Origin of the sequence: Vogesella indigofera, assembly GCF_028548395.1 — a bacterium.
Classification (GTDB): domain Bacteria; phylum Pseudomonadota; class Gammaproteobacteria; order Burkholderiales; family Chromobacteriaceae; genus Vogesella; species Vogesella indigofera_A.
The window spans coordinates 1-57,450 of record NZ_JAQQLA010000012.1; the positions used below are offsets into that span (position 1 = coordinate 1).

The following is a 57,450-nucleotide window of genomic DNA, read 5'->3' on the forward strand; positions in this document are numbered from 1 at the left end:
TCCTAAGAATCATTGCAGTGCAAGTATTTGGCTTGGCCAGACACTTACACCTATCGGTTATTCGTTCTGTTAAAGAGCAGTGCTGAACCGCGTTTCGTTTGCGGCGTCAGCTGAGGAGGAGAACTATAGCGAAGCCGACCACCCGCGTCAACACCCCAAAGCGCACTTTCCAGCACCAAATCGGCAACCCGTTGATTTCACAGCCACCACACCACCAAGAAAAATGAAAAAGGTTGGCCGCAAGCACTGCGGCCAACCTTGGCGAGTCAAAAAATGATGAATCACGGAGAGCGACGACGGCGCGGAGGACGCTTTGCTGCAACCGGATCCGGAGTCGACTCAACCGCTGGCGTTGAGACCGGCGCAGGGGTGTCCGCTGGCAGAGCCACACCGGCCACCACCACTTCCGGCGCAACAGCTGGCTTTGCCCGACGATTGCGTGCCGGTTGACGACGAGCCGGCACCGGAGGCGGCAACTCAGTCGGCACCACTTCTTCCGCAAGCGGAGGCACGTCCTCTACCACCGCCGCAGCTGCGAGCGGTTTTGCTTTCAAGCGACTGCGCGACGGCTTACGCTTGGCCGGTGTCTTTTCCTCACCACCAACCGGTACGCCACGGGTTGCCAGCGCAAACTCGACCTGTACCGTCTCCAGGTTCGCCCGCACCACCCGCACCTGCACCGCATCCCCTAGCCGGTATTGCAGCCCGCTCTTTTCGCCAACAATGGCTTGCTGTTCTTTCTTGAAGTGGAAGTAGTCCTTACCCAGCTCGGAAATGTGCAACAGACCCTCGACATAAAGATCATCCAGCAATACGAAGACGCCAAAGCCGGTCACCGCACTGATCTTGCCGCTGAATACTTCGCCCACCTTGTCCTGCATATAGTAGGTTTTCAGCCAGGCCTGCACTTCGCGACTGGCATCATCGGCGCGGCGCTCCGTCATCGAGCAATGCTCTCCCAACGCCAACCACTTGCCCGGTTTGTACTTGCCACCGGCCAGCACTGCCTTGATGGCACGATGTACCAGCAAATCGGGATAGCGGCGGATCGGGGAGGTGAAGTGGGTATAGGCGTCGTAAGCCAGACCGAAGTGGCCGACATTGTCCGGTGCGTACACCGCCTGCTGCATCGAACGCAGCATCATGGTCTGCACCACCGGCGCATCCGGACGCACGGCGACTTTTTCCGCCAGCTCGGCATAGTCCTTGGGCGTCGGCTTGTCTTCGCCCCCCAGCGCCAACCCCAGCAGACGCAAATAATTGCGCAGATTGAGCAGTTTTTCCGGCGTCGGCCCCTCATGAATGCGGAACAGGCACTTGTGCCGGTTCTTGAGCAGGATGTCAGCCGCACAAACGTTGGCCGCAAGCATGCACTCCTCGATCAGACGGTGGGCATCATTACGCGTCACCGGCACGATCTTGTCGATCTTGCCGTGCTCGTTGAACACCATCTGCGTCTCGACACTTTCAAACTCGATGGCACCACGGCGGGTACGCGCGGCCAACAACACCTGGAACAGCTGATGCAGGGTCTGCAATTGCGGCAACAACGGACTGTCACTGCCCTGCTGCAGCCAATCCCACACTTGGGTGTAAGTCAGCCGCGCCTTGGAGTTCATCACCGCCGGGTAGAAGCGATAACCCTTGATCTTGCCTTTCGCCGAAATCTGCATGTCGGCCACCATGCACAGACGATCGACATTGGCATTCAGCGAACAAATGCCGTTCGACAGCGCCTCCGGCAGCATCGGGATCACCCGTCGTGGGAAGTACACCGAGGTGCCACGTGCCACGGCGTCGTCATCCAGCGCATCACCCGGTTGCACGTAGTGGCTAACATCAGCAATCGCCACCACCAGCCGGAAACCCTTCCCCTGGCGCTCGGCAAAAACGGCATCGTCGAAATCGCGCGCCGTTTCGCCGTCGATGGTCACCAGCGGCAAGGAACGCAGGTCAACCCGTGATTTGTCCAAATCCTTCTTGCGTACCTTGGCCGGCGTCGCGGCCGCTTGCGCCAGTGCGGCATCGGAGAATACATGCGGCAGGTCATGCTTGCGCAGCGCCACCTCGATCTCCATGCCTGGGTCGGCGTAGTTGCCCAGCACTTCGATAACCTTGGCGATTGCCGGGCGATGCTCATCGGGATAGGAAACGATCTCCAGCATCACCACCTGGCCATGTCCGGCACCGCCGTGCCCTTCCGGCTCCAGCAGCAGCTCCTGACCAATGCGGCGATCCTCGGCCTTGGCCACGCCGACACCGTGATCGAAGTAGGCGCGAGCGACCAGCTTTGCCTGCGCCCGCTCCAGCACCTCGACAATGCGCCCTTCGCGGCGGCCGCGACGATCGGTACCAGCCAGCCGCACCATGACGTGATCGCCATGCATCGCCTTGCGCATCTCGCGCTCAGGCAGATAGATATCCTCGCCGGTGACGCCATCCGGCACCGCGAAGCCAAAGCCGTCCTTGTGGCCGCTAACACGGCACGGCAGTAAATCCAGCTTGTCGGCAACACAGACCTCGCCCTTGCGATTGATCAGCACTTGTCCGGCTCGCTCCATCGCACGCAAGCGGCGTTCGAATAATGGCTGCTCTTCTTCGGTGATTTCCAGCACGGCGGCAAGCTCGCCAAATTGCATCGGCACCCCCTGCTGCGCAAGAATTTGCAAAACAAACTCCCGACTAGGCAAGGGATTGTTATATTGGGACTTTTCCCGCTCCAGAAATGGGTCAGACAGGCGAATAGCCGGCTCAGGGGAAGATTTTTTAGTAATAACCATTGACACGTCCAAAAACGTCCTTATAATGCAGGGCTTCATCGCTACCGCTGCAACGCAGTGAAAACGATGATACAGCAAATGCATAGCCCAGGTGGCGGAATTGGTAGACGCACTAGGTTCAGGTCCTAGCGCCCGCAAGGGTGTGGAAGTTCGAGTCTTCTCTTGGGCACCATTCAACTGTAGTTGATTGATGCAATATGTATAGCTGAAAAATCTGGTTGGCCCAGGTGGCGGAATTGGTAGACGCACTAGGTTCAGGTCCTAGCGCCCGCAAGGGTGTGGAAGTTCGAGTCTTCTCTTGGGCACCAACAGAATTAATGCAGTACGTGCAAACGGGCTGTTGCTTGAAGCAGTAGAAGCAGTAAAGTTTTTGCCCAGGTGGCGGAATTGGTAGACGCACTAGGTTCAGGTCCTAGCGCCCGCAAGGGTGTGGAAGTTCGAGTCTTCTCTTGGGCACCAAAACAAAAACACCGTTGAGACATCTCAACGGTGTTTTTGCGTTTGCGCAGCAAAAACCGTAGCAACTCGTCTCGTCCTCGCCCACCTGCACCGGCCAGCCTGTCACCACCCACACTGCCGTCGCTGGCGTCATGTATTACCCCGACACAAGCCTTGCCCCATCCCCACCTACCACTCAACTAGCCATCACGCAGCACCGCAGCGTAGCTAGCGCACCTGAGCTCAGTACTGCGGCCAACCTTTGTCAATCGCCACAGTGCTTGCCGCAGACGCAAAAAAGCCCGCCGAAGCGGGCTCTTACGTGGCAACAGCGGCACCATTACAGACCGTAAGGATGACGCAGAACGATGGTTTCTTCGCGATCCGGACCGGTCGACACGATGTCCACCGGTGCACCACATACTTCGGCGATACGGGTCAGGTAGGCTTGCGCATTGGCAGGCAGATCTTCCCAGCGCTTGGTGCCGAAGGTGGACTCACTCCAGCCTGGCAACGTCTCGTACACCGGCTGGCACTTGGTCACCGCATCGGAGCCGAACGGCAGGATATCAACCTGCTTGCCATCCAGGGTGTAGCCGACACACAGCTTGATTTCTTCCAAGCCGTCCATCACGTCCAGCTTGGTCACGCACAGGCCGGAGACACCATTGATCTGGATCGAGCGCTTTAGCGCCGCGGCATCGAACCAGCCGCAACGACGCGGGCGACCGGTGACCGAGCCGAACTCGTTACCACGCTTGGCCAGGAAGGCACCGATTTCGTTGTCCTGCTCGGTCGGGAACGGACCGGAGCCGACGCGGGTAGTGTAACCCTTCACGATACCCAGCACGTAGTTGAGCATCTGCGGTGCCACACCGGCGCCAGGCGCAGCGGCACCGGCCACACAGTTGGACGAAGTCACGAACGGGTAGGTACCGTGGTCGATGTCCAGCAGCGTGCCTTGCGCGCCTTCGAACAGCAGCGGTACGTCGGCCTGGTTTAGGTCGTACAGCGTGCGCGACACATCGGCCACCATCGGCTTGATGCGCTCGGCCAGCAGCATGGTCTGCTCCAGGATCGCTTCGTAGCTTACCGGCTCGACCTTGAAGTATTCGGTCAGCTGGAAGTTGTAGTAGTCGACGTTTTCCTTCAGCTTGGCGGCAAAGGCTTCGCGATCGAACAGGTCGATCACGCGCAGCGCACGGCGCGCCACCTTGTCTTCGTAAGCCGGGCCGATGCCGCGACCGGTGGTACCGATCTTGCCAGCACCCTTGGCCGCTTCGCGCGCCAGATCCAGCGCCACGTGGTACGGCAAGATCAACGGGCAGGCTTCGGCGATCTTCAGGCGGCTGGCGACATTGACGCCGGCGGTTTCCAGCTCGTCGATTTCCTTGAGCAGCGCCTCCGGCGACAGCACCACACCGTTGCCGATGAAGCACTCGACGCCAGCACGCAGAATGCCCGACGGGATCAAGCGCAACACGGTCTTTTTGCCATTCACAACCAGAGTATGACCAGCGTTGTGACCACCCTGGAAGCGGACAACACCGCGAGCATGGTCTGTCAGCCAGTCAACAATCTTGCCCTTGCCCTCGTCACCCCACTGGGTGCCGATTACGACGACATTCTTGGACATTGGTAAACCTCTTCTCTTCAGAAATCAAATTACTTAAACGGTACAAGCTGCCAGTTTTCACCAGCCTTGACCAGTTCACGATCACAATTCAGGGCGGCCGCAGACTCGCCCAGATAATCCACAATGACCTTCTCGCCGCGCGCACGCAGTTCGGCCACTTTTATTGTCGCTTGCGGCAACAGGTTGGCCGCAAGCTTGATTCCCTTGGCACTTTCGTTCTGCGGCAGGATACGGATCAGGTCACGCAGATCGAGACTGAAACCGGTTGCCGGACGGGCACGGCCGAAACGGCGGCCAACGTTGTCGTAACGGCCGCCACGCGCCAGCTCTTCCGCCCAGCCAGGGGCGTAGGCGGCAAACATCAGGCCGTTGTGGTAGTGGGTGCCGCGCAATTCGGTGAGGTCAAAATTGAGCTCGACCTCGCTTTCCAGCGAGCTGGCCACCGCGGCCAACTGCATCAGGCCGAGTTCGACTTCCGGCAGCGACGGCAGGCGGGTACGCGCCTTGTCCAGCACCACGCGCGAGCCGTACAGCTCCGGCAGGGCGAGGAAGGCGCTGCGATACGGCTCGGTGACATCGACCAGCAATTCGCGCAGCGTCGACTGATCCTTGGCCTGCAGTACCGAGAACACCTCGGCAGACAGCTCGTGACCAAGACCGGCCGCCTGCACCAGACCACGGAACAGGCCCATATGACCGACATCCAGGCGCAGACCTTCGACGCCGATCTGGCGCAGCGAGGTCAGCATCAGGCGAATGATTTCCAGGTCGGCCTCGATGCCGGCATAGCCGTATAGTTCGGCACCAACCTGCAGCGGCTCGCGCGAACTCATCAGCCCGTCCGGACGCGAGTGCACCACGCTGCCGGCGTAGCACAGGCGGGTCACGCCGGTGCGCTGTGACAGCAGATGGGCATCGATACGCGCCACCTGCGGCGTGATGTCGGCTCGCAGCCCCAGCTGGCGACCGGAGAAATGGTCATCCAGCTTGAAGGTCTTGATCGCCAGAGCGCCGTCTTCCGGAGTCACCAGTGCATCGTAGTATTCAATCAGCGGCGGCAGGACCAGTTCGTAGCCGGAGGTACGAAACAGCTCAAGCATCGATGCCTTGGCAGACTCAACCTGACGGGCGGTGGCCGGCAGGATGTCCGCAACATATTCGGGTAACAGCCAATTACGCATCTATCTCTACACACAATAAAAGGCGGGATTCGCGATCCCGCCTTGTTGATAAGCTTGCCGTCTATCCCCGGCTCGTTCCCGCGCTTACTTGGCCGCGGGCTTGGTGCTCTTGAAGTACTTGAAGAACTCGGAGCTTGGATCCAGCACCAGCACATCGCTCTTGTTGCGCATCGTCTGCTTGTAGGCATCCATGCTGCGCCAGAAAGCGTAGAACTCCGGATTCTTGCCGTAGGCCTGCGCATAAATCGCACCGGCCCGGGCATCGCCCTCGCCCTTCATCGTCTGCGCCTTGCGATAGGCCTCGGCCAGCAGCACTTCGCGCTGGCGGTCGGCATCGGCACGGATACGCTCGGCCTCGGCCGCGCCTTCACTGCGCAACTGGCTGGCCACGGTACGACGCTCGGAATTCATCCGCTCAAAAACCGAAGCACTGATTTTATCCGGAAAGTCGACTCTTTTTAAGCGCACATCCAGAATTTCCATACCAATTTTTTGCGCATCGAGGTTGGCCTTCTTGCGAACATCCTCCATGACTTGGTCGCGCTGGCCAGATACGACATCGGCAACACTCTTCTGGCCGAATTCGGCGCGCAGGCCGTCGTTAATGGTTTGCTTCAGACGAGCCACCGCTGCCAGCTCGTTGCCGCCCACGCTCTTGTAGAACTGCTCGACATCACGCACGCGCCACTTGACGAAGCTGTCCACCAGCACGTTTTTCTTTTCGCGGGTGTTGAACAGCTCCGGCTCTTCCGGGTCGATCGTCTGGATGCGGCGATCGTAGTAACGCACGTTCTGCAACACCGGCACCTTGAACTGGATGCCGGGCTGCTCGATGACCCGCACCACCTCGCCAAACTGGAACACCATCGCGAACTGGCGCTGGTCTACGGTAAACAGCGACGATGAGGCAATCAGCAACAGAACTGCCACACCGATCAAAGAAGGAAGAAGTCGTTCCATGGGGGCTCCTGTTATTAGTTACGCCCGCGAGTCACATCGCGGCTGGTGGAACCGGACGAAGACGGCGCGACGGGGGCCACCACCGGCGGCACCTCGGCAGGCTGTGCGGCGCTGCCGGACGGGAGCGACGGCGCAGCGACACTGGACTGCTGGATCAGCTTGTCCAGTGGCAGGTACAGCAGGTTGTTGCCACCCTTCTGGTCAACCAGCACCTTGGTGGTATTGCTCATCACCTGCTGCATCATGTCGAAGTACAGGCGGTCGCGCATCACCTTCGGCGCCTTGGCGTATTCCGACAGCACGCTGTTGAAACGTGCGGCATCACCCTCGGCGGTGGCCACCACGTTCTGGCGATAGCCTTCGGCCTCTTCCAACAGGCGCGCGGCCATACCCTTGGCCTTCGGCACCACATCATTGGCGTAAGCGACACCGTCGTTACGCAGTTTTTCCTTATCCTGGCCAGCCTTTACCGCGTCATCGAACGCTGCCAGCACCGGCTCCGGCGGTTGCACGCCGTTGATGTTGACCTTGGCTACCCGCACGCCCAGCTTGTAGCGATCCAGAATCGACTGAATGATCCGCTGGGTATCGGCCGCGATCTGGGCACGACCCTCGTTGAGCACGAAATCAACCTTGTTGCGGCCGACCACTTCGCGAATCGCCGTTTCCGTCGCCTGCTTCACCACGTCGCGGGCATCCGCCTCGGTGGCCAGGTTGTTGAACAGGAAGTCACGCGCGTCCTTGACGTCGTACTGCACCGACAGCTGCACATCGATGATGTTCTGGTCTTCGGTGAGCATCAGCGACTCTTCATTGATGCGGTTCTTGGCACTGCCACGGTAACCGACCTCGATGCTGCGCACCTCGGTCAGGTTGACGATTTCCACCGTTTCGAACGGATACGGTGCGCGCCATTGCAGGCCGGAGTCGGTCGTGCGGTTGAAGCTGCCCATGCGCAGCACCACACCCTGCTCGCGGGCATCGACGATGTAGAAACCGCTCAGCAACCACAGGCCGGCCAGTGCCGCCAGCACGCCGGCAGCGCCAAAGCGCATGCCGCGTGGCGACTCGCCACTGCCGCCGCCATTACCAACCGGCGGCTCTTCATCCGGACCACGGTTACCCAGCAGGCGCGACAGGCGCTGGTTCAGCTTGCGGAAAATTTCGTCCAGATCCGGCGGGCCATCGTTCGGACGTTTACCACCCCAGTTAGGATCATTCTGTGCCATAGCGGTCTCGATCTTCTATGTTATGGTCATTATTAAAGCCGTGCAGCCGTTCGGCAATCGCCTGCCGCAAGAGTTCCAGCCCTTCGCCGGCCAGCGCCGAAACGCGGACCGCGACCGGCTCGCCATGTTCGCCGCGTTCGATCTGCGGTGGCAAGCCACGCAAGTCGGTCTTGTTCCACACCAGTAACTGGGGCGTACTGCTGGCACCGATCTCGGCCAGTACCTTGTCCACCTCCTCGATCTGGCGATCCTTGTCCGGCGACGCCGAGTCGACCACATGCAGCAGCATGTCGGCCTGGATCGTTTCCTCCAGCGTGGCACGGAACGCCGCCACCAGCGAGTGTGGCAGGTCGCGGATGAAGCCCACGGTATCGGACAGCACGATGGACAGCTCCGGGCTGAGATACAGCTTGCGACTGGTGGTATCCAGTGTCGCAAACAGCTGATCCGCAGCATAGGCCTGCGCCTTGGTCATCGCATTGAACAAGGTGGACTTGCCTGCATTGGTATAGCCGACAATCGATACCGACTGCAATCCGGAGCGCTCGCGGCTACGGCGCTGCGTCTTGCGCTGGCGGGCAACCGCAGCCAGACGATCCTTCAGCATCTTCACGCGCAAGCCGAGCAGGCGGCGGTCGGTTTCCAGCTGGGTCTCGCCCGGCCCGCGCAGGCCTATGCCCCCCTTTTGCCGCTCGAGGTGGGTCCAGCCGCGCACGAGACGGGTCGACAGGTGGGACAACTGCGCCAGTTCGACCTGCAGTTTGCCTTCGTGACTGCGGGCGCGCTGGGCAAAGATATCCAGAATCAGGGTGACACGATCGACGACGCGACACTGCAGCACGCGCTCCAGATTGCGTTCCTGCCCGGGCCCCAGAGCGTGATTGAAGATCACCACGTTGGCCGCCACCGCTTTGACCAGGGCGGCGATCTCCTCGACCTTGCCTTTGCCGGCGAACAGCGCGGCATCGGGACGCTGGCGTTTGCCATGGATGGTACCGGCCACGGTGACACCGGCACTGCGCACCAGGTCAACGCATTCCTGTACACCCTCGTCATAGTCGGGCGCACCAAAGTCGAGACAGACCAGTACGGCGATGTCTCCTAGATCCGGGCGATCAAACACGAAAGATCTTTCTGAGGGGGAAAACCGGTCGGCAATCGCTTGCCGGACCGGCATTCAGGCGGGACAGGCAGTGACTCAAGCGTCGGCAGCGTCGGACTTGGTGCCGTGATTGTCATGCGGGATGTTTACCGGACGCGCTGGCACCACGGTAGAAATGGCATGCTTGTAAACCATCTGGGTTACCGTGTTTTTCAGCAGCACCACATACTGGTCGAACGACTCGATCTGGCCTTGCAACTTGATGCCGTTGACGAGGTAGATGGAAACCGGCACATGCTCCTTACGCAGGATATTAAGGAACGGGTCTTGTAACATTTGCCCTTTAGAGCTCATTTTGTTCTCCGATTTCGTGGAATTGTAATTTCGTTACTAGCAAGCGGCGCTAAGACTCTTTTTAGCATAAAAAAAACCGCCGTACTATTTTCGGCCCTTGTGAACCAGCAAACTCGGCTTGGTGCCTGTTGCTTCCTTCTCAAAGGGGTTGGTATTGGACTTGTATTGTACCCGCAGCGGCGTGCCTTGCAGCTGAAAAGCTTTACGGAACATGTTTTCCAGATAACGGGTGTAGCTGTCCGGAATCTTGCTCAGCGCATTGCCGTGCACCACGATGATCGGCGGGTTCATGCCGCCCTGGTGGGCGTAGCGCAGTTTTGGACGAATCGGACCGGTCCGCGGCGGCAGCTGGCGCTCGACGGCCAATTGCAGAATGCGGGTCAGCTTCGGCGTCTGCAGCTTGGTCATGGCCGCGCGGTAGGCGTCGTCGATCGACTTGAACAGGTCGGCAACCCCCTTGCGCTCCAGCGCCGAGATGTAGTGAAACTTGGCAAAATCAAGGAAACCGAGCTTGCGCGCGATCTCGTGCTTGATGGTTTCCTTCTGGTGATTGTCGAGGTTGTCCCACTTGTTCACCGCGACCACCAGCGCCCGACCGGCCTCCAGCGCAAAACCGGCGATGGTGGCGTCCTGCTCGGAAATGTCGAGCTGCGCGTCCAGCACCAGCACCGCCACGTTGGCGTCTTCGATCGCCTGCATGGTCTTGATCACCGAGAACTTCTCGATCGCCTCGTCCACCTTGCCACGACGGCGCACGCCGGCGGTGTCGATGATGGTGTACTGGCGGCCTTCGCGCTCGAAATCGATGTAGATGCTGTCGCGGGTGGTACCGGCCTGGTCGAAGGCGATCACGCGGTCTTCACCCAGCACCGCATTCACCAGCGTCGATTTGCCGACGTTGGGGCGGCCGATGATGACGAACTTAGGATGGTTGACCTTCGGCTCTTCCTCGGCATCCGGGAAGTGTTCCAGCACCATTTCCATCAGTTCGCGCACGCCGTCACCGTGCGAGGCGGAGATCGACAGCGGTTCGCCCAGCGCCAGTTCGTGGAACTCGGCGGTGGCGACCGCGCTACGCATGCCTTCGGCCTTGTTCACTACCAGATAAACCGGCTGGTTGCTGCGGCGCAGGCGATTGGCGATGATCTTGTCCTGCGGCGTGATGCCGGTACGGCCATCCACCAGGAACACGATGGCGTCGGCCTCGTCCACAGCCTGCAGCGTCTGCTTGGCCATTTCGAACAGGATGCCCTCGTCCACCACCGGCTCGAAGCCGCCGGTATCGATCACCAGGTACGGCTTGCTGCCGACACGGCCGTGGCCGTAATGACGGTCACGGGTAAGACCCGGCTGATCCGCTACCAGCGCATCGCGCGAACGGGTCAGACGGTTGAACAGGGTCGATTTGCCCACATTGGGGCGCCCTACCAGGGCAATAGTCGGTTTCATTCAGCACTGCTTTTAGAGTGTGACCGCCGACAAGGTGCCGTTGGTGTCGAGAACGTAGGCAATATTGCCGAGCACGAGCGGGCGTGCAATGGTTCCTTCCACCTTCAGCTGGCTGCGGCCAACGATTTGTCCATCAACAGGCGAGAGCAAATGTGCATAGCCCTCACCATCTACTGCCAGTAAGTTATTACCCAGCTTTACCGGGGCGGTCACGTTGCGATAACGCAGTGCGTCCTGCTTCCACAGGTTACGGCCGGTATCCGGGTCGAACGCCCAGATCGAGCCGTCATCGGCAGTGGAATACACACCCTTGGCATCCATCGACAGGCCGCGGCTGCTGGCCAGCTCGCGCGCCCACGCCTGCTCGCCGCCACGGGCCTCGAAGCAGCCGATCCGCCCCTGATAGGCCACAGCGCAAACGCGGCGGCCATCAAAAACCGGCTGACTGACCACGTCAGTCACCCGTTCCAGTTCACTGGCGCCCCGCGGCGAAGCAACTACCGCTTCCCACAGCATGCGCCCCTGTTCCAGTGCATACACCGCCAGCTTGCCGGAGGCGGAGCCGACCAGCAGCACGTCGTCACCTTCCACCTTCAGCTGCGGCGTGGTCTGTTTGACGGTCAGCGTCGGCAATGGTTGCCACTCGGTCCACAACTGGCGACCGCTCTGGATGTCAAAAGCACTGATGCGACCGTCGTTGCTGCGCGTCACCACCGCCTTGCCACCGACCTGCGGTGGCTCGGCCAGCACGCTGGTCAGCGTCTGTTCCCACACGATCTTGCCGGTCTCAAGGTTGGCCGCAACCAGCTTGCCTTGGTCGTTGCCGGCAAAAATCAGCTTGTCGGCGATGGCGACGCCGGCGCTGAGCTTCTGCTCGAAGTCGAACCAGCGGCTCTGGCTGCCGTTCAGAACGTTGATGGCGCTGACCTTGCCGTCACCACCGGCCACCCACAGCAAGCCCTGATCATAGAACGGCGTGAACAGACCGCCCTCCGCCGCCGGCACGCTGGCCTGCCACTGCACCTTCAGCACGCCTTGCTGCGCAACCGGCTGCAACGGCGTCGGCTCGAAACCGACCGAACCTTCAAACCAGCTGGCGCAACCGCTCAGCAACGGCAAAACAAGGGCGGCACAAATGAGACGTCGCTTCATGATCAATTTCCCAGGGAGTCGAGCTTGGTCTGGATAAAGTCGCGCAAAGTTGCATCCGGCGACGCCTTGGCCAGTGCGGCCTTGTAGCTGTCACGGGCACCGGACACATCGCCACGCGCCACCAGCACATCGCCCTTCAGATCCAGGAACAGCGTATCAAAACTGGCCGGATGCGCCTGTGCCAGCTCGGCCAGTGCCGCATCGTACTGCTTTTCGTCGAGCAGCACGGTCGCCAGACGCAGGTGGGCAACCGCCTGCAACGATTCGTCCTGCTGGCCGCTGGCTAGCAGCCACTTCAGCTGGGCACGGGCAAAGGCGAGATCGCCCTTGTCGAAGGCGGCCTTGGCCGCCAGCAGTGCCGCATTGGCGGCATAGGCGGAGCCGGGATGCGCGCTTTGCAGCGCGGCAGCGGTGGCCTTGACCTTGTCGAGCGTGCCGGCCTGGACCTGCTGTTCCAGCTGCGTATAGATGGTGACCGCCTTGGCGCTTTCTGCCGCACGGTACATCTGCCAGCCCTTGTAACCCAGATAGGACAGCAACACCGCCAGCACGACCGCGGAAAGCAGCTTGCCCCACTGTGCCCAGAAGGTCTTGATCCAGTCAATCTGTTCCTGTTCCTGCAAATCGAAAGCCATGCATCCCCCTCGTCAAGACTTGAAGCGGGAAACCGCCGCGGCCACGTCGGCCGCGGCAACGGTTTCCTGCGCGGCGTCGGCACGCAATGGCTTGATCACCACCTGCGCCGTCGCCACTTCGTTTTCACCGATGATCAGCGCCACTGCGGCGCCGCTGCCATCGGCCTTTTTCATTTGCGACTTGAAGCTGGCATCGCCCATGTGCTGGATCACGCTCAGGCCGGCCATGCGCAGCGACTGGGCCAGCTGCATGGCATAGGCGGTGGCGCCCTGCCCCTGGTTGACGATGAACACGTCGACGCTGCGACGTGCCGGCAGCAAGCCCTTCTCGGCCAGCAACAGCAGCACGCGCTCCATGCCCATGCCGAAACCGATGCCCGGCGCCGGCTTGCCGCCCAGCTGCTCGATCAGGCCGTCGTAGCGGCCGCCGGCGCACACCGTACCCTGCGCGCCCAGCTCGGTGGTCACCCACTCGAATACCGACTGGTTGTAGTAGTCCAGACCGCGCACCAGCCGCGGGTTTTCCACATAACGGATGCCCAGCGCATCAATCAGCGCCTTCCAGCCCTCGTAGTGCGCGCGCGAGGCGTCACCGAGGTAGTCGCTCAGCCGCGGCGCGGCATTGGCCATCTCCTGCAGTGCCGGATTTTTGGTGTCCAGCACCCGCAGCGGGTTGCTGTACAGGCGGCGCTTGCCGTCTTCATCCAGGATGGCGACGTGCTGCTCGAGGTAAGCGATCAGCGCCTCGCGATGCGCGGCACGCTCTTCCTTGTTGCCCAGGGTATTGATTTCCAGCTGCACGCTGTCGGCTAGGCCCAGGCGACGCCACAGCTCAGCGGTCATCGCGATGATCTCGGCGTCGATGTCCGGGCCGTTCATGCCCAGCGCCTCGACCCCGATCTGGTGGAACTGGCGGTAGCGGCCTTTCTGCGGCCGCTCGTGGCGGAACATCGGGCCCATGTACCACAGTTTCTGCGTGGTGTTGTACAGCAGGTTGTGCTCGACCACCGCGCGCAGGGTGCCGGCAGTACCCTCCGGGCGCAGCGTCAGCGAGTCGCCGTTCAGGCTGTCGGTGAAGGAATACATTTCCTTCTCGACGATGTCGGTCACTTCGCCGATGGAGCGCACGAACAGTGGCGTGCTTTCCACGATCGGGGTGCGGATGTTCTGGTAGCCGTAGTCTGCCAGCCAGCCGCGCAGCGTGTTTTCAAAATACTCCCACTGGTGCGACTCGGCCGGCAGTACATCATTCATGCCGCGAATCGCTTGCAACTTTTGAGCCATTACGATTGTTCTTCCGAAATTCTCTGGATTCGATTCTAAGGTTGGCCGCAAGCCCTACACGGACTTGATCGGGATGGTGCGCGCCACCACTTCGCGGCGCTTGGCACCACCCTCGCCATAACGGGTCTGCACGTAATGGTCGACGATGGCCTTGAACTCGGTGGCGATGTGATCGCCCTTCAGCGTCACGTCCTTGTGGCCGTCGACGTATACCGGCGCCACCGGCACTTCACCGGTGCCAGGCAGGCTGATACCGATGTCGGCCAGCTTGGACTCGCCCGGTCCGTTGACCACGCAGCCCATCACCGCCACCTTCATGTCTTCCACCCCCGGATACTGCAGGCGCCAGATCGGCATCTGCTCGCGCAGGTAGGTCTGGATACTGTCCGCCAGCTCCTGGAAAAAGGTGCTGGTGGTGCGGCCACAGCCGGGACAGGCGGTGACCAGCGGCGTGAACGAGCGCAGGCCCATGGTCTGCAACAGCTCCTGCGCCACCACCACCTCCTTGGTGCGCGCCTCGCCCGGTTGCGGGGTCAGCGAAATGCGGATGGTGTCGCCGATGCCTTCCTGCAGCAGCACCGCCAGCGCAGCACTGGAGGCGACGATGCCCTTGCTGCCCATGCCGGCCTCGGTCAGGCCCAAGTGCAGCGGGAAATCGCAGCGGCTGCCCAGATCGCGATACACGGTGATCAGGTCCTGCACGTTACTGACCTTGCACGACAGCAGGATACGGTCGGAGGCCAGCCCCAGCTCCATCGCCTTGTCGGCAGATTCCAGCGCCGATACGATCAGCGCCTCGCGCATCACCACGTCCAGCGCCTTGGGGTTGGCCGCATGATTATTGGCGTCCAGCATCCGCGCCAGCAACGCCTGGTCCAGGCTGCCCCAGTTGACGCCGATGCGCACCGGCTTGTCGTACTCGATGGCGGTGCGGATCATGAACGCGAACTTGTCGTCGCCCTTGGCGCCCTTGCCGACGTTGCCGGGGTTGATGCGATACTTGCCGAGTGCGCGCGCGCAGTCGGGGTAGTCTTTCAGCAGACGGTCGCCGTTGAAATGGAAGTCGCCGACCAGCGGCACGTCGCAACCGAGGTCGTCCAGCCGCTGGCGGATTTCCGCCACGCGGGCGGCGGCCTCCGGGCTGTTGACGGTAATGCGCACCACCTCGGAGCCGGCCTGCGCCAGCGCCTGCACCTGCTGCACGGTGGCCGTGGCGTCGGCGGTGTCGGTATTGGTCATCGACTGCACCATCACCGGGTGCCCGGAACCCACCATCACGTGGCCAATGGCCACCTGCTGGGTTTGACGGCGTTTGATCGTTGCGTCCATCTGCGTGTTAGTTCAGTTCCAGTTTGGCGGTGGTACCGCGAATCTTGCCGGCCAGATCGACCGGCTGGCCGTTGTAGGCCAGCTCGGCGTTGGCCGCATTGCCGATCACCACACGGAATGGCGGTCGGCCCTGCAGCTGGCGGCTGTCGTTGGCGGCCAGCGTGGCGTATACCAGTTTCTTGCCGTCGGCATCGGTAATTGACACCCAGGCTTCCTGGCGCACGCGCAATTCGATACGGCCCTGCCCGGCGACCGGGGCGGCGGCACTTGGCGCCGAGGCCACCACGGCGACAGGCGCCGTCACCGAAGGTACGGCCGGCTGCGGCGCCGATGCCTGCACCAGCGGCGGCGTGACCGCTACCACGTCGGAGGTAGTCGGCTGCAAGGCGCTGGCGTCGGGATCAGCCACCGTCGGCACCAGGGCCAGCGGCACCGAGGACTGCACTTCCGGCTCGGCGGCGCCCGGCAGCAGGAACCAGCCGCCGGCGATCACCAGCAGCGCGCCCAGCGACAGGGGCAAGGCCAGCGAGGCCTTGGCCGGCTCTTCGTTCACCGGCACCAGAGCCGCTGGCGGCGTATCCAGCGGCACGCACTGGTCCAGACGCGCCACCAGTGCATCGGCATTCATTTCCATGTAACGGGCATAGCTGCGCACGAAGCCGCGGGCAAAGGTTGCTCCCGGCAGGCTGGCGAAATCGCCGCGCTCGATGGCATTCAACTGCTTGACCGACAATTTCAGGCGATCGGCGACCTCGCCGATGCTCAGGCCCTTGCCCTCGCGGGCAGCACGCAATTCCTGCCCGATTGCCACGGCAGTGCTGTCTTGTTGTTGGTTATCCGCTTCCATGCTTTTCAGTTTCCGCTAAGCAACATCTGGGCTTCCCCGGTATCGGGAAAACGCGTTTTCAGATAATCGGCCAGGCGTGTCTCCATCGCCCGATCCTGTTTTAAACGTGCCAGACGAATCCCCATCATCAATTCCGCTGGCGACATGCGACGCTCGTCAAACTTCAGGCGTTCGTAATAAAAGGTCGCCAGCGTGACATTTTTATCCAACAAAGACAAGTTCAGCAGTTCCCGCAACGCGGCGCTGTCATTCGGCGCGCGGCGCAGTGCGGCCAGCAGCCACTGGTTGGCCAGCGGGCGCTGGTCCATGCGCACCAGGCAGGTGGCCTTGTTCACCATCGCCGATTGCGGCGACTGGTACAGCGGATCGGCCAGCGCGCGATCGAAGCGCGCAATCGCCTCTTCGTAACGGCCGCGGCTGCACAGATACCAGCCGAAATTATTGTTGACCTCGGGGTTGGCCGCATCCAGCTTCAGCGCGCGGTTGAAGGCGGCTTCCGCCTCGGTGTCGACACCCAGCTGCATGTAGATCAGGGCGCGGGCGAGGTAGCCGGCCTGAAAGGTAGGATCAAACTTGATGGATTGATCGGCGTTTTCCAGCGCCACGCGCATGTTGCCGATCTTCATGTACTCGATTGCCAACAGGGCCCGTGTCTGTGCCAGCTCGCGCGGGGTGGCGCCGTCGGCGAATGTCAGCGTACTGGCCAGCAAGGTGGCCAACAGGATGACGACACGGGCTAGCTTCATTGGTCTTTTTCCTCGGCGATGCGTATCCACTTTTCCTGGCGCCGGGTCTTGTCCTGCACCTGGCCGGCCAGCTGGCCGCAGGCAGCGTCGATGTCGTCGCCGCGCGTCTTGCGCACGGTGACGATGAAGCCGGCTTCCTGCAGAATTTCGCGGAAATTGCGGATCGCGTTGTTGCTGGAACGCTCGTAGCCGGAATTCGGGAACGGGTTGAACGGAATCAGGTTGAACTTGCACGGCACGTCGCGCACCAGCGCGATCAGCTCCCGCGCATGTTCCGGCCTGTCGTTGACCCCGTCAAGCATCACGTACTCGAAGGTGATGAAGTCGCGCGGTGCCTTCACCAGATAGCGCTGACAGGCCGCCATCAGCTCTTTCAGCGGGTATTTCTTGTTCAGCGGCACGATCTCGTCGCGGATGCGGTCGTTGGAGGCGTGCAGGCTGACGGCCAGCGCCACCGGACAGGCTTCTTTCAGGCGGTCCATCTGCGGCACCATGCCGGAGGTCGACACCGTCACCCGGCGCCGGCTCAGGCCGTAGCCGTGATCGTCGAGCATGATCTGCAGCGCCGACACCACGTTGTCGAAGTTGGCCAGCGGCTCGCCCATGCCCATCATCACCACGTTGGACACCACGCGTTCGTTCTTCGGCGTCACGCCCATCGCCTTGTTCGCCCACCACAGCTGGCCGATGATCTCGGCGGTACTGAGGTTGCGGTTGAAGCCCTGGCGGCCGGTGGAGCAGAAGGTACACTCCAGCGCACAGCCGACCTGAGATGATATGCACAAGGTGCCGCGGTCATCCTCGGGGATGAATACGGTTTCGACGCCGTTGCCGGTGCCGACGTCGAGCAGCCACTTGCGGGTACCATCTTCCGATTCCTGCGACACCATCAGATCGGGCACACCGACAATGGCGCAATCGTGCAGCTTGGCACGCAGGCTCTTGGCGATGTCGGTCATGGCGTCGAAGTCGGCTTCGCCCATCTGGTGCATCCAGCGCATGATCTGCTTGGCGCGGAACGGCTTTTCGCCCATCGCGGCAAAGTGGTCGGTGAGCTGGGGAAGGTTGAAGTCGAGCAGGTTGGTCTTCATGTCAATCTCTGGAAATGGCGGCCGCCACAGGCAGCCGCCGGGTACAACTTAGCGTGCACAGATCTCGGTTGCGGCGAAGAAGTAGGCTACTTCGATCGCGGCGTTTTCGAGGCTGTCGGAGCCGTGAACGGCGTTGGCATCGATGGAATCAGCGAAATCGGCACGGATGGTACCGGCTTCGGCTTTCTTCGGATCGGTCGCGCCCATCAGTTCGCGGTTTTTCAGGACGGCGTTTTCGCCTTCCAGCGCCTGGATCATCACCGGACCGGAGATCATGAAGCTCACCAGGTCGTTGAAGAAAGGACGCTCTTTGTGCACGGCGTAGAAGCCTTCGGCTTCGGCGCGCGACAGTTGCTTCAGCTTGGCGGCCACGACTTTCAGGCCAGCGGATTCAAAACGGTCGTAGATCTTGCCGATAACGTTCTTGGCGACTGCGTCTGGCTTGATGATGGACAGCGTACGTTCGATTGCCATATAAATTCTCCCTGTTTACAAGCGAAATGGTTACACTTGCCAAGCTATTTTCAAGCTTGACGGGTTACCCAATTTTGAGGAACCCGGTATTTTACCAGTGTTCACCAGCGTTTGCTGCACAGAATGTAAACCGAGATGAATCCAACGCCACAAGAGCGCGCCCCCGGCGGCGACAGCGGGCTATCGCCCCAGATCAAGAAACGGATTGCGATTGCCAGCGGCCTGGTTCTGGTGGCACTGGCGGCGATACCGATCATCGACAGTTTCAATCCGCCGGCAACACCGCCGACCCCGGCCAGCACCCCGATCAGCTCCGGCCGCATCATCCAGAAAGACAGCAGCGACAGCGCCTCGCTGAGCCTCAGCGCCATCGACAGCAGCGCGCCGCTGGACGCCAGTGCCGCCGTCAGCGCCAGTGCGCCCGCCGGCAGCTCGCCGCTGGCACCGGCGCCCGGCAGCCCGGCCGGCGTCACCACCCTCACCCCACCGCAGATCCAGACGCCCCAGCCGCGCACGCCGGCCGTCGCCAACAGCAAGGCACTACCGGACAGCACCGCCAAGAGCAGTAGCACAACCGCGCCACCGCGTAGCGAGCCGCCACGCCGCGACAGCACCGTGCCGGTACCGGGCATCGCCACCGCGCCGCCCCCTGCGCCCGCCATCCGCGTGCCACTTGCCGAAAAACCGCCCGTGCCGCTACGCCTGCCGACCCCCAGCATCGCCCCGCAAGGCAGCTCCTTCGGCTACCAGGTGCAGCTGGGCCTGTTCTCCAGCCCGGACAATGCCGAGAAGCTGGTGGCGGACCTGAAAAAGCGCGGCATCACCGCGCGCACCGAAACCCGCGTCCAGCTGGGCCCGTTCCGTACCCGTGCCGAGGCAGAAGAGGCAATGCAGCGCTTGCGCGCCCTCGGCTACCAGCCGCTGTTGATTCCGGCCGGTCAGCGCTAAGCTCTTGCTCGCGAGCGCGTGAACCTGCGCTAAACACCTCCCGTAACGCAAAAAGGTTGGCCGCAACACTGCGGCCAACCTTTTTTCATGGCGCACGGCGAGCGCGGCTCAGGTCTCGGTAATGCCGTCGGCGATCTTGAAGTCGTCCACCAGGTGCGGCAGTTCCAGATAGGTGCGCGACTGCATCTCGGTGAGGCGGCTGGCGGTACGGAAAAACTCGCTGGCCTGCGGCCCCTCGGTATAGATCAGCTCCGGCGCCACCGCGCTGGACGCCACCAGCTTGACGCGATGGTCGTAAAACACGTCCACCAGCCAGGTAAACCGCCGCGCCATCGACGCGTCGCGCACCGCCAGCTGCGGAATGCCGGACACGAACACGGTGTGGTATTCGCTGGCAATCTCCAGATAGTCGGTCTGCGCCCGCGGCCCGTCGCAGATGGCGCGGAAATCGAACCAGATCACCCCCGGCGCATGGCGCTTGAGCGGGATGTCGCGCCCCAGCACCGTCAGCGCGAGCTCCAGCTCGCCGGCGGCGCCGGCCAGCCGCTCGAACATGTCCTGCATCTTTGCCTCGGCGTCGGCATCGGCCGGCACGTGGAACAGTGGCTCGCGCGTCAACTCGCGCAGGCGGTAGTCGTTGCCGCCATCGACGTTGATCACCTCCAGGTGCTGCTGCAGCAAGGCGATGGTGGGCAGGAAGTTGCTGCGCATCAGGCCGTTCGGATACAGCTTGTCCGGCGGGTAGTTGGAAGTCATCACGCAGATGATGCCCTGCTCGAACAGGGCGGCGAACAGGCGGCCGAGGATCATGGCGTCGGCGATGTCGCTGACGTGGAACTCGTCAAAGCACAGCAGGCGCACGTCGCGGGCAATGCGTGCCGCCACCGTTTTCAGCGGGTCGGCCTCGTTCGACACCGTGCGCAGCTGCTTGTGGATTTCCGCCATGAAGTGGTGGAAGTGCACACGGCGCTTGCGGTTGTAGGGCACGCAGCCGAAGAAGGCGTCCATCAGGAAGCTCTTGCCGCGGCCGACGCCACCCCAGAAATACAGGCCGCGCGGCACCTCCGGCTTGCGCAGGCTGCGGCCGAGGAAGCGGTTGCGCTTGTCCTTGAACTCCACCAGCGTCTGCCACAGCTCGTCCAGCCGCTCGATGGCGGCGGCCTGGGCCGCGTCGTGAATAAAGCCCGGCTGCTGGCTGGCCGCCTGGTACCAGGTTTTGGGGCTCATCGAGCCGTCGCTCGGCGGCGAAAAAACGTGTTGGGACATAATCGCTTCGGTTCGGGGTTGGCCGCAGCGTGCGGCCAACGTTGACTCAGGAAAACAGGCCGGTGGACAGGTAGCGGTCGCCGCGGTCGCAGACGATGGACACGATCACCGCGTTCTCCAGCTGCTGGTTCAGGCGCAGTGCCACCGCCAGCGCGCCGCCGGACGACGGCCCGGCGAGGATGCCCTCCTCGCGCGCCAGCTGGCGCGCGGTGTCTTCCGCGGTCTGCTGGTCGACCAGCAGCAGCTCGTCGATCCGCGAGAAATCGCAGATCTTGGGCAGGTATTCATCTTCCCACTTGCGGATGCCGGGGATCTGGCTGCCGCTTTGCGGCTGCACGCCGATGATGCGGATCGCCGGATTCTGCTGCTTGAGGTAGGCGCTGGTGCCCATGATGGTGCCGGTGGTGCCCATGCTGGACACGAAGTGGGTGACCGTGCCGGCGGTATCGCGCCAGATCTCCGGCCCGGTACCTTCAAGGTGCGACAGCGGATTGTCCGGGTTGCCGAACTGGTCGAGGATGCGGCCGACGCCCAGCGCTTCCATGCGCCGCGCCTCGTCGATGGCGCCGGGCATCGACGCCGCCTTCGGCGTCAGGATCACCTCAGCGCCGTAGGCGCGCATGGTGTCGATGCGTTCCTGGCTGGAGTTTTCCGGCATCACCAGGATCATCTTGTAACCCATCATGGTCGCCGCCATCGCCAGCGCGATGCCGGTGTTGCCGCTGGTCGGCTCGATCAGGGTGTCACCGGGCTTGATCTCGCCGCGCGCCTCGGCGTGGCGGATCATCGACAGTGCCGGCCTGTCCTTTACCGAACCGGCCGGGTTGTTGCCCTCCAGCTTGACCAGCACCACGTTGCTGCTGTTGCCCGGCAGGCGCTTGAGGCGCACCAGCGGGGTGTTACCGACGAAATCTTCGAGATGTTTGAATACGGGCAGGGTCATTGGCGTCTCCTAGTGCGCCGCATTATACCGGCTTGCACCCCGCTGTCGCCGCCCCGCAGCCTGGCCTGCCGCGCCAGCATCGACAATCACGATACAGATCAAGCACTTGCCATCGGCGTGGCTTTTGGAATTTTGACTACCTTGAATATAACCAGATGCACCATGCCGCCGGCGCGTTCAGGGCAGCGCATGCAGCGGCTTCTGCAGCGTGATCAGCCACAGCTCGGTCGCCTCGCGATTGGGCGCGATGGCGACACGGGCGCCATCCTGGCGCTGGCCCGCCAGGTTCTGCAGCTGGCCAGCGGCGACCTGCAGCTGTGCCAGCTTGGCGGCACTGCCTTGCACCTCGCTGCGCACGCCGAAGTCGTTGTCGTTGATCAGCGCCAGCTGGTTGTTCTCCACCAGCGTCAGCCCTTCCGCCTTTTCCGCGCTCCAGCCCAAGGCGCGCAGGTCCAGCGCCAGCGTCCGTCGCGCCAACTGGATGCCGGCCGCCGCCAGCATCGCGTCGTCGCCATACTCCAGCGCCCGGCCGTCGGCCAGCGTCTTGCCGTCCAGTGCCGTGGCCGTGGCCAGGTCGATCAGCGTGATGTCGTTGTGCATCCGCTTGTCCTGGTCCTTGCCCTGTTCGATCACCGCGAAGCGGCTGTCGGACAGCGCCACGATGTCGCCCAGCTTCATGTCGCCGGCCTTGCTGTAGTGCGCCGGCACCGGATAGCCGAACTGGCGCACCGCGCCGCTGGCCGGGTCCAGCTCGACGATGCGGCTGAAGCGCGCGCGGTGGCGGGTGCGGCCATCGACATCCAGCGTGCTCTGCACGATGGCGACCACCTTGCCGGACGGCGTCACGGTGACGCCTTCAAAGCCGCGGTTGGGCTGCCGCGCGGCGAGGATGGCCGGCAGGCCGCTACCCGGCGCATAGCGCTGCCGGATCTCGCCACTGGCGGCATCGACCCGGGCGAGAAACGGGCCGTACTCGTCCACCAGCCACAGGTTGCCCTGCTTGTCCGCGGCGATGCCCTCCGGATCGAAGCCCAGCGTGTCGTACGGCAGCGGCTGCAGTTTTTCATCGAGACCTATTTCACCGCTGGCGCCCACCGCCCCCTGCGGTAGCGGCCGGCCGCTGATGGCACGCCCGGCTTCGCGCAGCGGCAGCATGCGGCCAACCTTGACCGCCTCCGCCAGCGACACGCGCAGTTGCACCACCGTCGGCACAAAGGACGGCACCGGGAACAGCTTGCTGGCGTAGCGCGTGCCGCCATTCAGCACCTCCGGCGAGTCGGCATTCGGGCCGCGATCGGTCACCGCCCAGAATTCCAACGCCGCACTGCCCTTTTCATAACCCTTGAAGCTCAGCGCCGAGCCCACCGCCAGCGGCAGGCTGCCATCGAAGGCCGCGGCATCGGCACCGCGATAGGCGAGCGCCGGTGCGCTGACCTCATAGCGCTCCACCGCTGCCACCGCCGGATGCGACACCGGCAACAGGGTGAATGGCGCGGCCAGCGCTGGCATGGCCAGCCCGGCAAACAGCACAGCAAGAGAACGGCGCATAAGGAATCCCATCCGGTATCGTCAGAAAGACGTCACGCTAGCGCAATGCCGTGACAGCACCATGACAGCCGCAAACGACAAAGCCCCATCCGGAGGACGGGGCTTGCGGGCGGCAAGGCGCGGGGCTCAGCCCTGGCGCGCGATCAGCCAGTCCACGTAGCGGTCTACGCCCTGCTCCACGGTCAGCATCGGCGCGTCGTAGCCCGCTTCGCGCAGCTTGCCGATGTCGGCCTGGGTGAAGCTCTGGTACTTACCTTTCAGCGCCTCCGGGAATTCGATGTACTCCAGGATGCCCTGCTGCACCAGCTCTGCCAGCGTCAGCGCCGGCTTGCCCTCGTGGCGGCGGCAGGCGTTGACGGTGGCGACCGCCACGTCGTTGAACGGCTGCGCACGGCCGGAGCCGAGGTTGAAGATGCCGGACTTGTCCGGATTGTCGAGGAAGAACAGGTTGACGTTGACCACGTCCTCCACCGACACGAAGTCGCGGCTCTGGCTGCCGTTGTCCCAGCCGTCGTAACCGCCGAACAGCTTGACCTTGCCGGATTCGCGGTACTGGTTGAAGTTGTGGAACGCTACCGACGCCATGCGTCCCTTGTGCTGCTCCTGCGCGCCGTAAACATTAAAGTAGCGGAAGCCGGCCACCTGCGCGGTGAGGCCCTCCTTCATGCGGCGGCGCAGCACCTGGTCGAACAGGAACTTGGAATAGCCGTAGACATTGAGCGGGCCTTCATGCTGGCGCTCTTCCTTGAACACGCTGCCCTTGCCGTAGGTGGCGGCGCTGGACGCGTACAGGAACGGGACTTCTTCCGCCTGGCAGAATTCGAACAGCTCCAGCGTGTACTGGTAGTTGTTCTCCATCATGTACTTGCCGTCGTGGTTCATGGTGTCCGAGCAGGCCCCCTGGTGCAGGATGGCGCGGATCTCACCGTCGAAATCACCGCTGCCGATCAGGCTGATGAAGTCCTGCTTGTCGAGGTAGTCGCTGATCTCGCAGTTCACCAGGTTGATGAACTTGTCGCCGCGGGTCAGGTTGTCGACGGCGATGATGTCGGTTTCGCCGCGGGCATTGAGCGCCTTGATGATGTTGGAGCCGATAAAGCCGGCAGCGCCGGTCACCACGATGGTCATAGCATTTCCTTTAGGAAGTCAGAACGAGCTCCCCGGCTGGGCCAGAAACTGCAGCTCGTCCGCGGTAGAGGGGCGTCCCAGCGCGACATTGCGGTGGGGAAAGCGGCCAAAGCGGGCAATCACCTCGCGATGGCGGTGGGCGTAGTCGACGACACTGGCGCGTTCGGGGCTGTCCGGCGGCAGGCTTTCGAAGCGGCGTACCGCCTCGTGCTGGTCGGCCAGCGCTTCGCTGTGCTCCAGCGGCAGATAGAAGAACCAGCGTGCCACCGGTGGCAGTTGCTGCTCCAGCCCGGCAGCCAGCGCCGCTTTGGCCACCGTCCGCGCCGTCGCATCCAGCGCAAACGCCTGCGCCTCGCCGCGGAACAGGTTGCGCGAGAACTGGTCGGCCACGATCAGCCATGCCAGCACCGCGTGCGTGTCGGCCGGGTCCGGCAGCAGTTCGCCAGCGGCGGCGCGTTGCCACAGCGGCAAGAAACGCTGGCGGATGGCGCCGTCGAAGGCGGCATCCTTGCGGAACCAGGCGCTGCGGCTCGCGGCCAGCTGCGCGTCGTCCGTACCCTCAAACCAGAACTGCAATACCTGCGTCGCCCAGTCCGTCATCGCTGCCTCGCCTTACATTACAGTGCAAACAGTTCGCGCTGGTGGCACACGGCGGTGCCCAGCTTGGCCACCACGATGCCGGCGGCGGCATTGGCCAGCCGCATCGCCAGCGGCAGCTCCAGACCTGCGGCCAACATCAGGCCCAGGGTGCCGATCACTGTATCCCCGGCACCGGACACGTCGTACACCTCCTGCGCCAGCGTCGGTTCGTGCACCGCGCCATCGGCACGGTACAGCGTCATGCCCTCTTCGCTGCGTGTCACCAGCAGCGCGGTCAGGTCCAGCTCGGCACGCAGCGCCTCAGCCTTGGCGCTGAGCTGCGCCTCGGTCTGCCAGCTGCCGGCGACCTGCTTGAACTCGCTGCGGTTCGGCGTCAGCAGCGTGGCGCCGGCGTACTTGCTGTAGTCGTCGCCTTTCGGGTCGATCAGCACCGGCTTGCCGGCCTCCCGTGCCAGCGCGATCATGCGTGCGACGTGGGTGAGGCCGCCCTTGCCGTAGTCGGACAGGATCACCACGTCGTGTTCGGCGACGATGGCCGCGTACTCGTCCAGCTTGTCGGCGAGAATTTCATGGCTGGGCGCGTCCTCGAAATCGAGGCGGATCAGCTGCTGCTGCCGCGCCACCACCCGCAGCTTCACCGTGGTGGCGATGCCGGCATCGCGCTTGAACGAGGCGCGGATGCCGTCATTGGCCAGCAACCGCTCCAGCGCGGTCGCGGCCTCGTCGTCGCCGACCACCGACAGGATGGTGGCCGCACCGCCCAAGCTGGCGATATTGCGCGCCACGTTGGCGGCGCCACCGGCGCGCTCTTCCATGCGGCTGATTTTGGCCACCGGCACCGGTGCCTCCGGCGAGATGCGGCTCACATCGCCGAACCAGTAGCGGTCCAGCATCACGTCGCCGACCACCAGCACCTTGGCTGCGGCCAGCTGTGCGGCCAACGTTGCGGGCACGAGGCCCAGCGTGTTCAACAGGTTCATGCTCACCTCAACGGCCGATGGCGTGGTATTCGAAGCCCTGCGAGCGCAGCCAGGCCGGATCGTACATATTGCGGCCGTCGAAAATCAGCGGCTGCAGCAGCAGGCGTTTCAGCTCGGCAAAGTCCGGGCTGCGGAACGCCTTCCATTCGGTGGCGATCAGCAGCGCATCGGCGCCATGCAACGGGCTCATCATGTCGTCGGCGAAGGCAAAACCGGCGATGTCGGCCATGGTGCGCGACGCTTCGTGCATCGCCACCGGGTCAAAGGCGACCACTTGCGCGCCGCGACGGGTCAGTTCGTCGACAATCACGCGGCTCGGCGCCTCGCGCATGTCGTCGGTGTTGGGCTTGAACGCCAGCCCCCACAGCGCGAAACGGCGACCGCTCAGGTCGGCACCGAACTTGGCGACCACTTTTTCCACCAGCCGCAGCTTCTGTGCATCGTTGGCGGCTTCCACCGCGGTCAGCACGCGCATCGCGTGGCCGTTGTCGCGGCCGGTCGCCACCAGCGCCTTCACGTCTTTCGGGAAGCAGGAGCCACCGTAGCCGGTGCCCGGATACAGGAAGTGGTAGCCGATGCGCGGATCGGAGCCGATGCCCTTGCGCACCAGCTCGATGTCGGCACCCAGCGTTTCCGCGAGGTTAGCCAGCTCGTTCATGAACGAGATGCGGGTCGCCAGCATCGCGTTGGCAGCGTACTTGGTCAGCTCGGCGGAGCGCACGTCCATGAACAGGATGCGCTCGTGGTTGCGCTGGAACGGCTCGTACAGGCGGCGCATCATGTCGATGGCACGCTCGTCCCCGGCACCGACCACGATGCGGTCCGGCTTCATGAAGTCCTCGATCGCGGCGCCCTCTTTCAGGAATTCCGGATTGGACACCACGCTGTAGTCGATGCAGGTATCGCGTGCGGCCAACGTTGCCGCGATCGCGGCGTTGACCTTGTCGGCGGTGCCGACCGGTACTGTCGACTTGTCGACGATGACCTTGTAACCGTTCATGTGCTGGCCGATATTGCGCGCGGCGGCCAGTACATACTGCAGGTCGGCGGAGCCGTCCTCGTCCGGCGGCGTACCGACGGCGATGAACTGGATGTCGCCGAACGCGACCGACGCGGCAACGTCGGTGGTGAAGCTGAGGCGACCGGCGACGACGTTGCGCTTGACCATTTCGTCCAGCCCCGGCTCGTAGATCGGGATGCCGCCGGCCTGCAGCATGGCGATCTTGGCCGGATCCACGTCCAGGCACAGCACGTGATTGCCCACTTCGGCGAGACAGGTGCCGGTGACCAGGCCGACATAGCCCGATCCGATTACGGTAATTTTCATGCTTTTGTCGCCAGATAGGATTGAATGTCGGTATTGATCGCCGTCAGCGCGGCCAGCGGATCGGCGGCCTGGGTGATCGGACGGCCGATCACCAGGTAGTCGGCGCCGGCCTGCAGCGCGGCCACCGGGGTCATCACCCGGCGCTGGTCGTCGGCGGCGCTGTCGGCGAGGCGGATGCCCGGGGTCACCAGTTTGAAGTCGTGGCCCAGCTCGGCCTTCAGCAGCGGCGCTTCCTGCGCCGAGCACACCACACCGTCCAGCCCGCTGTCGCGCGTCAGCCGTGCCAGGCGCAGCACCTGCTCCTGCGGCGGCACGGTGATACCGATCTCGGCCAGATCGCTGGCCTCCATGCTGGTCAGCACCGTGACCGCGATCAGCAGCGGGCGCTGGCTGTACTGCGCCAGCGCCTCGGCTGCGGCGGTCATCATGCGGCGGCCGCCGGAGGCGTGCACGTTGACCATCCACACCCCGGCTTCGGCCGCCATCTTGCAGGCGTGCGCCACCGTGTTGGGGATGTCGTGGAATTTCAGGTCCAGGAACACCTGGAAGCCGCGCGCCTGCAACTGCTGCAGCAGCTGCGGGCCGGCGGCGGTAAACAGCTCCTTGCCGACCTTCAGCCGGCACTGCAATGGGTCAAGACGAGAGGCAAAGGCCAGCGCGGCATCGGCGGTGGCAAAATCCAGTGCCACCAGCACCGGCGAGGTAACGTTGGCCGCAAGGCCAGGCGCCATCAAGGGATTCATGTTGTTCCAGTCTTCAATGCTTGAAATCAATGGGTTTCCGAGCGATTGGGGGTGAAGCTCTCCCACTCGCCGCAGGCCGGGCAGTGCCAGAAGAAGGCCCGCGAGCGGAAATTGCAGCGTTTGCAGCGGTGCACGGTCAGCCGCTGCGCGTGCTTCATGATCAGTGCGCGCGCCACTTCGGCGTCCATGCGCCCTTCCGGGCTCAGCTCGTCCATTTGCGCTTCCACCAGGCGGTAGACGCCGAGCAGGTTCGGCCGTGCGTGTACCGCTTCGCGCACCGCTTCCAGAGCCCTGGCCTCGCCTTCGTAGGTGGCCACCTTCTGGTACAGCAGGTCGGTCAGTTCCAGCTGCGAAAAGGTGCGCTGATAACCGCGCAGCAGCGCAATGCCTTCCGCCGCCTTGCCCAGCGACTCGTAGGCGTCGAACAGGCGCTCGGCGACCATCGCCAGGTATTCGTAGTTCTGCTTCTCGATCGCCTGCCACGCGGCGATGGCGGCTTCCGGCTGGCCGGCGGCGACCTCGATGTCACCGAGCAGGATGCTGGCGCGCACGCACTTGCGGTTGGCGGCAAACGCTTCCTGCACGTAGCGGCGTGCCTTATCGTAGTCGGACTGGTATAGCGCACCCTGTGCCAGCTCGCAGAAAAACTGCGCCACCTCGTGCTGGAAGGAGTGGGCGTCGCTACGCAGCTCGCGCGCGGTGGCGACCGCCTTTTCCCAGTCGCGGTCCTGCTGGTAGATGCTCAGCAGCTGCTCGCGCGCGGCACGGCCCATGGTCTGGCTGGGCAGCAGCTTGACCAGGATTTCCTCGGCGCGATCGACCAGCCCGGCCTTGTGAAAGTCCTGCGACAGCTCGAAACGCACCTGTGCCTTTTGCTCGTTACTGAGATCCGGCAGTTCCAGCACCTGCTGGTGCAGGCGGATGGCGCGGTCGTTCTCGCCGCGGCGGCGGTACAGCTTGCCCAGGCTCAACTGCACTTCCAGTGCCTGCGGATGGGCGCGAGCCACTTCCGCCAGCGAGCGGGCGGCGACATCGGTCTTGTCATCGACCAGCGCGTCCAGCCCCTTGTAAAAACCGGCCGGCACTTCGCGTGCCTGTTTCAGTACGGCGCGCATGTCGACGCGCGCGGCCAGCCAGCCCAGACCGAAAAATGCCGGGAACAGCAACAGCCACCACAGATCAATATCCAAAATCCAACCTCGGTACGGGAATGCCGGCAAACGGCAGAAGCAAATCAGTCAGCCAGTGCGTCGCTCGGGTCTTTGGTCACCCGGCTGCTGGCCTGTCTGGAGCGCAATTCCTTCTTGAGCTGCGACAGCTCGCGACGGACACGCAGGGAATAGGTAAAGGTGGCCAGCATCGCAATCAGCACACCGGCAACAAAGAACACCAGCAACAGCAGGATCAGCGGCGCATTCCAGCTTTGTCCAAAAAACAGCTTGAACTCGACGATGGCACTGTTCTGCACGGTTACCGCCACCAGCAGCACCAGCAGCACCAGCTCCAGCAAGCGAACGAGGTAACGCATAACGACTCCGGCCTGATCAAAAATTATCGCAAGTTTAAACGAAAGCGTGCGCCCCCCCAAGCCGGAAGCGGAATAAAAAAACGCTGCGGTAAACCGCAGCGTTTTGCAGACAGGCACATCGGGCGCTTACTCGGAAGCCCCCGGGGCAAGATCCACGCGTTCGCGCAGCTCTTTGCCTGCCTTGAAGTGAGGCACGTATTTCTCAGGAACGACAACGCTGGAGCCGGACTTGGGGTTGCGGCCAACCCGCGGCGGACGGTAGTTCAGATCGAAGCTACCGAAGCCGCGAATCTCGATTCGCTGCCCTTTTGCCAGGCTGCCGGCCATCGCATCCAGAATGGTTTTGACGGCCAGTTCAGCATCTTTGGCGACCAACTGAGGATAACGCTCGGCAAGCCTCGCAATAAGCTCAGATTTGGTCATATCCATCACTTATTCGTTGCCGCCGGACAGTTTAGCCTTGAGCAGGGCGCCCAGGCTGGTAGTACCGGCAGACACGTTCGCGCTGGCATCAGCAGAGATCGCGCCCATGGCGGCTTTCTCTTCCTGCATGTCTTTCGCCTTGATCGACAGGCTGATGGAGCGAGCCTTGCGGTCAACAGCGATGATCACGGTTTCAACTTCGTCACCCTCTTTAACGTGGGTACGGATGTCTTCAACGCGGTCACGCGACACTTCGGAAGCACGCAGGTAACCTTCAACGTCGCTATCCAGCTGGATCACGGCGCCTTTGGCATCAGCAGACTTCACCACGCCCTTAACCAGCGCGCCCTTGTCGTTCATGGCAACGTAGTTGTTAAACGGATCGCCTTCCAGTTGCTTGATGCCGAGGGAGATGCGCTCTTTCTCAACGTCGATGGACATAACCACGGCTTCAACTTCGTCGCCCTTCTTGAAGCGGCGAACGGCTTCTTCGCCGGTCTCGTTCCAGGACAGGTCGGACAGGTGAACCAGGCCGTCGATGCCGCCTGGCAGACCAACGAACACGCCGAAGTCGGTGATCGACTTGATGGCGCCCTTGATCTTGTCACCCTTCTTGAAGTCGTCAGCGAAGGCGTTCCATGGGTTGGCCTGGCACTGCTTCATGCCCAGGCTGATACGACGACGGTCTTCGTCGATCTCGAGGATCATGACTTCAACTTCGTCGCCCACCTGAACTACCTTGGATGGGTGTACGTTCTTGTTGGTCCAGTCCATTTCGGACACGTGAACCAGACCTTCGATACCCTGTTCGATTTCAACAAAGCCACCGTAGTCGGTCAGGTTGGTTACCTTGCCGAACAGGCGGGTGCCGGCAGGGTAACGGCGGGACAGGCCCACCCACGGATCTTCGCCCAGCTGCTTGAGACCCAGCGAAACGCGGTTCTTGTCCTGATCGAACTTGAGAACCTTGGCTTCAACTTCGTCACCAACGGCCAGAACTTCGGACGGGTGCTTGACACGGCGCCATGCCAGGTCGGTGATGTGCAGCAGACCATCGATACCGCCCAGGTCAACGAACGCACCGTAGTCGGTGATGTTCTTGACGATACCCTTAACCACCAGGCCTTCACGCAGGGTTTCCAGCAGTGCCTTGCGCTCTTCGCCCAGGGTTTCTTCCAGAACCGCACGGCGCGAAACAACCACGTTGTTGCGCTTGCGATCCAGCTTGATAACCTTGAACTCAACTTCCTTACCTTCGTAAGGAGTGGTGTCTTTCACCGGACGTACATCTACCAGCGAACCCGGCAGGAAGGCGCGGATGCCGTTAACCATAACGGTCAGACCACCCTTGACTTTACCGCTGATCACGCCAGACAGGATCTTGCCAGCTTCCAGAGCCTCTTCCAGGTCAATCCACGCAGCCAGACGCTTGGCTTTTTCGCGGGACAGCTTGGTTTCGCCAAAGCCGTTTTCCAGGGAGTCGATGGCAACAGTGACGAAATCGCCAATTGCTACTTCAACCTGGCCATTGTCACCCTTGAATTCTTCAACAGGGATCAGCGACTCGGACTTCAGACCGGCGTTAACGGTAACGAAGTTGGAATCGATGGAAACGACTTCAGCAGTGATTACTTCACCGGCGCGCATTTCTTGCAGAGCCAGGCTCTCTTCAAACAGGGCGGCGAAGCTATCCATTACGAGGTTAGTCATCAGATTTACTCTTGTTGCATGCCTTGCGTCACGCGGGGTTAGGTTTGAGGACTGCCGGTGCAAGGAAACCGAAGCAGCGTGCTACAAAAATGAACAACCGGGCGCCTTTATCGTTCGCGAAACCACTGCAGCACCTGCTTGACCGCCTGGTCAATGGTGAGCGCGGAGGTATCTAGCAAACGGGCATCCGGTTCTTGTCTCAACGGGGCAACGCTCCGTGCCGCGTCACGCGCGTCACGGTCACAAATATCCTGCTGAATCTGCGGGAGGTTAGCAGATTCCCCTTTTGCGATCAACTGCTTATAGCGTCGCGCGGCGCGTTCTTCGGCGCTAGCGGTCAGGAAAACCTTGAGCTCGGCGCGCGGGAACACCACCGAACCCATGTCGCGGCCGTCGGCCACCAGCCCCGGCGTCTGCTGGTAGGCACGCTGGCGCTCAAGCAGCGCGGCGCGCACGCTCGGCAGCGCGGCGACTCTGGAGGCGCCCATGCCGATATCCTCGGCGCGGATCGCGGCGCTGACATCGTGGCCATCCAGCCACACCTTGTCGTCGGTAAAGGCCGCCGGCAGCTGTGCGGCCAACCTGGCGACCTGGTTTTCGTCTTCCCAACTCACGCCTTCGCGCAGCGCGTACAGCGCGGCCAGCCGGTACAGCGCACCGGAATCGAGATAATGGAAGCCCAGCTCGCGGGCAACGAGTGCCGCCACGGTGCCTTTGCCGGAGGCGGACGGGCCATCGATGGTAATAACGGGTCGGAGCATGGCCATGAAAGAAAGCCTGACTGAAAACCCGATATTGTAACGCAGCTGCCGCCGCAGCGGATGTTTGCGCGGCAATGCACAATAACGGTACAGTCGGTACAGAGATCACCCGATGCCGGCGCGCCGCACGCGCGACCGGCGCAGACAGCGGCCAGCGCCGCGCCCCGAACAAAATCAACGAGCAAGACCGCCATGGAACAACTGACGCTACACCCGATTCCCCATCTCGCCGGCACCGTCAAACTGCCCGGCTCGAAGAGCATTTCCAACCGCACCCTGCTGCTGGCCGCACTGGCCGACGGCCAGACCCTGGTGCGCGACCTGCTCGATTCCGACGACATCAGCCGCATGCTGGAAGCGCTGGCCACGCTGGGCGTCACCGTCGAGCAGCAGGGCAACAGCCGCGACTTCCTGGTGCACGGCACCGGCGGCCTGTTTGCGGTCAAGGATGCCGACCTGTTCCTCGGCAACGCCGGCACCGCCTTCCGCCCACTGACCGCCGCGCTGGCGCTGATGCAGGGCCACTACCATCTGCACGGCGTGGCACGCATGCACGAGCGCCCGATCGGCGATCTGGTCGACGCGCTGCGCGTGGCCGGCGCCGATATCGATTATCTAGGCAATGACGGTTTCCCGCCGCTGCAGATCAAGCCGGCCGGCGTCAACAGCGGCAAGGTCATTCCGGTGAAGGGCAACGTCTCCAGCCAGTTCCTCACCGCGCTGCTGATGGCGCTGCCGCTGACCGGCGAAAGTGTCACCATCGAGGTGGTCGGCGAGCTGATTTCCAAGCCGTATATCGAGATCACTCTCAATCTGATGGCGCGCTTCGGCGTGAACGTGCAGCGTGATGGCTGGCAGCGCTTCAACATTGCCGGCGGCCAACGTTACCGCTCGCCGGGCGAGATCCACGTCGAGGGCGACGCGTCCAGCGCGTCCTACTTCCTGGCGGCCGGCGCGCTGGCTGGTGGCCCGGTGCGGGTGGAAGGGGTTGGCCGCAGCAGCATCCAGGGCGATGTAAAATTCGCCGACGCGCTGGCGCTGATGGGCGCCGAGATCAGCATCGGCGACAACTGGATCGAGGCACGCGCGCCGCAGGGCGGCCTCAAGGCCATCGACGTGGACCTGAACCACATCCCGGACGCGGCGATGACCATCGCGGTGGCCGCGCTGGCCGCCAACGGCACCACCACCATCCGCAACGTGGAAAGCTGGCGGGTGAAGGAAACCGACCGCCTGGCGGCGATGGCCACCGAGCTGCGCAAGGTCGGCGCCACGGTGGTGGAAACCCAGGACAGCATCAGCGTCACCCCACCGGCTACGCTGATTGCCAATGCCGAGATCGACACCTACGACGACCACCGCATGGCGATGTGCTTCTCGCTGGTGGCGCTACTGGGCACGCCGGTGATCATCAACGACCCGAAGTGCGTGGCCAAGACCTTCCCCGACTACTTCGAGGTGCTGGGCAAGCTGGCAAACCGCTAAACGTTGGCCGCAAGCCAAAAGCCGCTGCAAATGCAGCGGCTTTTTTCATGGCCGGCACTTGCCAGCAGCGGGCACAGAACACAAAATATTGCGTCAATTAACACCAAACAACACAAGATGAGCAACCCGTTCACCCTACGTCGCGACTTCATGGCGCGCTTCGACATGAGCCTGCCGGCCACGCCGCAATTCGATGCTGCCGCCCTCGCCATGTGGCAAACCATGCTGCAGGAAGAGTGGCAGGAATTCATGACCGCGCTGCAGGACTACCAGCGTATCCAGCAGGCCGACCCGGCCGAGCAGACCCGGTTGCGCGCCGAGCTGGCGGCCGAGGGCGTGGACGTACTGAACGTGCTGCTCGGCCTGCTGCTGTCACAGGGACTGCCGGTGGAAAAGATGTTCGACGCGATCCATGCGGCCAACCTGGCCAAGTGCGTGGACGGCAAGGTGCTGCGCCGCGAAGACGGCAAGATCCTGAAACCGACCGGCTGGCAGGCGGCGGACAAAGAAGGGGTGATCCGCCAGCACGGCGGCTAACGCCGCCCTCCCCTGATGCTGCATTGCGCCGCCTTGCAGTGCGCCTGCGGCGGTCGGCACCGGCGACGCCCTGCTCAACTACGCGGCGAGGCTATGTTAGGCGAGGCGAGAGCGCCAGGTCCGGCGTAACCACAACGACGGATCAGCCGCGCCGTGCAGCCAACCTTTGCAGCAGCTTGTCCAGCTGCGCGGCGAATGCCTGGCGGTCGCGCTGGCTGAACGCTGCCGGCCCACCGGTCTGCACCCCGCTGTCGCGCAGCTCGGTCATGAAGTTGCGCAGCGTCAGCGCCTCGCGGATGGTGGCGTCGCTGTACAGCTCGCCGCGCGGATTGAGCGCCAGCGCGCCCTTGGCCACCACCTGCGCCGCCAGCGGAATGTCGGCGGTGACCACGATGTCACCCGGCTGCGCCTGCTGCGCGATGTGATTGTCGGCAACGTCGAAGCCGGCCGGCACCTGCTGCGCGCGAATGTGCGGCGACGGTGGCACGCGCAGCAGCTGGTTGGCGACCAGCACGGTGCGGGTGGCGGTGCGGTCGGCAGCACGGAACAGGATGTCCTTGATCACCGCCGGACAGGCGTCGGCGTCGACCCAGATGGTGGTGGCGTTCGGCGCGCTCATGAATTGCCCCGCAGGAATTTCTGGTGCCAGCCATGACGTGCCTCGCGCGCACGCTCGAAGCGCGCGGTCAGCGCCGCGGCATCGCCGCTGGCCAGCTCATCGCGCAGGCTGTCCAGCGCCGCGCGATAGCCGTCCAGCTCCGCCAACAGTGCGTCGCGGTTGGCCAGCGCGATGTCGCGCCACATCTCCGGATGACTGCCGGCGATGCGGGTGAAATCGCGAAAACCGGTAGCGGCAAAATCGAAACAGCGTTCGCCATCCTGCTTGGCGACGATCATGTCGACGTAGGCGAAGGCCAGCAGGTGCGGCAGGTGGCTGACGGTGGCGAACACCGCGTCGTGCTCGGCGGCGCTCATCTCGTACACCCGCGCGCCGCAGGCCTGCCACAGCTCGCGCACCAGGGCGGCGGCGGCGGCGGCCGTTTCCGGCAGCGGCGTCACCACGATGCGACGGTTGTCGTACAGCCCGTACTGCGCGGCGACGGCGCCGGACAGGTCGGAGCCGGCAATCGGGTGCGCCGGCACGCACTGCGTCAGGTGGCCGGCGAGGTGCGCGCGCATCAGCGCCACCACGTCGCTCTTGGTGCTGCCGCCGTCGGTGACCACGCAGTGCGCGGGCAGCTGCGGCGCGATGTCGGCGAACACGCGCGCCATCTGCCCCACCGGTGTCGCCACCAGCACGATGTCAGCGTGGCGCACCGCGTCGGCGGCGCTGTGGCTGGCCTCGTCGATGACGCCCAGTTCGATGGCGCGCTCCAGGTTGGCCGCCGAGCGGCCGACCCCGATCACGCGGCCAACCTTGCCGGCACGCTTCAGTGCCAGCGCAAACGAGCCGCCAATCAGGCCGACACCGATCACCACCAGGGTCAACTTGCCCTCACCCGCCTGCATGCTACCGTCCCGTTCTGTCACTATCGAAGCGGCTATCATAACCTTATTTTTGCAGTGCAAAAGGAGTAAACATGGCCGCCGCGCTTTACATCTACTACCGCGTGCAGGACAACATTCTGCCAATCCGGCAACAGGCAGAGACGCTACTGGCAGAAATCGAGAAAGCAACCGGCATCAAGGGCAGATTATTGCAACGCCGCGATGATGCGCAGACCTGGATGGAGGTGTACGAGCCGGTGGCCGACGCCGACGCGCTGCAGCAGGCGCGGCAAGGCGCGCTCACGACGCGGCCGCTGCTGGCCGCGCTGTCACTGCACGAGGAATGGTTCGTGCCGCTGGCCTGAGCGCCTGTTCACGATCTGCCGCCACTTGATCTCAATGGGCGATAGCGCGTTGAAAACGACTTCGGCCGCTGGTTGATATCCGGCTCAACGCCGCTTCTTCAACCGTTTTGCCTTGTCCCGCGTGAGCGCACGAGACCATAAACACGCGCGGAGGCGGCACCGGGCGGAGACGCCAGCCAAAGCGCAGCCAGCGGGCGGGCGGCGCCGAGCGACTATCCGGCGGTCACAAGGTTGGCCGCAACACCCGCCACCAGCTAACGCCAGCGGCGCAGCAGCAGCGAGTTGCTGACCACCGACACCGAACTCATCGCCATCGCCGCGCCGGCGATCACCGGATTGAGCAGGCCCAGCGCCGCCAGCGGGATGCCGAGCACGTTATAGATGAAGGCGAAGAACAGGTTCTGGCGGATCTTGCGCAGCGTGGCGCGCGACAGGCGGATGGCGTCGACCAGGTGCAGCAGGTCGCCGGCCATCAGCGTCACGTCGGCGGTGTCGATGGCGACGTCGGAACCGGCGCCCATGGCAAAGCTGACGTTAGCCGCCGCCAGCGCCGGCGCGTCGTTGACGCCGTCGCCGACCATCGCCACCACCTGCCCCTGCTGTTGCCACTGCTTGACCAGCGCCGCCTTGTCCTCCGGCCGCAGCGCGGCGTGCACCTCGGCGATGCCGGCCTGCGCGGCGATGTGTTCGGCGCTGGCCAGCTTGTCGCCGGTCAGCATCACCACGCGAATGCCCTGCGCCTGCAGCGCGCTCACCGCCTGCGCCGAGCTGGCGCGCAGCTGGTCGGCCAGCGCGATCAGCCCCAGCGCCACGCCGTCGCGACTGACCGCCAGCACCGTCTTGCCCTGCGCGTACCACGGCTGCGCCGCCGCCGGCACGCTGCCCAGCGCCCAGTCTGGCACTCCGACCCGCAGCGTGCTATCACCCAAAGCGACGCTGACGCCCTGCCCGACGTGCGCCTGGAAGGCGCTCACCGCCGGCAGGGACAGGCCGCGGGCACTGGCGGCGGCCACCACCGCACGCCCCAGCGGATGTTCGGAGCCGGCCTCGGCGGCGGCGGCCAGCGCCAGCAGGCCGTTCTCGTCCACCTCTGCCAGCGGCAGCAGGTCGCTGACCTGCGGCTTGCCTTCGGTGAGGGTGCCGGTCTTGTCCACCACCAGCAGCCGGATCGCCGCCGCATGCTCCAGCGCCGCGGCATTGCGGAACAGCACGCCGCGACGTGCGCCGTTGCCCATGCCGACCATCACCGCGGTCGGCGTCGCCAGCCCCAGCGCGCAGGGGCAGGCGATCACCAGTACCGCCACCGCGTGGATCAATGCCTGTTGCCAGTCACTGGTCAGCAGCCCGGTGGAGACAAAGGTCAGCATGGCGATGGCGACCACCACCGGCACGAACACCGCCGAGATGCGGTCGGCCAGCTGCTGGATCGGCGCCTTGCTGCCCTGCGCCTCGGCCACGCGGCGCACGATGGCGGCGAGCTGGGTGCGGTTGCCGACCGCGGTGGCGCTCACCTTCAGCATGCCGCCCTGGTTGTGGGTGCCGGCGTAGACGCTGTCGCCCGCGCGGCGCTCCACCGGCAGGCTTTCGCCGGTGAGCAGGCTCTCGTCCAGCACCGCCGCGCCGTCGATCACGGTGCCGTCCACCGCCACCCGTTCGCCGTGCTGCACCAGCACCACATCGCCGGCCTGCAGTGCCGACAGCGCTTTCTCCAGCACCACGCCGCCCTGCTCGACGCGGGCGGTTTTCGGGGTCAGCGCCAGCAGGCTGCGGATGGCGCCGGCGGTGCGCCCCTTGGCGCGCGCCTCCAGCAGCTTGCCCAGCAACACCAGCGTGATCACCACCGCGCTGGCCTCGAAATAGACGTGCTGCTGCGACCAGCCCACCACCGTCACCCACGCCGACCACGCCCACGCCATGCCGGTGCCCAGTGCCACCAGCACGTCCATATTGGCACCGCCGCCGCGCAGTGCGTGCCAGGCGCCGCGGTAGAAACGCCAGCCGACCAGCCATTGCACCGGGGTGGCCAGCAGCAGCTGCCAGTAACGCGGCAGATAGCCGTGATGGCTGCCCAGCAGCATCGGCACCATTTCCAGCAGGAAGGGCAGCGTCAGCGCCGCCGCCAGCCAGAACCAGCGCAACTCGTGGCGGTAGCGCGCGGCGGCACGCTGCTCGCGACTGTCGCCGCCCTGCTCCTCGGCGATGCGGGCGCCGTAGCCGGCCTGGCTCACCGCCGCCAGCAGCTGCGCGCTGTCGGGCGCCCCCGGCGCCAGCTGCAGCCGTGCCGTTTCGCTGGCGAAATTGACCGTCGCGCTCACCCCCGGCTGGCGGTTGAGCACCTTTTCGATGCGCGTGGCGCAGGCGGCGCAGGTCATGCCCTCGATCTCCAGCTGCAGTATTTGCGGCGGCACGCTGAAGCCGGCCTGCTCGATCGCCGCCACCAGCTGGTCGACATTGCGCTGCTGCGGGTCATAGCTGATCTGCGCGCTCTCGCTGGCAAAACTGACGCTGGCGCTGACCCCCGGTTGCCGCGACAGCACTTTTTCGATGCGCAGCGCGCAGGCGGCGCAAGTCATGCCTTCGACAGGCAGGGTGATGCGGGTAGCAGACATGGCACGGCTCCGGGTATGGTCAACGCCAAGCCATCATATACCCCAGCAGGGTATATGACAAGTTGCCGCCGGCCGCCCTGTTTCGCGCCGCGCCCCAGCAAACACCGCCCCACCAAACACTGCGGCCAACCTTGAGACAAGGTTGGCCGCAATGGCAACGACAGTGGCGGTACTAAGTGGTGATGGCGGTGACGGCGCTAGCCCATCACCCGGTTGCGGCCGCCCTGCTTCGCCAGGTACAGCTGGGTATCGGCACGGTTGAGCAGGCTCTCCACGTCCTCCCCGCTCTGGAACGCGGCCACCCCCAGGCTGGCGGTGATCTGCACCGTGCGGCCGTCGGCGAGGATCACCGAGGTGCTGATCGCCGCGCGCAGCCGCTCCGCCGTCACCAGCGCCGCGGCCAGATCGGTCTCCGGCAGCACGATGACGAACTCCTCGCCGCCGAAACGCACCACCCAGTCGATGTCCTGCCGCAACTGGCTATTGATGCGCAGCGCGATGGCACGCAGCACCTCGTCGCCGGCGAGGTGGCCGAAACGGTCGTTGACCGGCTTGAAGTGGTCGGCATCGCAGAACACCACCGCCAGCGGCCGCTGGTAGCGCTGCGCGCGCTCCAGCTCAGACGGCAGCCGCTCGCTGAGCAGCGCGCGGTTGTAGCAGCCGGTCAGCCCGTCGCGGATCGACAGCTCGCGGATGTCGCTGAGCGCGGCATCCAGCTGCCGGGTGCGCTCCTCCACCTGCTGGTCCAGGGTATCGATGTGGCGGCTGATCGCCGCCTGCAGCGTGGCAAAACCGCGTGCCACCAGGTCGATCTCGTCGTGATGCGGCCGGGGCGGCCGCGACAGCTGCAGCGGCACGGTCAGCGACGACGGCGCCAGCCGACCGGCAAAATCGGCCATGCCACGCAGTGGACGCTCCACCTCGCGGCGCAGTACGTAGGCGACCAGGCTGCAGATCAGCAGCGTCAGCAGCAGGTAGCCGAGGAAGATGGCGAGCAGCGCCTGTGTCAGCGCCTGGTACAGCAGCGCCGGCTGCACCACGATCAGCAGCGTGCCCAGCGCCTCGCCGCTGCCGCGCGGCGGCGGGATCTCGAAGCGGCGGCTCGGCTGCTGCCGCAGCAGCGCGGCATCGCCGGCCTCGAACACCTGGCCGGTGGCGACATTGAGCCGCGCATAGCCGATCTCCGGCTTGGCGACGATGGTTTCCACCTGGCGACGCACCGCCTCGGCCTCGATGTCCCAGATGCCGACCGACAGCATCGGCAGGTTGCTGCTGACGATGTCCTGCAGCGTGGCCTCGAAGCGCTGCTGCACCTGGCGGTAGGTCAGCACGCCCTGCACCGCGCTGAGCAGCAGCGCGCAGGCGGTCGCCAGCAGCATGATGCGGCGAATCAGCACATGGGCGAGCGGACGGTAGGCAGCGGTCACCATGACTCCTTGTGCATTACAGCAGCTGGCGGAAATCGAAGTTGTAGCGGCGCAGTCCGGGATTGTGCTGCTTGCTGTAACGGCGGAAATCGACGCGACTGAAATCCAGCTTGCCGTAGCGCTGCATGAACTGCGCCGCGCTGCGGTCGTTGAACAGGGTGAACATCGGCCGCACCAGCTCCAGCCCCTCGTCGGCAAAGTCGCGCCCATGATGGTAATCGTAGAGCATCACCAGCGACCAGGCACCGGCAATGAAGTGGCCGCCGGCCAGCACGCTGAGGCTGTCGTCGCGCAGCGCCGCCAGCGCCTGCGCCGAGGTATTGATGCCGCTGAAGAAGGCGTCCTTGCCCGGCTGGCCGCCGCGCTGGCGCCAGGCATCCATCGCGCCGAAGGCCATCAGGTCGTTGCCGGCCCACAGCAGCCGCGCCTGCGGATAGCGGCGGAACAGCCAGCCGCCCTGCTCCTCAGCGCGCTGCTGGTTCCAGCCTGCGTACACCTCCTGCAGCAGCACCACGTCGCCGGCCTCGGTCACCGCGCGGCGCATGCCCTCGCTGCGCAGCAGGGAACTGGGCGTCGAGCGGTCACCGCCGATGGCCAGCAGCGGCAGCTTGCCGTTGACGCGCGGCAGGCCGGCACGGCGGCCGCGCTCGATCAGCGCCCGCGCGGTGAGGTAGCCGGCATCCTCGGCGCGCGGCTCCAGCGAGCCGAGCCAGTGGCGGAAGTGCATGCGCGGCAGGCCGATCGCCGGCTGGCCCGGCTGGTCGTCGCGACCGCTGAAGGCCATGAAGCTGCGGATGCCGGCGGCCTCGAACAGACGCAGCAGCTCCGGCGCGGTGCCGTAGTCGTTGCTGAACACCACGTAATCCGGCCGCTGCGCCGCCGGCAGCGCGATGATCTGCCGTGCCAGCGCCAGCGCGCGCGGATGCTCGCGCTCGGCGTACAGCACCTGCAGCCGGATGCCGAGATCGCTTGCTGCCGCCTCCATCGCCCGCGTCGCGGTCAGCCAGTACACCTCGTCGTGCTTGCCGGGATTGATGAAGGTCACCGACAGCGCCATCGCGGGCAGGCTGAGGCAACACAGTAGCAGGGCAAGCATTCGGCGCATGGGGGCAGACCTGTGGCGAAACGATGGCGATTGCATTGCCGCCCCGCGACAGCGCGGGCGCGGCAACGCCGGTGAACCGCCGATTATGGCGTGCACACCGGTCAGCGCCAACCCTGCTGCCGACAGGGTTGCCACCAGCATGGCTGCTGGTTTGACCACAGCATAGCCGGCGTCGGCGCTCAGGCAACGCCAAGGTGGGCCGCAATGCCCTCGCAACAACGCGGCGCCGGCCGCAAGAAAAACGCCCGTACCGGCAGGTACGGGCGTGGCAGTGAAAACCCCGGGATCAGTGTTCGACCGCGGTACGCAGCTTCTCGGCGCGGCCGCGCAGCCATTCCAGCGTCAGCAGCAGCGCGATGGAGAACAGGATCAGCACCGTGGCCGCGGCGGCGATCGCCGGGCTGATGTTTTCCTTGATGCCGCCGAACATCTGCCGTGGCAGCGTCGACTGCTCCGGACCGGCCAGGAACAGGGTGACCACCACTTCGTCGAACGAGGTGGCGAAGGCGAACAGGCCACCGGAGATCACGCCCGGCGCGATCAGCGGAAACACGATGCGGCGATAGGTGGTCAGCGGGTTGGCGCCGAGGTTGGCGCTGGCCTTGATCAGGTTGACGTTGAAGTTGCTCAGCGTCGCCGACACGGTAATCACCACGAACGGCACGCCCAGCGCGGTGTGCACCAGGATCAGGCCGAGGTAGCTGTTGGTCAGCCCCAGCGGCGCGAAGAACAGGTAGGAACCGACGCCGACAATCACCACCGGCACCACCATCGGCGAGATCAGGATGCTCATCAGTAGCGCCTTGCCGGGGAAGTTGCTGGAACTCAGCCCGACCGCGGCCAGCGAACCGAGCACCATCGCCAGCAGCGTCGCCGCCGGCGCCACGATGAAGCTGTTCTTCAGCGAGTTCAGCCACACCTCGTTGCCGAAGAATTCCTGATACCAGCGCAGCGAGAAGTTCTCGATCGGGTACAGCAGGAAGGTGTTGTCCGAAAACGAGAGCGGAATGATCACCAGCAGCGGCGACACCAGGAAGATCAGGACCGACACGCACAGGATGCGGAACGTCCAGAACCAGATGCGCTCGATCGGGGAAGCGTAGTTTGGCAGCATGATTTACCCCAGACTCAGTTTGTTAGCACCCACCAGCTTGCTGTACACCGCGTACAGCGTCATGGTGGCAACCAGCAGCAGCGAGCCCAGTGCCGCGGCCATGCCCCAGTTGATGGTGACGTTGGTGTAGAACGCGACGTAGTAGCTGACCATCTGCTCTTGCGGACCGCCCAGCAGTGCCGGGGTGATGTAGTAGCCCATGCACATGATGAACACCAGCAAGGCACCGGCCGCGACACCGGCCACCGTCTGCGGGAAGTAGATCTTCCAGAACGCGGCGAACGGGTGGTCACCCAGCGAAATGGCGGCACGCATATAGGTCGGCGGAATGCTCTTCATCACGCTGTAGGCCGGCAGGATCACGAACGGCAGCAGGATGTGCACCATGGCGATGTAGACGCCGGTACGGTTGAACGCCAGCTGCAGCGGTTCACCGATGATGCCCAGCCCCATCAGCGCCGAGTTGATCAGGCCTTCCTGTTGCAGCAGCACGATCCACGATGCCACCCGTACCAGCACCGAGGTCCAGAACGGCAGCAACACCAGGATCATCAGCAGGTTGCTCTTGCGTGCCGGCAGGTTGGCCAGCCAGTAGGCAATCGGGTAGCCCAGCAACACGCTGATCAGCGTGATCCACATGCTCATCCACAGCGTGCGGCCGAAGATGCTGAGGAAGGCGCGTTCTTCTTCCGGTGCCAGCTCCGGAGTGCCGGCCTTGGTTTCACGCAGGTCCAGCGAGCTGTACAGGTAGTACGGCGTCCACGACTTGGCGTTCTTGGCAATCACGTGCCAGTGGTCGGGATCGCCCCAGCGCTCGTCCATCGCGATGAACTGGTCGCGCACCGATTCACCGGCGGCCACTTCCAGCGGCATCTTGCGCGCGCTGCGCTGGATCAGCGAGCGGAAGCCGCTGATGTCCATGTTCAGGCGCTTGGAGATTTCGGAAACGGTTTTCTGTTCTTTGGCGACGGTCAGGTCGCGTGCCATCGCGGCAAATACCGCTTCCGACGGCAGGCCGCGGCGATCCCAGCTGGCGATTTCCGCCGAGGTCTGCGGCAAATAGGTAATGACTTCCGGGTTATCCACACTGCGCTTGAGCAGCATGGCAATCGGCACCAGGAAGGTCAGCAACAGGAACAGCGCCAGTGGCGCAACCAGCGCGATAGCCTTCAGCTGCTTGTTGCGACGTTCGCGGGCCAGCTTGACTTTCAGGGATTCGCCGTCGGCGGCAGTCAGTGGCGCATTCATGGTCATAGTCTCGGACATGGGCAAACACTTGATGAGTGCAGCCCGGTCAGGACCGGGCCGCATGGCAGCAGACAACGGCAGCCGTCCCCCGCTGCGGCCAGGGTTGGCCGCAACGGTGTCAGGCTGCCAGGACAGCGATTAGCGTGCAGCCCAAGCGTTGAAACGCTCTTCCAGCTCTTCGCCGTTCTCAACCCAGAAGTTTACGTCCAGTGGCAGCGCGCTGCGCAGGTTGGCCGGCCAGGTCGGCAGGTTGGTGGCGGACTTCGGATCCACCTTCTGCACCGCCTTGGTGTTGGTCGGGCCGTAGGCGATCTTGCTGGAGTAGATCGCCTGGTATTCCGGCTTGCTGGCGTGGGCGATGAAGTCCATCGCTTCCTTCAGCTTTGGCGAGCCCTTCGGAATCGCCCACGAATCGACGTCGTACACGCTGCCGGCCCACACGACTTTCAGGTTCTTGCCTTCCTTCTGCGCGGTATCGATACGGCCGTTGTAGGCCGAGCTCATCACCACGTCACCCGAGGCCAGGAACTGTGGCGGCTGCGCGCCGGCTTCCCACCACTGGATGTTCGGCTTCAGCTGGTCCAGTTTCTTGAAGGCGCGGTCCACACCGGCCTTGGTCGACAGTACCTTGTACACGTCGGCCGGCTTCACGCCGTCAGCTTGGATCGCGAATTCCAGGGTGTACTTGGCGCCCTTGCGCAGGCCGCGCTTGCCCGGGAATTTCTTCACGTCCCAGAAATCGGCCCAGGTCTTCGGCGCCACTTTCAGCTTGTCGGCGTTGTAGGCCATCGCGGTGGACCACACGAACATGCCGACACCGCATTCGGTAACCGCCGGCTTCACGAAGTCGGCCTTGTTGCCCACTTTCGCCCAGTTGATCTTCTCGAACATGCCCTCTTCACAGCCACGCAGCAGTTCCGGCGACTCGACTTCTACCAGATCCCAGCTGACTTTCTTGGTATCGACCATGGCCTTGATCTTGGCCATTTCGCCGTTGTAGTCACCGGCGGTGATCTTGTGGCCGGTGGCCTTTTCAAAAGTCTGGTAGTAGGCCGCAACCTGTGCGTCCTTGTTGGCACCACCAAACGAAATCACGGTCAGGTCCTTGGCCATTGCCGGGGCGGCCAGCGCCATGGCAACCGACAACACAGCAACGCGTGGCAGATATTTCTTGGTCATCGTCATTCTCCTCTGGGGGTATTGCTCATTTGCATTACGTGGGGGTTTTTACGCCTGTAGGCAGGCTTGTTTTTTAGTGGCTGATGACGGCGGAATCAAGGGCGCGGATATCGCGCGCCATCCAGCCGACATCGAGCATGTCGCCGGCTTTCCAGCTGCTGTCCAGCTCGCCGACCGGCACCTTGACCATGAAGCCGCTCTGACCGGCGACATCGAGGCGCAGGCGCACGTGGTCGCCGAAGTAGATGAACTCCGCCAGCTTGGCCTTGAGGCGGTTTTCGCAGGCTTCCGCCAGCTGGTTCAGGCGCACGCGCTCCGGACGGATCGACATCGAGGTCGGCTCGCCGTTGCGGCCAACGCAGATCGCCGAGGCCTTGACCACTTCGCCGCTGGCCAGACGCACCGCGCAGTGCTGGCCGGCAACGTCGACCACTTCGCCGTGCAGGGTATTGTTCTCGCCGATGAAGTTGGCGACGAAGGAGTTGACCGGTGCCTCGTACAGCACGTTGGCCGCGTCGATCTGCTGGATCACGCCATCCTTGAACACCGCCACGCGGTCGGACATGGTCAGCGCCTCGCCCTGGTCGTGGGTCACGTACACCACGGTGATGCCGAGGTTTTCGTGGATGTGCTTGATTTCCAGCTGCATGTGCTCGCGCAGCTGCTTGTCCAGCGCGCCCAGCGGTTCGTCCATCAGCACCAGCTGCGGTTCGAACACCAGCGCCCGCGCCAGTGCCACGCGCTGCTGCTGGCCGCCGGACATCTGGCCCGGATAGCGGTGCGCCAGCGCGTCGAGCTTGACCATGCCCAGCGCCTTTTTCACGCGCTCGGCAATCTCGCTCTTGTTCATCTTGCGGATGGTCAGCGGGTAGGCGAGGTTTTCCGCCACCGTCATGTGCGGGAACAACGCGTAGTTCTGGAACACCATGCCGATATTGCGCTTGTGCGGCGGCACGTTGTTGAGCAGCTGGCCGTCAAGACGGATCTCGCCGTGGGTCGGCGTTTCAAAGCCGGCCAGCATCATCAGACAGGTGGTCTTGCCGGAGCCGGAGGGGCCGAGCATGGTAAGGAATTCCCCGCGACGGATGTCGAGGTCGAGATGCTTGACGATCAGTGACTCACCATCGTAGCTCTTCTGCACGCCACGAAAGCTGACCAGCGTGTCACTGGCCGGTGTTGAGATGCCCATCCAGTATTCTCCATTGTAATTCCGCAATGCGGAACTGTGTTTCAGTTTATTCAGATTAACCAGCATCGCTTGGACTGTAAAGCGCTTTTGTTCTGCATACCGGGGCGGTTAATCTGCGCTCAACCAGCGTCTAATAATTTAACCACACCGTTTAATAAAACAAGCAAAAATTATTTGCCCCACTTCCGGACAGTATCCCCCTTTCTAAGACATGGGAATGAACAGCACCTTGTTGGTGCGCCAGATCCGGTCGTTATGGCAACAAATCTGCCGATACGCCGAAAAAATGGAATATGGTGCACCGCAACCAGCCCGACCTTGCACCACGCATTCAAACAACTGTTTGTCGTAAAGCGACAACAAAAAAAAGCCGACCTTGCGGTCGGCTTCAAAGGGAGTAGTAAAACGGAAACTTAATCGAGCAGGTGGTTGTTCAGCTCGCGCATCCCGGCAGACAACATCGCCAGGTCCAGCACGTCGAACGACTGCAGCTCGACGAACATCTGCTGGCAGGCCTCGACATCGGCGGCACGCTGCGCCAGCCAGGCGTTGACGAAGGCGGTCTCGCTGGCCTCGTGCAGTGCCTGACGCGTCAGCTCGCGGTGCTGGCGATACAGGTCGTCGCGCAGCGCGGAGCGCGCCAGCGATTGCCAGCGGTTGTCACGCGGCAGCTGGGTGATGGCGGCACGCAGCCAGTCCAGCTGCAGGTCGCGGCCCAGTTGCAGGTAGTTGGCCGCAATCGCGTCCAGCGCCAGTTCGCTGCCTTCGGCGATCTCGATGATGTCCATCAGCGGTACCGCGAACTCCAGACGCGCCAGCACACTGGCCAGTTCGGCCGGTACGTTAGGCTGGTTGAAGCGGCTCTCCAGACGGGCAACCTGCGGGTAAACCTCAGCACTGATCAGCTGCGGCAGTTGCTGCAGCAGCGCCTGTACCTTGGCACCGTACTGGGCGATGACCGCATTGACCGAACCGGACGGACGGCGGTTGCGCAGTACCCAGCGCACCACGCGTTCCACCAGGGTACGCACCATCACCATCATGTCGACTTGCAGGTCGGCCGATACCTTGTTGTCCAGCGCCTCGATCTGCGTCCACAGGCTCTCGGCGTCGAACACGCGGCTGGCGATCCAGAACGCGCGGGTGATGTCGGCAGCGGAGAACGCCGACTCTTCCTGCAGGCGGAACACGAAGGTCACGCCCATGCGGTTGATGATCTGGTTGGCCAGCTGGTTGGCGATGATCTCGCGCTTCAGGTGGTGACGCTGCATCTGCTCGCCGAAGCGCTGTTGCAGCGGCTGCGGGAAGTAGTTGACCAGCACCGGCAGGAAGTCGGCATCGTCCGGCACGTCGGTGGCCAGGATCGCCTGATCCAGCGAGATCTTGCCGTAGGCCAAGAGTACCGCCACTTCCGGCGGCGTCAGGCCCTGGCGCGCCAGGCGACGCTCGTTGATCTGGGTTTCCGACGGCAGGTACTCGATCTCGCGATTGAGTTCGCCGGTCTTCTCCATGTGGTTGATCATGCGCGAGTGGGCGCTGAGCATCGACGCGGCGTGGCTGCGGTTGATCGCCAGCACCTGGGTCTGCAGGTAGTTGTTGCGCAGCACCAGATGGCCGACTTCTTCGGTCATCTCCGCCAGCAGGTCATTACGCTGTTTCAGCGTCATGTCGCCGGCCTGCATCACCGCGCCCATCAGGATCTTGATGTTGACTTCGTGGTCGGAGCAGTCGACACCGGCGGAGTTGTCGATGGCGTCGGTGCAGATGCGGCCACCGGACAGCGCGAACTCGACACGGCCCAGCTGGGTGCAGGTCAGGTTGCCGCCTTCGGCCACCACGCGCACTTGCAGGTCGCGACCGTCGACACGTACCGGATCGCAGGCGCGGTCACGGGCGTCGGCGTGGCTCTGCGTCGAAGCCTTGACGTAGGTACCGATACCGCCGTTGTACAGCAGGTCGGCCTTGGCCTTCAGCAGCTCGTGGATCAGCTCGTTCGGCGCCATGCTGTCCTTGTCGGTTTCCAGCCAGGCCTTCACTTCCGGCGACAGCGGGATGGACTTGGCGGAGCGTTCGAAGATGCCGCCGCCCTGCGAGATCAGCTCGCGGTTGTAGTCGGTCCAGCTGGAACGCGGCAGGTTGAACAGGCGCGCACGCTCAGCGAAGCTTGCCGCCGCGTTCGGCGTCGGATCCAGGAAGATGTGCAGGTGGTTGAACGCCGCCTTCAGGCAGATGTGCTCGGACAGCAGCATGCCGTTACCGAATACGTCACCGGCCATGTCGCCGATGCCGATCACGCTGAAATCCTGCTCCTGGGTGTTGATACCCAGATGGCGGAAGTGGCGTTTCACCGATTCCCACGCGCCGCGGGCGGTGATGCCCATGCCCTTGTGGTCGTAGCCGGCGGAACCGCCGGAGGCGAACGCGTCGCCCAGCCAGAAGTTGTAGGCTTCGGAGATGCCGTTGGCGATGTCGGAGAAGGTCGCGGTGCCCTTGTCGGCGGCCACCACCAGGTACGGATCATCCGGGTCCAGACGACGCACGTCTTGCGGCGGAATGATCTGGCCGGTCACCAGGTTGTCGGTGACGTCCAGCAGTGCCGAGATGAAGGTCTTGTAGCAGGCGATACCTTCGGCCATGAACGCTTCACGGTCGGATGGCGCCGGCAGTTGCTTGCCGACGAAACCGCCCTTGGAGCCCATCGGCACGATCACCGAGTTCTTCACCATCTGCGCCTTGACCAGACCCAGCACTTCGGTACGGAAGTCTTCCATGCGGTCGGACCAGCGCAGGCCGCCACGGGCGACTTTCGAACCACGCAGGTGCACGCCTTCGACACGCGGGCTGTACACCCAGATCTCGAACATCGGGCGCGGCTGCGGCAGGAACGGAATGGCGTTGGATTCCAGCTTGAAGGAGATGTAGGACTTGAATGCGCCCTGGGCATCCTTCTGCCAGAAGTTGGTACGGCGCGTGGCCAGGATCACCTGCAGGAAGCCGTTCAGGATGCGGTCTTCGTCGAGGTTGGCAACGTCGTTGAGCTGATCTTTCAGCTCGGCCTGCAGGTTGGCCGCAGCGGCGTCGTCAAACGCGCTCGGGTGCAGGCGTGCGGCGAACAGCTTCACCAGACGGCGGGTGATCTGCGGGTAGTGCGCGACGCAGTTTTCGATGTAGGCCTGGCTGAAGGTGAGGCCGCCCTGGCGCAGGTATTTCGCCAGTGCGCGCACCAGCGTGATCTCGTGCCAGTCGAGGCCGGCCACCAGTGCCAGACGGTTGAAGCCGTCGTTTTCCACGTCGCGGGCAAACACGCGGGCCAGCAGCGTCTGGAAGTTCTTCTGGACAGCCTCGTCCTGCATTGCCTCGGCGTGTGCGCCCAGCTCCAGGCCGAAGTCGCTGATCCAGACGGTCTCGCCGTTGCGCTCCACCAGATACGGATGCTCGTCACGCACCTGCACGCCCATGTTTTCCAGGATAGGCAGGCTGGCGGACAGACCCAGCGGCTGGCCGGCATGGAACAACTTCAGGTTGTAACCCTGGCCGCGGTGGAAGGCACGATACAGTTTCATGGCCAGGCCATGCTGTTCGGCGGCATCCTCGATCAGCTGGATGTCCAGCACCGCGTTGCGTGCCGCGAACTCTTCACGGTAGGCCACCGGGAAGGCGCCGCGGTAGCGGTTGAACAGCAGGTTGCCCTTCTCTTCACCGTGCGCTTCCAGCAGCTGCTGGTGCAGTTCTTCTTCCCAGCCGCGTACCACGCGGGCAATGTCTTTTTCCAGCTCGTGCTCGTGGAACTGCGGCAGCTGGCCGCCCTGCACGCGAATGATGTAGTGCACGCGCGCCAGCGGGCTATCGCTGATCTGCACGCTGAACTCGGCCGCGGCGCCGTTGAAGGCGCTCATCAGCACTTTTTCGATCTTGAGACGGATCTCGGTGTTGAAGCTGTCACGTGGCACATAAACCAGGCTGCTGACATAGCGGTGGTAGCGGTCGGCACGGGTGAACAGGCGCACGCGCGGGCGCTCCTGCAGGCTGACAATGCCTTCCACGATAGGCTGCAGCGTTTCCACCGGGATCTCGAACAGCTCGTCGCGCGGGTAGCTTTCCAGCACGAAGGCAAGGGTCTTGGCCTTGTAGCTGTTGTCGACGTAGTCGCAGGCATTGACGACCGATGCCACCTTCTGGCGCAGCAGCGGGATGTCCTTCGGTGCCGCTTGGTAGGCGCTGGCGGTGTACAGGCCCAGGAAGCGGCGCTCGCCGATCACTTCGCCCTTGCTGTTGAAACGCTTGATGCCGACAAAGTCCATATAGGCCGGACGGTGCAGCACGGAGCGCGATTGCGACTTGTTGAGGATGATCAGCTGCGGCTGGTGCGCCAGTTCGCGCAGTGCCGGCGGCAGCGCCTCGAAGCTTTCCGAGTATTCCTTGCCGCCCTGATCCTTCAGGAAGCCGAGGCCGGAATCCTTGACGATGCGCAGACTGTCCTGGCCATCGCGCTTGACCAGGTCGTAGTCGCAATAGCCCATGAAAATGAAGTGGTTGGCGCCCATCCAGTCGAGGAAAGAGACGGCTTCGGCCGCTTCGACGGCACGTTCGCCCTTGACGTTGTCAAGGTCGGCACGCAGTTGCGCCAGTACTTCGCGCATTTGCGGCTCGTCGTTGACCACGCAACGCAGATAGGTCAGTACCTGCTCCAGGTCCTGCTGCAGCGCATGCAGCGCGTCCGGATCGCTGATGCGGTCAACCTGCACGTGGATGAAGGACTCCAGCGGCAGCGAGCGGTCTTCGGTGCGCTTCAGCGCGTCGATCACGCCGTTCGCGTCGCGGCCAACCGACAGCACCGGATGCACCAGCAGGTGCAGGTTCAGGTTGTGGCGGGTCAGCAGCATGGCGATGGAATCGATCAGGAACGGCATGTCGTCGTTGACGATCTCGATCACGCTATGGGTGCTCTGCCAGCCGTCCCGCTCGAAATCGGGATTGTAGATACGAGACTTCATCTGGCCCGGCGCACGCTTGAGCGCGAACTCCAGATGTGCATTGGCCGCACCGAACAAGTCCAGGGCGGAGAAGATCTTCAGATCTTCCGATTCGGTCTCTTCAAAGTAGAGGGGAATAAAACTACTGAGGCGGGCACTTTCCGTATCGGCCAGTTTTTGCTCTGCCACAGCTTGGATATCGGCGATCAGGCCGACAAATTCGGTCTTATTCGTAAGCGACATGTTGCTTCTCGTTTGTTATGAGGACACAGGTGTTGTGTGGACGCATTGTAAGAGCCACCACAGACAAGGCATTTCCATATTGCGACATCCCCGTACAGATTCATTGGCTGCACTGCAGCATAGAAGGGACGGGTGATTGTCGGACAGGGTGCCAGTTGCACATTTTTCATTACAGCAATGCGACGGCAAATTACACAATGGCCCTGAGGCACCCGCCGTCATTTTCGCCAAAAAATCCCATCAAGTATTTGATATTGCTCACATTTCCAAAACAAACAAAAAACCGGTAGAATGCGCCCCCTTGCCGCTTCGGCCCCCGGTATGACAGGTGGTGGATTGTACGTCGCCGCGTTGCGTGCCAACATTTGCCTGCCTCCCGACAGAGGGGGCGGTAAAACAACAAAACGTTATCCAGCACCAAAGGGAAGGGCCGCGACCGGCTCGAATGTCCAGGATAGAGCGGCGACACGCAGCCGCCTGGGCATGATTCTCCTGCCCGGGGAATCCTTCATCTTTCAGAGAGATAGAGACACATGAAAAAAGCATTTGTTCTGGCCGCGCTGGCCATGACCGCCTCTGCTTTCACCGCCCAGGCCGACACCGTCCGCTTCGGCATCGACGGCAACTACCCGCCGTTCGCCAAGCAGGGTGCCGACGGCAAGCTGCACGGCTTCGACGTGGATATCGCCTACGCACTGTGTACCGCGATGAAGGCCAGCTGCGAAATCGTGCCGCAAGACTGGGACGGCCTGATCCCGGCGCTGAACGCCAACAAGTTCGATGCCATCCTGTCGTCGATGTCGATCACCGACGAACGCAAGAAGGCGGTCGACTTCACCAACAAGTACTACAACACCCCCAGCCGCATGATCGCCAAGGCCGGCACCAAGGTTGACCAGGCCGCGTTCAAGGGCAAGAAAATCGGTGCGCTGCGCGCGTCCACCCAGGAAAAGTTCGCCAAGGACTTCTGGGGCAAGAGCGGCGCCACCATCGTTTCCTATGGCAAGGCACCGGAAGGTTTCCTCGACCTGAAATCCGGCCGCATTGACGGCATGTTCGTCGACTCGGTGGTCGGCGACGCCGACTTCCTGAAAACCGCACAAGGCAAGGGCTTTGCCTTCGTTGGCCCGGAGTACAGCGAGAGCAAGTACTTTGGCTACGGTGCCGGCATTGCCGTGAAAAAAGGCAACAAGCAGCTGACCGAGCGCCTGAACCAGGCCATCGCCCAGATCCGCAAGGACGGCAGCTACAAGAAAGTACAGGACAAGTACTTCAGCTTTAACGTGTACGGCAACTAAGCCACCCCTACCCCGCCCTCAGCCGAAGGCGGGGTTTTCACACCTATAAAAATATCCTGTCGGAGAATCCATGAAGAAGCCTTTGCTCGCGCTAGGCACGCTTGCCCTTGCCCTGTCCGCAACCGTGTCCGCAGAAACCCTGCGTTTTGCCACCGATGCCAGCTACCCGCCGTTTTCGAAACAGGGTGCCGACGGCAAGATGACCGGCTTCGATCCTGACATCGCCCAGGCGCTGTGCGCGGTGATGAAGGCGAAATGCGAGATCGTGCCCCAGGATTTCGACGGCATCATCCCGGCACTGCAGGCGAAGAAATTCGACGCCGTGATCGCGTCGATGAACATCACCGAAGAGCGCAAGAAGGCGGTCGACTTCTCCGACAAGTACTACAACATGGCCAGCCGTCTGGTGGCCAAGCAGGGCACCCAGGTCAACGCGGCCTGGTTCAAGGGCAAAAAGATCGGCGTGCTGCGTTCCTCGATCCAGGAAAAATACGCACGTGACACCTTTGCCAAGCAGGGTGCGCAGCTGGTGAGCTACGGCAAGGCGCCGGAATCGTTCATGGACCTGAAGGCCGGCCGTGTCGACGCCGCCTTCGTCGATGCCGCCGTCGGTGACGTGGACTTCATCAAGACCCCGAACGGCAAGGGTTTTGCCCTGGTCGGCCCCGACTACAATGAAGCCAAGTACTTCGGCGTCGGCTCCGGCATCGCGGTGCGCAAGGGCGACAAGGCGCTGCTGGCGCGCATCAACGGCGCGCTGAAGCAGATCCGTGCCGATGGCAGCTACGACAAGATCCAGAAGAAGTACTTCAGCTTCGACATCTACGGCAAGTAAGCGCCAGCAGGCAATACCGTGCAAGGTGCGGCCAGCCCAAGGTTGGCCGCAGCGTCCAGACGCAAAAACCGGAGTAATACCATGTTTCTACAGGGCTACCTGCCCAGCATCATGGAAGGCACCATTCTGACCCTGCAGGTTGCAGTGTCGGCATTGCTGGTGTCCGTGGTACTGGGCCTGATCGGGGCGATGTTCAAGATGTCGCCATCCAAGCCACTCGCGTGGCTGGCAGAAGTCTATTCCACCGTGGTGCGCGGCGTACCCGACCTGGTGTGGATGCTGCTGCTGTTCTTCGGCGTGCAGATGCTGATCAACGAGCTGTTCGCGCAACTGGGCTGGGAAGCACCGGAGATCAACTCCTTCTTCGCCGGCGTGATGACCATCGGCTTCATCTTCGGCGCCTACATGACCGAAACCTTCCGCGGCGCCATCATGGCGGTGCCGAAAGGCCAGATGGAAGCCGGCCTCGCCTACGGCATGAGCCCGCTGCGCGTGTTCCTGCGCATCACCTTCCCGCAGATGGTGCGCTTCGCGCTGCCCAGCTTCTCCAACAACTGGCTGGTGCTGGTGAAATCCACCGCCCTGGTGTCGGTGATCGGCCTCAACGACGTGATGTACCGCGCCGATACCGCCAAATCCATCACCCAGGAACCGTTTACCGTCTACGCCGTGGTCGGCTGTATTTTCCTGGCCATCACCAGCGTGTCCGATCTTGCCCTCAAGCGTCTGGAAAAACGCTACTCCACCGGCGTACGGGAGACTGAACTGTGATCGACGTAAACCTGATTATCGAACGCTTCCCGGCCTTCCTCGGCGGCACAGACGGCGCCCCGATCATGTCCACCTCCGACGGCCTGCAACTGACGCTGGAACTGCTCGGTCTGTCGCTGGTGTTCGGCCTGCTGCTGGCGGTGCCGATGGCGCTGATGCTGGTGTCGCGCAACAAGTGGGTCGCGCGCCCGGTGTGGCTGTACACCTACGTGTTCCGCGGCACCCCGCTCTTGGTGCAGCTGTTCATCATCTACTACGGCCTGTCGCAGTTCGACTGGGTGCGTGACAGCTGGGCGTGGGAATACCTGCGCGAGGCCTACGTCTGCGCCATCCTGGCGTTCACGCTGAACACCGCCGCCTACACCACCGAGATCCTCGCCGGCCAGATCCGCAACACCCACTACGGTGAAATCGAGGCGGCCAAGGCGATGGGCATGGGCAAGTGGCTGATGATGCGCCGCATCGTGATCCCGTCCGCGCTGCGCCGTGCTCTGCCGGCCTACAGCAACGAAGTGGTGATGATGATGCAGTCGACCTCGATCGCCGGCCTGGTCACGCTGGCCGACCTGACCGGTGTCGCCCGCCGCGTGTTCAGTGATACCTACATGCCGTTTGAGCCGTTCCTGACCGTGGCCGGCATCTATCTGGTGATGACCTTTGCCCTGGTCTGGCTGTTCAAGAAGGCCGAACAGCGCTGGCTGGCCTACCTGGCGCCGCGCAAGCACTAAGGAGCCGTCATGCACAGAATCGATCATCCGCTGCCGCCCATCAGCCTGAACACTGCGCGCCAGATCAGCAGTTTTCACTTTGGCCGCGCCGGACAGGGAGAAAAGGTCTACATCCAGGCCAGCCTGCACGCCGACGAACTGCCGGGCATGCTCACCGCCTGGCAGCTGAAGCAAAGGTTGGCCGCACTGGAGGCCGAAGGTCGCCTGCTGGGCGAAGTGGTGCTGGTACCGGTCGCCAACCCGATCGGCCTCGACCAGAACCTGAACAGCGTGATGCTGGGCCGCTTCGAGCTGGCCAGCGGCCAGAACTTCAACCGCCACTACCCGGCCTTTGCCGCCGACATCTTTCACGAGTTGAAAGCGGAACTGGGTCAGGACGCGAAGGCCAACACCCGCCTGATCCGCGAGCGGCTGCGCGGCAAGGTCGCCGCCATTGCGCCGGCGAGCGAGCTGGCCGCGCAGCGCAAGACGCTGATGCTGCTTGCCTGTGACGCCGACGTGGTGCTGGACCTGCACTGCGACTGCGCCGCGGCGATGCACCTGTACACCGGCACGCCACTGTGGCAACAGTGCGAACCGCTGGCACGCTATATCGGTGCCGCCGCCACGCTGCTGGCCGAGGAATCCGGCGACAACCCGTTCGACGAGGCCTGCAGCCAGCTGTGGTGGCAACTGCGCGACATGGCGGCTGCGGCCAACCTTGACGCCGCCATCGACATGGCCTGCCTCGCCGTCACCATCGAGCTGCGCGGCCAGGCCGACGTCAGCCATGCTCTGGCGACACAGGATGCCGACGCCATCATCGCCTTCCTGCAGCACCGCGGCGTGATTGCCGGCACCGCCCCGGCGCTGCCGGAGCTGCGCTACCCGGCAACGCCGCTGGCCGGCTCCGACAGCCTGCTGGCGCCGCATCCCGGCGTGGTGCACTACCACTTGCAGTCCGGCACCCTCGTGGCCGCCGGCGATGCCATCGCCGACATCATCGACCCGGTCAACGACCGTGTCACCACCTTGCGCGCCAGCCGTCCCGGCATGCTCTACGCCACCGAAAGCCGCCACTACGCCATTACCGGCCAGTGGCTGGCCAAAGTGGCCACCCCTGAATCCTTTAAAACCGGAAAGTTGCTATCAGCATGAAACCGCTAGAACATGATCTCGCCGTCGGCGCCGCCGCTGATGGCAACACCAAACTGAACGTCATCGACCTGCACAAGAGCTACGGCAGCCACGAGGTGCTGAAAGGCGTCTCGCTGACCGCCCACGCCGGCGACGTGATCAGCATCATCGGCTCTTCCGGCTCCGGCAAGAGTACCTTCCTGCGCTGCATCAACATGCTGGAACAGCCGCACAGCGGCACCATCGCCGTCACCGGCGAAACGCTGAAGCTGGTCACCGACAAGCGCAACGGCGCGCTGAAAGCGGAAGACCCGAAACAGCTGGCGCGCCTGCGCACCAAGCTGGCGATGGTATTCCAGCACTTCAACCTGTGGGCGCACATGACGGTGCTGGAAAACATCATCGAGGCGCCGATCCACGTGCTGGGCGTGCCGAAGGATGAAGCCATCGCCCGTGCCCGCAAGTACCTGGACAAGGTTGGCCTCAAGAACGTCGAGGACAAGTACCCGTCGCACATGTCCGGCGGCCAGCAGCAGCGCGTGGCGATCGCCCGTGCGCTGGCGATGGAGCCGGAAGTGATGCTGTTCGACGAGCCGACCTCGGCGCTGGACCCGGAACTGGTCGGCGAAGTACTGCGCGTGATGCAGGATCTGGCGCGCGAAGGCCGCACCATGGTGGTGGTGACCCACGAAATGGGCTTCGCCCGTGAAGTGTCCAACCATGTCATCTTCCTGCACCAGGGCCGCATCGAAGAACAGGGTCATCCAAAGGAAGTGCTGACCAAGCCGAAAAGCGAACGTCTGGCACAATTCCTGTCCGGCAGCCTGAAATAAGCCGTACAATCGCCGCTTGACAAGCAAGCGCCATGCTGACGATAACCTCAGCATGGCGCCTTGTTATTTGCATCGCCCTTCGCCCAATCACCAGATTGCTGACATGGTCAACGTAACTTCCGGCACCAAACCCGTCCGCTACGGCTTCCTGCTGCTGCCCAATGCGTCGATGGCCGACTTTGCCATCGCCACCGAGGTGCTGACCCGCGCCAACCAGCTGGCGGAAAAAAAGTGCTACGAGTTCCTGCCGCTATCGCTGGACGGCCTGCCGGTCACGCTCAGCAACGGCCTGCGCCTGGCGGTGGACCTGCCGCT

Annotated in this window: 50 protein-coding genes and 3 tRNA genes (1 of these 53 only partly in view); 14 read left to right on the forward strand and 39 right to left on the reverse strand. The window is 63.4% G+C overall.

Annotated elements, in window-relative coordinates; all coding sequences use genetic code 11:
- Positions 1–281: 281 nt before the first annotated feature.
- On the reverse strand, positions 282–2,780 hold the full coding sequence (gene rnr / locus PQU89_RS15700; protein ID WP_272766757.1) for a ribonuclease R: 2,499 nt from the start codon (positions 2,778–2,780) through the stop codon (positions 282–284).
- An 85-nt stretch (positions 2,781–2,865) separates the two neighbouring features.
- Between rnr and PQU89_RS15705 the strand changes: the two genes are divergently transcribed.
- The 3 genes from PQU89_RS15705 (at position 2,866) to PQU89_RS15715 (ending at position 3,239) form a co-directional block, all read left to right on the forward strand.
- Positions 2,866–2,952, forward strand: a tRNA-Leu gene (locus tag PQU89_RS15705).
- 49 nt (positions 2,953–3,001) lie between these two features.
- Positions 3,002–3,088, forward strand: a tRNA-Leu gene (locus PQU89_RS15710).
- Positions 3,089–3,152: 64 nt separating this feature from the next.
- Positions 3,153–3,239, forward strand: a tRNA-Leu gene (locus PQU89_RS15715).
- Positions 3,240–3,558: 319 nt separating this feature from the next.
- On the opposite strand, the gene PQU89_RS15720 is transcribed toward PQU89_RS15715, so the two are convergent.
- From PQU89_RS15720 to ndk, 15 genes are all read right to left on the reverse strand, one after another.
- Positions 3,559–4,854, reverse strand: a complete 1,296-nt coding sequence (locus tag PQU89_RS15720; RefSeq protein WP_120811934.1) for an adenylosuccinate synthase — start codon at positions 4,852–4,854, stop codon at positions 3,559–3,561.
- A 29-nt stretch (positions 4,855–4,883) separates the two neighbouring features.
- Positions 4,884–6,035, reverse strand: coding sequence for an ATP phosphoribosyltransferase regulatory subunit (locus tag PQU89_RS15725; protein ID WP_272766631.1), 1,152 nt, complete (start codon positions 6,033–6,035; stop codon positions 4,884–4,886).
- A gap of 84 nt (positions 6,036–6,119) precedes the next feature.
- The gene (hflC, locus tag PQU89_RS15730) at positions 6,120–6,995 is read right to left on the reverse strand and encodes a protease modulator HflC (RefSeq protein ID WP_047966107.1); all 876 of its coding nucleotides are present in this window, start codon (positions 6,993–6,995) and stop codon (positions 6,120–6,122) included.
- 14 nt (positions 6,996–7,009) lie between these two features.
- Positions 7,010–8,224: an FtsH protease activity modulator HflK gene (gene hflK / locus PQU89_RS15735; protein WP_272766632.1), complete on the reverse strand. Its 1,215-nt coding sequence runs from the start codon at positions 8,222–8,224 to the stop codon at positions 7,010–7,012.
- The gene (hflX, locus tag PQU89_RS15740) at positions 8,211–9,347 is read right to left on the reverse strand and encodes a ribosome rescue GTPase HflX (RefSeq protein WP_272766633.1); all 1,137 of its coding nucleotides are present in this window, start codon (positions 9,345–9,347) and stop codon (positions 8,211–8,213) included. The genes hflK and hflX overlap by 14 nt, the downstream gene beginning before the upstream one ends.
- Positions 9,348–9,422: 75 nt before the next feature.
- Positions 9,423–9,680: an RNA chaperone Hfq gene (gene hfq / locus PQU89_RS15745; protein WP_272766634.1), complete on the reverse strand. Its 258-nt coding sequence runs from the start codon at positions 9,678–9,680 to the stop codon at positions 9,423–9,425.
- 84 nt (positions 9,681–9,764) lie between these two features.
- Entirely contained in the window at positions 9,765–11,129 is a 1,365-nt protein-coding gene (gene der, locus PQU89_RS15750; protein ID WP_047966111.1) for a ribosome biogenesis GTPase Der, read from the reverse strand.
- Between the two features lie 12 nt (positions 11,130–11,141).
- A complete protein-coding gene (bamB, locus tag PQU89_RS15755; protein WP_272766635.1) occupies positions 11,142–12,281 on the reverse strand; it encodes an outer membrane protein assembly factor BamB in 1,140 nt (379 codons plus the stop codon).
- Between the two features lie 2 nt (positions 12,282–12,283).
- Entirely contained in the window at positions 12,284–12,916 is a 633-nt protein-coding gene (locus tag PQU89_RS15760) for a YfgM family protein (protein WP_272766636.1), read from the reverse strand.
- Positions 12,917–12,928: 12 nt separating this feature from the next.
- Positions 12,929–14,200 (reverse strand): histidine--tRNA ligase, encoded by a 1,272-nt coding sequence (gene hisS, locus PQU89_RS15765; protein ID WP_272766637.1) that lies wholly within the window; start codon positions 14,198–14,200, stop codon positions 12,929–12,931.
- A gap of 54 nt (positions 14,201–14,254) precedes the next feature.
- The gene (gene ispG / locus PQU89_RS15770) at positions 14,255–15,529 is read right to left on the reverse strand and encodes a flavodoxin-dependent (E)-4-hydroxy-3-methylbut-2-enyl-diphosphate synthase (RefSeq protein WP_272766638.1); all 1,275 of its coding nucleotides are present in this window, start codon (positions 15,527–15,529) and stop codon (positions 14,255–14,257) included.
- 7 nt (positions 15,530–15,536) lie between these two features.
- On the reverse strand, positions 15,537–16,376 hold the full coding sequence (locus PQU89_RS15775; protein ID WP_272766639.1) for a RodZ domain-containing protein: 840 nt from the start codon (positions 16,374–16,376) through the stop codon (positions 15,537–15,539).
- A gap of 5 nt (positions 16,377–16,381) precedes the next feature.
- Positions 16,382–17,122: a type IV pilus biogenesis/stability protein PilW gene (gene pilW / locus PQU89_RS15780; RefSeq protein ID WP_272766640.1), complete on the reverse strand. Its 741-nt coding sequence runs from the start codon at positions 17,120–17,122 to the stop codon at positions 16,382–16,384.
- Positions 17,119–18,213, reverse strand: a complete 1,095-nt coding sequence (gene rlmN / locus PQU89_RS15785) for a dual-specificity RNA methyltransferase RlmN (protein WP_047966117.1) — start codon at positions 18,211–18,213, stop codon at positions 17,119–17,121. The genes pilW and rlmN overlap by 4 nt, the downstream gene beginning before the upstream one ends.
- 48 nt (positions 18,214–18,261) lie before the next feature.
- Positions 18,262–18,687 (reverse strand): nucleoside-diphosphate kinase, encoded by a 426-nt coding sequence (ndk, locus tag PQU89_RS15790; RefSeq protein WP_047966118.1) that lies wholly within the window; start codon positions 18,685–18,687, stop codon positions 18,262–18,264.
- Between the two features lie 135 nt (positions 18,688–18,822).
- On the opposite strand from ndk, the gene PQU89_RS15795 reads away from it, so the two are divergent.
- Positions 18,823–19,635, forward strand: a complete 813-nt coding sequence (locus PQU89_RS15795) for an SPOR domain-containing protein (protein WP_272766641.1) — start codon at positions 18,823–18,825, stop codon at positions 19,633–19,635.
- A 108-nt stretch (positions 19,636–19,743) separates the two neighbouring features.
- On the opposite strand, the gene zapE is transcribed toward PQU89_RS15795, so the two are convergent.
- From zapE to cmk, 13 genes are all read right to left on the reverse strand, one after another.
- Positions 19,744–20,862 carry a cell division protein ZapE gene (gene zapE, locus PQU89_RS15800; protein ID WP_272766642.1) on the reverse strand — a complete coding sequence of 373 codons (1,119 nt, stop codon included), beginning with the start codon at positions 20,860–20,862 and terminating at the stop codon, positions 19,744–19,746.
- Between the two features lie 85 nt (positions 20,863–20,947).
- Positions 20,948–21,844 carry a cysteine synthase CysM gene (gene cysM / locus PQU89_RS15805; protein ID WP_272766643.1) on the reverse strand — a complete coding sequence of 299 codons (897 nt, stop codon included), beginning with the start codon at positions 21,842–21,844 and terminating at the stop codon, positions 20,948–20,950.
- Between the two features lie 177 nt (positions 21,845–22,021).
- Positions 22,022–23,392: an esterase-like activity of phytase family protein gene (locus PQU89_RS15810; RefSeq protein WP_272766644.1), complete on the reverse strand. Its 1,371-nt coding sequence runs from the start codon at positions 23,390–23,392 to the stop codon at positions 22,022–22,024.
- 126 nt (positions 23,393–23,518) lie between these two features.
- Positions 23,519–24,520: an ADP-glyceromanno-heptose 6-epimerase gene (gene rfaD / locus PQU89_RS15815; RefSeq protein WP_272766645.1), complete on the reverse strand. Its 1,002-nt coding sequence runs from the start codon at positions 24,518–24,520 to the stop codon at positions 23,519–23,521.
- 18 nt (positions 24,521–24,538) lie between these two features.
- Positions 24,539–25,120, reverse strand: coding sequence for a DUF924 family protein (locus PQU89_RS15820; protein ID WP_272766646.1), 582 nt, complete (start codon positions 25,118–25,120; stop codon positions 24,539–24,541).
- Between the two features lie 17 nt (positions 25,121–25,137).
- Positions 25,138–26,100 (reverse strand): D-glycero-beta-D-manno-heptose-7-phosphate kinase, encoded by a 963-nt coding sequence (gene rfaE1 / locus PQU89_RS15825; RefSeq protein WP_272766647.1) that lies wholly within the window; start codon positions 26,098–26,100, stop codon positions 25,138–25,140.
- Between the two features lie 7 nt (positions 26,101–26,107).
- Entirely contained in the window at positions 26,108–27,427 is a 1,320-nt protein-coding gene (locus tag PQU89_RS15830; protein ID WP_272766648.1) for a UDP-glucose dehydrogenase family protein, read from the reverse strand.
- Positions 27,424–28,170: an orotidine-5'-phosphate decarboxylase gene (gene pyrF, locus PQU89_RS15835; protein ID WP_272766649.1), complete on the reverse strand. Its 747-nt coding sequence runs from the start codon at positions 28,168–28,170 to the stop codon at positions 27,424–27,426. The genes PQU89_RS15830 and pyrF overlap by 4 nt, the downstream gene beginning before the upstream one ends.
- Positions 28,171–28,196: 26 nt before the next feature.
- Positions 28,197–29,360: a lipopolysaccharide assembly protein LapB gene (gene lapB / locus PQU89_RS15840; protein WP_272766650.1), complete on the reverse strand. Its 1,164-nt coding sequence runs from the start codon at positions 29,358–29,360 to the stop codon at positions 28,197–28,199.
- Between the two features lie 44 nt (positions 29,361–29,404).
- Entirely contained in the window at positions 29,405–29,698 is a 294-nt protein-coding gene (locus tag PQU89_RS15845) for a lipopolysaccharide assembly protein LapA domain-containing protein (RefSeq protein ID WP_047966126.1), read from the reverse strand.
- A 126-nt stretch (positions 29,699–29,824) separates the two neighbouring features.
- Positions 29,825–30,121: an integration host factor subunit beta gene (locus tag PQU89_RS15850; protein WP_047966245.1), complete on the reverse strand. Its 297-nt coding sequence runs from the start codon at positions 30,119–30,121 to the stop codon at positions 29,825–29,827.
- A 9-nt stretch (positions 30,122–30,130) separates the two neighbouring features.
- Complete coding sequence (rpsA, locus tag PQU89_RS15855; protein WP_272758791.1) at positions 30,131–31,831, reverse strand: 30S ribosomal protein S1; 1,701 nt, start codon at positions 31,829–31,831, stop codon at positions 30,131–30,133.
- 107 nt (positions 31,832–31,938) lie between these two features.
- Positions 31,939–32,592: a (d)CMP kinase gene (gene cmk / locus PQU89_RS15860; RefSeq protein WP_272766758.1), complete on the reverse strand. Its 654-nt coding sequence runs from the start codon at positions 32,590–32,592 to the stop codon at positions 31,939–31,941.
- A gap of 192 nt (positions 32,593–32,784) precedes the next feature.
- Here cmk and aroA point away from each other — a divergent pair, with 192 nt between their 5' ends.
- The gene (aroA, locus tag PQU89_RS15865; RefSeq protein ID WP_272766651.1) at positions 32,785–34,077 is read left to right on the forward strand and encodes a 3-phosphoshikimate 1-carboxyvinyltransferase; all 1,293 of its coding nucleotides are present in this window, start codon (positions 32,785–32,787) and stop codon (positions 34,075–34,077) included.
- Positions 34,078–34,194: 117 nt separating this feature from the next.
- Entirely contained in the window at positions 34,195–34,614 is a 420-nt protein-coding gene (locus tag PQU89_RS15870) for a pyrophosphohydrolase domain-containing protein (protein WP_272766652.1), read from the forward strand.
- A 142-nt stretch (positions 34,615–34,756) separates the two neighbouring features.
- On the opposite strand, the gene PQU89_RS15875 is transcribed toward PQU89_RS15870, so the two are convergent.
- Positions 34,757–35,233: a YaiI/YqxD family protein gene (locus tag PQU89_RS15875; RefSeq protein ID WP_272766653.1), complete on the reverse strand. Its 477-nt coding sequence runs from the start codon at positions 35,231–35,233 to the stop codon at positions 34,757–34,759.
- A complete protein-coding gene (locus PQU89_RS15880; protein ID WP_272766654.1) occupies positions 35,230–36,123 on the reverse strand; it encodes a prephenate dehydrogenase in 894 nt (297 codons plus the stop codon). Before PQU89_RS15880 ends, PQU89_RS15875 begins: the two co-directional genes overlap by 4 nt.
- 71 nt (positions 36,124–36,194) lie before the next feature.
- Between PQU89_RS15880 and PQU89_RS15885 the strand changes: the two genes are divergently transcribed.
- Positions 36,195–36,467: a DUF4936 family protein gene (locus PQU89_RS15885; RefSeq protein WP_272766655.1), complete on the forward strand. Its 273-nt coding sequence runs from the start codon at positions 36,195–36,197 to the stop codon at positions 36,465–36,467.
- A gap of 254 nt (positions 36,468–36,721) precedes the next feature.
- On the opposite strand, the gene PQU89_RS15890 is transcribed toward PQU89_RS15885, so the two are convergent.
- From PQU89_RS15890 to PQU89_RS15925, 8 genes are all read right to left on the reverse strand, one after another.
- Entirely contained in the window at positions 36,722–39,076 is a 2,355-nt protein-coding gene (locus PQU89_RS15890; protein WP_272766656.1) for a heavy metal translocating P-type ATPase, read from the reverse strand.
- A 197-nt stretch (positions 39,077–39,273) separates the two neighbouring features.
- Positions 39,274–40,506 carry a GGDEF domain-containing protein gene (locus PQU89_RS15895; protein ID WP_272766657.1) on the reverse strand — a complete coding sequence of 411 codons (1,233 nt, stop codon included), beginning with the start codon at positions 40,504–40,506 and terminating at the stop codon, positions 39,274–39,276.
- A 13-nt stretch (positions 40,507–40,519) separates the two neighbouring features.
- Positions 40,520–41,608, reverse strand: a complete 1,089-nt coding sequence (locus PQU89_RS15900) for an ABC transporter substrate-binding protein (protein WP_272766658.1) — start codon at positions 41,606–41,608, stop codon at positions 40,520–40,522.
- A 286-nt stretch (positions 41,609–41,894) separates the two neighbouring features.
- Positions 41,895–42,722 (reverse strand): ABC transporter permease, encoded by an 828-nt coding sequence (locus PQU89_RS15905; RefSeq protein ID WP_272766659.1) that lies wholly within the window; start codon positions 42,720–42,722, stop codon positions 41,895–41,897.
- Positions 42,723–42,725: 3 nt separating this feature from the next.
- Positions 42,726–43,988, reverse strand: a complete 1,263-nt coding sequence (locus PQU89_RS15910) for an ABC transporter permease (RefSeq protein WP_120811999.1) — start codon at positions 43,986–43,988, stop codon at positions 42,726–42,728.
- A 120-nt stretch (positions 43,989–44,108) separates the two neighbouring features.
- Positions 44,109–45,149, reverse strand: a complete 1,041-nt coding sequence (locus tag PQU89_RS15915) for an ABC transporter substrate-binding protein (RefSeq protein ID WP_272766660.1) — start codon at positions 45,147–45,149, stop codon at positions 44,109–44,111.
- 73 nt (positions 45,150–45,222) lie between these two features.
- Positions 45,223–46,338 (reverse strand): ABC transporter ATP-binding protein, encoded by a 1,116-nt coding sequence (locus PQU89_RS15920; RefSeq protein WP_272766661.1) that lies wholly within the window; start codon positions 46,336–46,338, stop codon positions 45,223–45,225.
- A 413-nt stretch (positions 46,339–46,751) separates the two neighbouring features.
- A complete protein-coding gene (locus PQU89_RS15925; protein WP_272766662.1) occupies positions 46,752–51,554 on the reverse strand; it encodes an NAD-glutamate dehydrogenase in 4,803 nt (1,600 codons plus the stop codon).
- 533 nt (positions 51,555–52,087) lie between these two features.
- On the opposite strand from PQU89_RS15925, the gene aotJ (PQU89_RS15930) reads away from it, so the two are divergent.
- The 7 genes from aotJ (PQU89_RS15930) to PQU89_RS15960 all read left to right on the forward strand — a co-directional run.
- Positions 52,088–52,852 carry an L-arginine-binding protein AotJ gene (gene aotJ / locus PQU89_RS15930; protein ID WP_272766663.1) on the forward strand — a complete coding sequence of 255 codons (765 nt, stop codon included), beginning with the start codon at positions 52,088–52,090 and terminating at the stop codon, positions 52,850–52,852.
- A gap of 70 nt (positions 52,853–52,922) precedes the next feature.
- Positions 52,923–53,687 carry an L-arginine-binding protein AotJ gene (gene aotJ, locus PQU89_RS15935; RefSeq protein WP_272766664.1) on the forward strand — a complete coding sequence of 255 codons (765 nt, stop codon included), beginning with the start codon at positions 52,923–52,925 and terminating at the stop codon, positions 53,685–53,687.
- An 81-nt stretch (positions 53,688–53,768) separates the two neighbouring features.
- On the forward strand, positions 53,769–54,458 hold the full coding sequence (locus PQU89_RS15940; RefSeq protein ID WP_047966143.1) for an ABC transporter permease: 690 nt from the start codon (positions 53,769–53,771) through the stop codon (positions 54,456–54,458).
- Positions 54,455–55,186, forward strand: coding sequence for an ABC transporter permease (locus tag PQU89_RS15945; RefSeq protein ID WP_255908615.1), 732 nt, complete (start codon positions 54,455–54,457; stop codon positions 55,184–55,186). The genes PQU89_RS15940 and PQU89_RS15945 overlap by 4 nt, the downstream gene beginning before the upstream one ends.
- 9 nt (positions 55,187–55,195) lie before the next feature.
- Entirely contained in the window at positions 55,196–56,323 is a 1,128-nt protein-coding gene (locus PQU89_RS15950) for a succinylglutamate desuccinylase/aspartoacylase family protein (protein ID WP_272766665.1), read from the forward strand.
- Positions 56,320–57,135: an ABC transporter ATP-binding protein gene (locus PQU89_RS15955; RefSeq protein ID WP_229800357.1), complete on the forward strand. Its 816-nt coding sequence runs from the start codon at positions 56,320–56,322 to the stop codon at positions 57,133–57,135. Before PQU89_RS15950 ends, PQU89_RS15955 begins: the two co-directional genes overlap by 4 nt.
- A 103-nt stretch (positions 57,136–57,238) precedes the next feature.
- Positions 57,239–57,450, forward strand: the 5' portion of a protein-coding gene (locus PQU89_RS15960; RefSeq protein ID WP_120812012.1) for a GlxA family transcriptional regulator. 763 nt of this gene lie beyond the right edge of the window; 212 of the gene's 975 nt are visible here — the first part of the coding sequence; the start codon lies at positions 57,239–57,241; its stop codon lies off the right edge, out of view.

What these genes read in the sequence shown, in the direction of transcription:
- rnr (WP_272766757.1), bottom strand. Translation starts at nt 2,780, where the DNA reads ATGGTTATTACTAAAAAATCTTCCCCTGAGCCGGCTATTCGCCTGTCT.
- PQU89_RS15720 (WP_120811934.1), bottom strand. Translation starts at nt 4,854, where the DNA reads ATGTCCAAGAATGTCGTCGTAATCGGCACCCAGTGGGGTGACGAGGGC.
- PQU89_RS15725 (WP_272766631.1), bottom strand. Translation starts at nt 6,035, where the DNA reads ATGCGTAATTGGCTGTTACCCGAATATGTTGCGGACATCCTGCCGGCC.
- hflC (WP_047966107.1), bottom strand. Translation starts at nt 6,995, where the DNA reads ATGGAACGACTTCTTCCTTCTTTGATCGGTGTGGCAGTTCTGTTGCTG.
- hflK (WP_272766632.1), bottom strand. Translation starts at nt 8,224, where the DNA reads ATGGCACAGAATGATCCTAACTGGGGTGGTAAACGTCCGAACGATGGC.
- hfq (WP_272766634.1), bottom strand. Translation starts at nt 9,680, where the DNA reads ATGAGCTCTAAAGGGCAAATGTTACAAGACCCGTTCCTTAATATCCTG.
- der (WP_047966111.1), bottom strand. Translation starts at nt 11,129, where the DNA reads ATGAAACCGACTATTGCCCTGGTAGGGCGCCCCAATGTGGGCAAATCG.
- bamB (WP_272766635.1), bottom strand. Translation starts at nt 12,281, where the DNA reads ATGAAGCGACGTCTCATTTGTGCCGCCCTTGTTTTGCCGTTGCTGAGC.
- PQU89_RS15760 (WP_272766636.1), bottom strand. Translation starts at nt 12,916, where the DNA reads ATGGCTTTCGATTTGCAGGAACAGGAACAGATTGACTGGATCAAGACC.
- hisS (WP_272766637.1), bottom strand. Translation starts at nt 14,200, where the DNA reads ATGGCTCAAAAGTTGCAAGCGATTCGCGGCATGAATGATGTACTGCCG.
- ispG (WP_272766638.1), bottom strand. Translation starts at nt 15,529, where the DNA reads ATGGACGCAACGATCAAACGCCGTCAAACCCAGCAGGTGGCCATTGGC.
- PQU89_RS15775 (WP_272766639.1), bottom strand. Translation starts at nt 16,376, where the DNA reads ATGGAAGCGGATAACCAACAACAAGACAGCACTGCCGTGGCAATCGGG.
- pilW (WP_272766640.1), bottom strand. Translation starts at nt 17,122, where the DNA reads ATGAAGCTAGCCCGTGTCGTCATCCTGTTGGCCACCTTGCTGGCCAGT.
- rlmN (WP_047966117.1), bottom strand. Translation starts at nt 18,213, where the DNA reads ATGAAGACCAACCTGCTCGACTTCAACCTTCCCCAGCTCACCGACCAC.
- ndk (WP_047966118.1), bottom strand. Translation starts at nt 18,687, where the DNA reads ATGGCAATCGAACGTACGCTGTCCATCATCAAGCCAGACGCAGTCGCC.
- PQU89_RS15795 (WP_272766641.1), top strand. Translation starts at nt 18,823, where the DNA reads ATGAATCCAACGCCACAAGAGCGCGCCCCCGGCGGCGACAGCGGGCTA.
- zapE (WP_272766642.1), bottom strand. Translation starts at nt 20,862, where the DNA reads ATGAGCCCCAAAACCTGGTACCAGGCGGCCAGCCAGCAGCCGGGCTTT.
- cysM (WP_272766643.1), bottom strand. Translation starts at nt 21,844, where the DNA reads ATGACCCTGCCCGTATTCAAACATCTCGAAGATTTCGTCGGTAACACC.
- PQU89_RS15810 (WP_272766644.1), bottom strand. Translation starts at nt 23,392, where the DNA reads ATGCGCCGTTCTCTTGCTGTGCTGTTTGCCGGGCTGGCCATGCCAGCG.
- rfaD (WP_272766645.1), bottom strand. Translation starts at nt 24,520, where the DNA reads ATGACCATCGTGGTGACCGGCGCTGCCGGCTTTATCGGCTCCAACATC.
- PQU89_RS15820 (WP_272766646.1), bottom strand. Translation starts at nt 25,120, where the DNA reads ATGACGGACTGGGCGACGCAGGTATTGCAGTTCTGGTTTGAGGGTACG.
- rfaE1 (WP_272766647.1), bottom strand. Translation starts at nt 26,100, where the DNA reads ATGAACCTGTTGAACACGCTGGGCCTCGTGCCCGCAACGTTGGCCGCA.
- PQU89_RS15830 (WP_272766648.1), bottom strand. Translation starts at nt 27,427, where the DNA reads ATGAAAATTACCGTAATCGGATCGGGCTATGTCGGCCTGGTCACCGGC.
- pyrF (WP_272766649.1), bottom strand. Translation starts at nt 28,170, where the DNA reads ATGAATCCCTTGATGGCGCCTGGCCTTGCGGCCAACGTTACCTCGCCG.
- PQU89_RS15845 (WP_047966126.1), bottom strand. Translation starts at nt 29,698, where the DNA reads ATGCGTTACCTCGTTCGCTTGCTGGAGCTGGTGCTGCTGGTGCTGCTG.
- PQU89_RS15850 (WP_047966245.1), bottom strand. Translation starts at nt 30,121, where the DNA reads ATGACCAAATCTGAGCTTATTGCGAGGCTTGCCGAGCGTTATCCTCAG.
- rpsA (WP_272758791.1), bottom strand. Translation starts at nt 31,831, where the DNA reads ATGACTAACCTCGTAATGGATAGCTTCGCCGCCCTGTTTGAAGAGAGC.
- cmk (WP_272766758.1), bottom strand. Translation starts at nt 32,592, where the DNA reads ATGCTCCGACCCGTTATTACCATCGATGGCCCGTCCGCCTCCGGCAAA.
- aroA (WP_272766651.1), top strand. Translation starts at nt 32,785, where the DNA reads ATGGAACAACTGACGCTACACCCGATTCCCCATCTCGCCGGCACCGTC.
- PQU89_RS15870 (WP_272766652.1), top strand. Translation starts at nt 34,195, where the DNA reads ATGAGCAACCCGTTCACCCTACGTCGCGACTTCATGGCGCGCTTCGAC.
- PQU89_RS15875 (WP_272766653.1), bottom strand. Translation starts at nt 35,233, where the DNA reads ATGAGCGCGCCGAACGCCACCACCATCTGGGTCGACGCCGACGCCTGT.
- PQU89_RS15880 (WP_272766654.1), bottom strand. Translation starts at nt 36,123, where the DNA reads ATGCAGGCGGGTGAGGGCAAGTTGACCCTGGTGGTGATCGGTGTCGGC.
- PQU89_RS15885 (WP_272766655.1), top strand. Translation starts at nt 36,195, where the DNA reads ATGGCCGCCGCGCTTTACATCTACTACCGCGTGCAGGACAACATTCTG.
- PQU89_RS15890 (WP_272766656.1), bottom strand. Translation starts at nt 39,076, where the DNA reads ATGTCTGCTACCCGCATCACCCTGCCTGTCGAAGGCATGACTTGCGCC.
- PQU89_RS15895 (WP_272766657.1), bottom strand. Translation starts at nt 40,506, where the DNA reads ATGGTGACCGCTGCCTACCGTCCGCTCGCCCATGTGCTGATTCGCCGC.
- PQU89_RS15900 (WP_272766658.1), bottom strand. Translation starts at nt 41,608, where the DNA reads ATGCGCCGAATGCTTGCCCTGCTACTGTGTTGCCTCAGCCTGCCCGCG.
- PQU89_RS15905 (WP_272766659.1), bottom strand. Translation starts at nt 42,722, where the DNA reads ATGCTGCCAAACTACGCTTCCCCGATCGAGCGCATCTGGTTCTGGACG.
- PQU89_RS15910 (WP_120811999.1), bottom strand. Translation starts at nt 43,988, where the DNA reads ATGTCCGAGACTATGACCATGAATGCGCCACTGACTGCCGCCGACGGC.
- PQU89_RS15915 (WP_272766660.1), bottom strand. Translation starts at nt 45,149, where the DNA reads ATGACCAAGAAATATCTGCCACGCGTTGCTGTGTTGTCGGTTGCCATG.
- PQU89_RS15920 (WP_272766661.1), bottom strand. Translation starts at nt 46,338, where the DNA reads ATGGGCATCTCAACACCGGCCAGTGACACGCTGGTCAGCTTTCGTGGC.
- PQU89_RS15925 (WP_272766662.1), bottom strand. Translation starts at nt 51,554, where the DNA reads ATGTCGCTTACGAATAAGACCGAATTTGTCGGCCTGATCGCCGATATC.
- aotJ (WP_272766663.1), top strand. Translation starts at nt 52,088, where the DNA reads ATGAAAAAAGCATTTGTTCTGGCCGCGCTGGCCATGACCGCCTCTGCT.
- aotJ (WP_272766664.1), top strand. Translation starts at nt 52,923, where the DNA reads ATGAAGAAGCCTTTGCTCGCGCTAGGCACGCTTGCCCTTGCCCTGTCC.
- PQU89_RS15940 (WP_047966143.1), top strand. Translation starts at nt 53,769, where the DNA reads ATGTTTCTACAGGGCTACCTGCCCAGCATCATGGAAGGCACCATTCTG.
- PQU89_RS15950 (WP_272766665.1), top strand. Translation starts at nt 55,196, where the DNA reads ATGCACAGAATCGATCATCCGCTGCCGCCCATCAGCCTGAACACTGCG.
- PQU89_RS15955 (WP_229800357.1), top strand. Translation starts at nt 56,320, where the DNA reads ATGAAACCGCTAGAACATGATCTCGCCGTCGGCGCCGCCGCTGATGGC.